Here is a 54,171-nt window from a genome sequence, read left to right as displayed (position 1 = left end):
AAAATGAGCAATTTGCTTGAACGTACCGAAATTGAACTTCGTTCAAATTCTTCCCGTTCTTCGCAAATACAAGACTCGTTATGCAACATTTTATACAAACTCTCGTCAATAAAATAAAAAATGGAGAATAAGAAAATTGTTTATGTGAAGCTGGGAATCTTAATCTTTTGTAATTTGATTATCGCTTTAACTGTATATTTTTCTTATCAGTACGACAATATTTTTGCAATTTTCATCTATATAATTTTCGGAATAATTTCCCTTTTCCAATTCTTAAATATTATAAAAAGTAAACATAAAATAGGAATAGGAATCTCTCTGCTTTCATTCTTAACAATCATTTCAATTTATAGCTTTTTTGAAGATATGATTAATGAAAACTCATTTTTAAAAGCAAATATGCACGGAACTTATATTGACTTAAAAAACAACAACACTTACATAATCAAATCAGGGAGTTGGGCATCCAAAATCCATTATTATGGAAAGTATAACTTTAACGCAATAGATTCCGTAATTACTCTTGATAAAAACATAAATAATGGAACAATAAATTCTCGGAAAATGAAAATCAAAAAGTTTAAAAACTACATTATCAATGACAATAAATATCACAAATTTTTAATTCAGCTTGACAATGATAATAAAGAAATAAAAAACCTCGATGAAAATTGGAAATATTATAGATTCGAAATAGAATAAAAAAACGTCGCATAACAAGGGTTTGGCGCAATGGCGGGGGAAGTGCTTAGTTGAAGTTTCGGCTTTTATTCCGCAAAAAAGCCAATTACATTGACTTTTTTCTTAAATTTATTCAATTAATTGACTTTTGCTTACTGTGTCGCTAAATTGAAACTTTCCGCTTCAATTTCCGCCACTGACGCCAAGCCTAAAAACGTTATACGACAGCTTTCAACAGCGTTTCGTAAAATACAAAATCAAGAAATGAACGATTTAAAAAAATATAAATCTGAAATAAAAGTGTTAGGATTTACAACAATTGAAAGCATTTATTCAACTAAAGAAGTTCAGAAAATCATCGATACAATTGATCAAGTTGACACTTCTAAAGACACTTTTAGAAAATCAAGTGATTTATTTGCAATTCGTCAATTTTTAAAAGAAGTTCCTGAAACTGAAAACTTGATTTTTAATGAAAAGCTTAAGGAAATTATTAAAGAATTTTTCGGTGAAAATTATTTTGTAATCAAGAGTATATATTTTGACAAACCAGAAACCTCAAACTGGTATGTTTCTTATCATCAAGACTTAACTATTTCAGTTGACAAAAAATTAGAATTGGAAAATTTTGGATTTTGGACAACTAAACAAAATCAGTTTGCAGTTCAACCTCCAATAGAAATATTGGAAAACATTTTTACTATACGAATTCATTTAGATGATACTGATGAAAATAATGGAGCTTTAAATGTCATTGAGAAATCACATTTAAAGAAAATATATCGACCTGAAAATATTGATTGGGAAATTGAAAATGAGACAACCTGTAATGTGAATAAAGGAGGAATTATGATTATGAAACCATTAATATTACATAGCTCAAGTCGAACAATAAATAACAAAAAAAGACGAATAATTCATATTGAATTTTCAGACATTAATCTTCCAAACGAACTTAATTGGTCTGAAAAACTAGAAATCAAAAAAGCCGTCGTATAACATGGGTTTAGCGCAATGGCGGGTTAAGTGATTATTGAAAGTTTCGGCTTTCTATTCCGCAAAAGCCAATTACATTGACTTTTTTTCTTAAATTTATTCAATGAATTGGCTTTTGCTTACCGTGTCGCTAAATTGAAACTTTTCGCTTCAATTTCCGCCACTGACGCCAAGCCCCAAAACGTTAGCAAAAACCATTAAAAATATTTCGTGAAAAAATTACTTTCAATTTTATTTCTCATAATTTCAATTACAAATTTATATTCTCAAGAAACTAATCTCGATGTGATAATTTCTTCTGATAATTCAATAAAGTATGGCCAAAACTTAATTTTAGAAATTACATTAATAAATAATTCTAATTCACCTCAAAAATTTTTATTTGATAAACCGAAAACTAACACTAATGGACCATGGGATACTACATTAAATATTGTTGATACCAAAACAAAAACTTCTGTATTAAAATACCAAAATAAAGCTATACTATCATCTAATGCTTATAAACAAGAACAATTGAAAGATTACTATTATATTTTAAAACCAGGCGATAAAATAACTAAAAAATTTGATGTATTAGATTTGGTAGTTTTAGACTCGCCTAATCAAAGTATTAATGTAGGAACTTATGAATTACAGCTATATTTTGGTAACAACCAATCTAATAAATTTACTCTTAATGTAACTAAATAATGGCTTCTGCTAACATTGTTTTTGCGAAAAACGGGCTGAAAGTAAACTTTCTGCCCAGATTTTTCCAAACGCAAAATTGCTTTTATGAAAACTTCTGCATAAATTAGTTTCATAAAATGAGCAATTTGCTTGAACGTACGAAATTGAACTTCGTTCAAATTCTTCCCGTTCTTCGCAAATACAAGGCTCGTTATCTGTAATAGCAAAATGACTGACACACAAATAATTGAAGTTATCCAAAGTGAATTAGAAAATAAAAAATTTGGAGTAACAGAACAAATTTTAGAAATTCATAATCCTATTTTTATTGGGGATAAAATTCAAATTGAAAATATTATCAGAAATGAGAATAAAATTCGTGTTTACATTCCAATAGAAAACGAAAAATTTTATTTGACTTTTTATATAAATTCAAAAAATAAAGAGATATTAGGAATAGAGACAGATCCTTATATTTCAATTTATTTTAAAGCAACCTCTGAAGAATTAAATGAGAAAGATTTATCAAATTTCACAAACTTAAAAATTACAAAAAGTTGGAATAAAGGAGATAAACAAGGAAAAAATGGAATTTATAAATTTAGCTGCGTAATAATAGAACCGAATCAAAAACCCAATGATTTCTATTCAAAAATTGCAGAATTAATTGATGAACTAAAAAGAGACAAAATTGGAATTCAAAAATTAATAGAAAAAGCAAATGGATATATTCAAGTCGTAATGGAATTTCATAATGGGAATGGAATGATAGGAGGTCCTAATTTAACCGAAAAAATCATTAAATCTTTAAGCGATTTAAATTTATCAATAGATTTTGATTTATATATTTCTGGAAATGAATACAAATCGTAATTGCTACTACAGATAACATAGGTTTTGCAAAATGCGGGGTTTCGTACAAAATTGAACTTTTATCTATTTATTCCGCAAAATGCTTTTCATATTGTTTTTTTCCTTAATTTAGACAATAAGAAAAAGCATTTGCTACGTTTTGGAATTATTGAACTTTCAGTCCAAAAATTCCCGCACTTCGCAAAGCCTTTTTCCGTTACCTGCAATGCAAACGTGAGTTTAGAAAACCATTATGACAACATCAGAAATTATAAAAATCGTTATAGGAATAATAGCTTCTTTAGGAGGAGGAGGAGCAATTGTAATAGGATTATCTAATTATTTAGGACAATTTTTGGCAAAAAGATATGAGGAAAAAATAAAAGCCAAATTCCAAAATGAAATTAACGAATATCAAACTCAACTTGATATTCTTAAACAAACTACAATTAGATATTCAGATAAACAATTTGAGCATTACAGTAAATTATGGGCAAGTCTATATGATCTTAAAGTTCTTGCTGACGAGCTATGGCAACAGGCGACATCAACCAAACTAGAAAGGTTTTCAAGACAATTAAGATTGACTAAGACTGAAATTGAAAAAGCATCATTATTTATTGAGGAATCACACTATAAAGAATTGATTGATACAATTAAATATTTTTCAGAATATCAAATTGGCAAATCTGATTTAATTAATTATAGGCGTAATAACTATTTTGAAGATAACCAAGTACAACAAATGATTTCAATAAACCTTAGCAAAAAAATCGAATATGAAAAACTGATATTAGTTATAAAAGCTGATTTAAAAAAACAAATTGGTGGAAAATAAATTAATATTCAAAAGCACTACAGGTAACATGGGTTTGGCGCAATGGCGGGTTAAGCTATAAATTGAAAGTTTCGGCTTTCTATATCGCAAAAAGCCAATTACATTGACTTTTTTTCTTAAATTCATTCAATGAATTGGCTTTTGCTTACCGTGTCGCAAAATTGAAACTTTTCGCTTCAATTTCCGCCACTGACGCCAAGCCCCGAAACGTTACCTGCAATATTACAAATCCGTAAATAAATATTATGATTCCAAATATTTTTATAAGTTCAACTATCGCAGATTTAAATCATTTAAGAGATTCTATAAGAGACCAAATAAGCGACTTAGGATTTAATCCAATAATGAGCGAATATGGAGATATAGGTTATTTACCGTCATCTTCTGCGGAGGACTCTTGTTATATTGCTTTAAAAGATTGCCATATCGCAATTTTTATAATTGGAAAAAGATATGGCAGTCTATCAAATGATGGATTAAGTATTACGCATAAAGAATTTAGAACAACTAAAGATAAAGGAATACCTATAATATTCTTAATAAATGAAGAAGTTCAAAGTTTTAAGAAGATTTATGAAGCAAACAAAGAAAATTCTGAAACTTTAAATTTACCTGGTATGGATTCCCCATCTAAATTATTCAGTTTCGTTGATGAATTTACGAGTTCAAATTCCAATAATGGTTATTTAACTTACAATAATGTACAATCAGCTAAATTAAATTTAAAAAAACAACTAGCGCATATTTTTGCTGATTTATTAACAAAAGAGTTTGATCAAACAAGGAATGAAATTAAAGATATTCTTTCTGAGATTACTACTCTAAGACATATGCTAATTAAAGATGAGCAAGATGTAGCTCGAAAATTCTCTGTAGCTTTTAGATTTTTATTAAATGAAGAAAACAGGTATTTAAAAGATGTAACAGAGGTAGTTGCTGGTTCATTAGAAGAAGGATTACCCACACTTTTGAAACAAGCAAAACTATCAGAATTTTTAGAACATTATAATGTAGATTTTAAAATATTTGATAGCAAAATATTACACGAAAAATATGGATTACTTAGTGCTAGTGAAGATTTCCATAAAAAAGGAATAAAGTCAATTTATTATGGTTCTTTACCTCACAAAACTCTAAAAACAAAAGCTGCGTTTGGCAAAAAAGCTGAGTATGATTTACAACCTATTTCAGATGAGGATAATAGTATTATTTATGTTGTGGGCGAAAAATTATTTTACACAAATAAAAATGGTGAAATTTTAATAGAGGAAATGTTTTTAAGATTAAAAAATATTACACAATAATACTGCCATAGGTTTTGCAAAATGCGGGGTTCGTACAAAATTAAACTTCCTGCATTTATTCCGCAAAATGCTTTTCATATTGTTTTTTTCCTTAATATAGACAATAAGAAAAAGCATTTGCTACGTTTTGGAATTATTGAACTTTCAGTTCTCAAATTCCCGCACTTCGCAAAACCTTTTTCCGTTAGCCGTAATTTAAAAAAAACATTATCCATTAAATGATATATAATTATTGTAATTCTAATTATGTTAGAAATTTAAAACTTTCCTGCAATTTTTCTGACTTAAATAAATTAGATTCTTACAGAATTAGAAATGATACTTTTTCAATAGAAATTTTTCATTGTAAGAAATGTAATGGATTATGGAAAAGAACAGAATTTAATGATTATGAAAAATGGTTACAAGTTGGAGAAGTTACTGTTAATCAAAATGATTATATAACATTTGATAATGTTGGATATTATCCAATAGAATATTTTGAAGTTGACGAAGCATATATTTATGATAATTCAATCTTTTGTGGCAACCCAAAGGAATTTAGAAAATATCACGGATTAACCTGTTCTCCTAAAACATTAAAACTGATTGAGAAAATAAACGAAAAGGACATAGGTTCCTATTCGACAAAAACAGAAAGATTTATTTGTTCAAAATGTGGAACTAAATGGGAACTAAATGAAGAATATGATTCTCATCACGGATATGCTAGAAGTGCGAAAAAAATATAAAAACTACGGCTAACGCTCGTCGGATTTGTGATAGTCCAAAATTTAGTAACGAAGTTACGTGAATTTTGGATTTCTCAAATCCTATGATGTACGCAGTTCGAGCGATAGCGAAGAATTGCGCTACATCATAGGATTTGAGAAAAAACGGGCTGAAAGTAAACTTTCTGCCCAGCTTTTTCCACCCGCAAAATTGCTTTTATGAAAACTTATAATTAAATTAGTTTCATAAAATGAGCAATTTGCTTGAACGTACGAAATTGAACTTCGTTCAAATTCTCCCCCGTTCTTCGCAAATACAAGACTCGTTGTACGACATTTTAAAAACTACCACTATGAAAAATAATTATTTTGTTTTACTATTTTTATCAGCTTTTCAAATTGGATTTACACAAACTACATTCGGAAATGAACAAATTATTGAAGGAAATAAAGATTTTGTTCGAGTTCATTCTGGTGATATTGATGGTGACGGTGATCAAGATGTGATTGCTGGATCTGGAATACTAAAATGGTACGAAAATGATGGTACTGGAAAATTTATTAGTAGTCGTTCCATAGATATACAAGGAGCTTTACAAACTATCTATTTAACAGATTTGGATGGTGATAATGATTTAGATATTTTATGTGAATCTAGAAATATGTCAGACAATAAAATAGTTTGGTTTGCTAATGATGGTCGCGGAAATTTTAGCTCAGAAAAAATAATTACTAATCAAGTTATTTCTACGCATTGTGTATATGCGGCAGATCTTGATAATGATGGTGATAATGATGTTTTATCTGCCTCTGTTATCGATGATAAAATTGCGTGGTATGAGAATGAGGGAAATGGAAATTTTAGTTCTCAAAAAATTATTTCTTCAACAGTAGATGGCGCAAGTACTATTTATGCATCTGATATAGATGGAGACGGAGACTTAGATATTATTGCAGGCGGAGCTTACGATGGCTCAATATGTTGGTTTGAAAACATAGATGGCAAAGCTACTTTTGGTTCTAAAAAAATAATTTCAGGAGCAAGTCAACTTCAATTTGCTTACACAGCAGATTTAGACAATGATGGTGACCAAGATATTTATTTTGCAGCACTAATGTATGGAGAAATTGGATGGATTAGAAATAATGGAAATGGAAATTTCAGTACAATTAATTTAATTGATTATGAATCAAAAGCTACCGATGTGTTTGCACAAGATATTGATAATGATGGAGATTTAGATATTATTTCATCTGCTGATAATGGAAATTTATCTTGGTTTGAGAATAATGGTTTAGGTGAATTTGGAGAACAAATAATAATTTCAGATACAAATAACAGAAGTGTTTATTCAACGGATTTAAATGGTGATGGAAAATATGATATCTTAACAGCATCTTTTTATGCAAAAAGAGTTTCTTGGTATGAAAATAAAGGTTTTTTACAAACAAATGAATCAACTTCTAAAACTTCTATATTAATATATCCAAATCCTACCAAAAATATTTTAAACATTTTATCTGATGAAAAAATTGAAACTATAGAAATTATTAATTCTTCTGGTCAAAAAATATTAAATTTTTATAATGTTAATAAAATTGACATTTCAAATCTAACCTACGGTATTTATTTCATTAAAATTCGAGATAATATTGGAAATATTACCATAAAAAAAATACAAAAGCAATAAAAAAACGTCGTACAATATTGTATTTGAGAAAAACGGGCTGAAAGTAAACTTTCTGCCCAGCTTTTTCCCCACGCAAAATTGCTTTTATGAAAACTTATAATTAAATTAGTTTCATAAAAAGAGTAATTTGCTTGAACGTACCGAACTTGAACTTCGTTCAAATTCTCCCCCGTTCTTCGCAAATACAAGACTCGTTATGCGTCAGCTAACCACAACGAAATAAAACAAATGAATGATTTTTATATAAACGAAAGACACGAAATTTATGTTTTGCTAGGATTATCTTTTTTGTTCCTAATTCCAATAATTTTGGTTGGAAAAAAATATGAAATTATAAAGCGAGTCTCATTTATAAATTTATTAAAAGTCATAAATAAATCATTTTACTATCAAATTATCATCTGTATTTTGGGTCTAATAGCCACTTTTATAATGCAAAAAAGTTTCTACATTAGCCAAAATGGAATTGATTTATTATTTATAGAACTCATCTTTTCCTTTTCGCTTTTTTTAATTTTGTATTTGCCTATAATTGGAATATTAAATATTTTCGGCCTCCTAAAAAGACAACGAAAAACCTAATCATTTGTCAAAAATTACAAGTTTCAAATAGAATAACATAGAAAGGTTTTGCTTAATACAAAATATAGATGCTAAAATAGCCGAACGCATAACGCTCGTCGGATTTGTGAATATCATAGGATGTAATCCGACGAGCGATGTAGCGCGATTCATAGCGGAGCGAAGAATTGCGCTACATCATTGTTTTTGCGAAAAAACGGGCTGAAAGTAAACTTTCTGCCTATATTTTTCCGCCCGCAAAATTGCTTTTATGAAAACTTCTGCATAAATTAGTTTCAGAAAATGAGCAATTTGCTTGAACGTACGAAATTGAACTTCGTTCAAATTCTACCCCGTTCTTCGCAAATACAAGGCTCGTTAGCTGCAACATTCCCCAACGAAAACTTCAATGAAATGAAAAAACTATTTTTAACATTTTTAATCAGTTTAATATTTGCTTGTTCACAAAAAAACAATAAAGATGAGAACGTAATTTCAATAACAATAAAAAAAGATGAGTCAATAAATCTTAACTCATTAGGAAATCCAATAATTGTAACGTTAAAAAATAATTCAAATAAAATTTTCCCTATTTGGATAATGAGTTGTAACTATAATAAAAACTTCATTACTAATAATAAAAACATAGAATTCCCAGCAATTGATTGCGACAAAAATATTCCAAAACTTTACAATTTAAATCCTTTAGAGGAAAAAGAAATTAAACTATATGTAATTTATAGTGTTGGCTTACCAAAGCAAAAATTCAAGATTGGTTTTCTCATGAATAAAGAATTTTCTACCGTCGAGAAATATCAAAATGAAATAAGCAATAAAGAAAACTTAAAAATCATTTGGAGCAATCAACTTTCAATATAAATGCTGCAGCTAACAGCGGTTTGGCTTAATAGCTACAATTTCATTTCAAAACAACTACCGATTTTCCACTGGAAAATCTTATCTTAGCAAGAAAATATCCGTTCCACTAAGTCGCTACTGCGCCAAGCCGCGGAACGTTAGCAGCAATTTTCTCCAACTACTCGTAATAAAGTGAAAGAACTTTCAATAAAATATAACAAATCAAAAGTTTTTAAATATTTTGGTTTATCAATAATCTTAATTATAATTTTCGGGTTTATAACTTTTAATTATGAATATTTCGCACATCGAAAACCTTCTTCTACTGGAAGACATAGATGGGTTGGAGAACTATTTTATGAAAGAGAAAATTTGCTATTAGGATTTACTATATTTCTCAATCTTATTTTTTTATTGATGATTTTTGATTCATTACTTATGTTAATTCGAGGTAAACTAGAATTGAAAGTAGGAAATGGAATTATCTATAAAAATGGAAAATATTTTGTAGAGCAAAAAGATATAAGTAAAATGGAATTATTCGACAGTAACAACAACTCCGCAATTTTAATTTATTTAAGATCATTGGAAAATGTCATAAATAAGCGTTCATCTTTCTTGGATAAATTATTAATCAGAGGGTTTTTACTTATAAACAGAAATAAAATACAAATAAGATTAAGTTTTTTGGAAAACGACAAAAAAAATTATAAAAGAATTAGTAAATTTTTAGTGCAATAAAAAAACTACAGCTAACATAGGTTTCGCAAAATGCTTTTCATATTGTTTTTTTTCTTAATTTAGACAATAAGAAAAAGCATTTGCTACGTTTTGGAATTATTGAACTTTCAGTTCTAAAATTCCCGCACTTCGCAAAGCTTCGGCTCGTTAGCTATAACTTTTCAAAACTGCTCATAAAATTGAAAACTTTATCACTCAATTTTGATAAAATCAAAATATTAAAATATTTAGGAATTGCTCTAATTTTCCTTATGATTTTTGGATTCATAATGTTTAACGCAAATGAATTAACTTCTAAAGTACCCAATGGAAGTAGCCGATACAACTGAGTTGGAAGATTATTTTATCAAAAGCCAGAATTACTATTTATATTTAGTTTTATAATTAATTTATTTGTTTGTCTCTTGGTAATAGACCTTTTATCAATGTTGATCCAAGGAAAAATGGAGTTATCAAAAAGTAACGGAATCATATATAGAAATGGATAGTATTTTGTAGCTCAAAATGACATAATTAAAACCGATTTTCTTTATAGCAATAAAAATTCTGCAATTTTCATATTTTTAAAATCTACAGATAACGTTAAAAAATTGAGAGAATCATTCTTAGAAAAATTACAACTAAAATTATTTCTTTTACTAAACAAAAATAAAATACAAATACGATTAACATTTTTGGAAAAAAATACACAAAATTTCAAAACTGTAGAAGCATTTATCAAGGAATAAAAAACTACAGCTAACATAAATTTATCTAAAACCAATGTTAAATATATAATAGGAAATTTCACATATTTAACTATCAATATTTTTTATTTTATACTTTTTTTTTCTATAACTTAGTCATAGTGTTTAAAATAAACAACTTCCTAAATCTGAAAAATAAATTAGAAAAAAAATGAATGATGACTTATTAACATTCGCGAAAAATTTTAGAAACTCTTACAGAAGCAGTATACCATCAGCTGGTACTCCAGATGTTTTTGCTGAAATAAAAAAGGTTAATATTCCGTCAAAAGACGCTGAATATGATATTCCTGTAAATTTTTATATACCAAAAGTTGTAGATTCAGAATCTTTACCTGTTGTAGTTTTTGCTCACGGTGGATGTTTTATTTCTGGCGATTTGGAAACGCACGCTGTTATGGCACACACTATTGCAAATGGTGCGAAAGCTATTGTGGCTTATGTTGACTACCGTTTAGCTCCTGAACATCCTTTTCCTACGGGATTAAATGATTTTTATACTACAATAGAGTGGATTTCTAGCAATGCGACTCAAATAGGTGCAGATGCCAACAAAATTGCAGTTTGTGGAGATAGTGCAGGTGCCAATTTTGCTACAGTTGCGGCTATGATGGCAAGAGATAAAAATGGACCTAAAATTATAGGACAATGGTTGATATATATTTATGCTGCAAGTTTGGAAGCAAATACGCCGTCTTGGAACAAATTAGGTGAAACATACTTCCCTACCAAAGAAGTATTTATCAATAGTATAGATGCATATGTGCCAAACGTATCAGAAAGAGATTCTTTATATATTGCTCCTTTAGATGGTAATCATAAAAATCTTCCGCCAGCATTTATCCAAGTAGGAGAATTAGATCCTTTGTCTGATGAAAATGTAGCTTATAATAATGCATTAATACAAGCAGGCGTAAAATCAGAAGTACATGTATATGATAAACAAACGCACGGTTTTATTCAATTTTTTAAAGCTAGTGAACAAAATACAGAAGGTTTAAAAGCTATCAATGACGGAATTGATTTTCTTAACTCTTTATTTAAAGATTAAATTAATAAACATACTAAAAGCAATTATTTAATTAGAATAATAAATAAAAGGAGGAGTTTTAAATTTCTCCTTTTTGTTTAACTTCTTAGTAAAGTCATTTTTCCGTTTTTTAGCATAAAGTATTCGAAATAAAGGTTCTCAAAATTTGATTGATAAAATACTACAAATTCGAATTTTTGATATTTAATTATACTAAAGGTAAATCAATTTTAAAACCAACGCCTCGTATAGATTCAAATTTTATTGTTTCGTCATACTGAAAATATTTACGCATTCGCGACATAAAAACATCTAAACTTCTTCCCATAAAATAATCATTTTCGCCCCAAATAGTTTCCAAAATCTCTTTTCTTGTTACCAATTTATGATTATGTAGAATAAAATAATTTAATAATTCAACTTCTTTTTCGGTTAGCTGAAATTCATTTTTATCAAAGGATAAACTCATCTGATTTCTATTAAAATTATAATTTCCAATCCAAACTATTTCTTCTAAAACAGGTTGATTACGCTTCAAAATATTTTTTATTCGTAAAACTAATTCTTCAGGATCACACGGTTTTGTAATGTAATCGTCCGCTCCAATTTTCAAACCCAAAACGCGATCAAAACTTTGCCCTTTCGCCGTTAAAAATAAATAAGGAATATTAAGCTGATCTTTTAATTGATTCGCCAAAGAAAATCCATCAATTTGAGGCATCATAACATCTAAAATCAAAAGTTTAGAGGTTTGTAATACAGTTAAATCGTCCAGAAATTTCTGAGGATGATCAAACCAAATCACCTCAAAATCAGAAAATTCAAGATATTGTTTCAAAACCATTCCCAAATCTTGATCATCTTCTACTAAGATTAATTTAGTTTTCATTCGGTAACTCAATTAAAAATTCAACACCTTTTTCTATATTATTTTGCACTTTTATTGTGCCATTATACCGTGTAACATTATTTTTTACCAAATACAAACCAACACCCAAACCATTTACATTTTGGTTGATAGAACGATCTACACGATAATATTTGTCAAAAATAAAAGGTAAATCTTTGGTAGGAATTCCAATTCCGTCATCTGAAAATTTAAGTTTTATTTGTTTCGAAAATTCAAAATCTAATTCAATTTTAGATGCGCCATACTTCACTGAATTTTCTATCAAATTCTGAAAAATTTGTTGAAAATCTGAAAATTTCAAATGTGAATTCTTATTAAATTTCATTGAGAAAATAAACTGAATAGCTGGAAATTCTAATTTTATTTGTTGAATTAATTCGAACAAATTTGTTTCGCTTATCAACTCATTTTCATTTTGTTCTTTCAAGAAAATAGAATCAACCGTATTTTCTATTCTTCCTATTTGACGATTTAACATATCTTTCGTCTCAGGATTATTTACTTGTTGCAACGCAAATTTCATCGTCGTAATTGGCGTGTTCAATTCATGCGCAATAGAGTCTATTGTTAAATGTAATTGATTAATTTTCTCTTCTTGTTTAGATAGATTTTGCATACTTTTCCAATATAAAAAAACAATTATTGCAACAATTAATAAGCTAATCACTATCAAAGGAATTATTTTTTTCAAGATTAAGAACCTCAAATTCAATAGTTCAAAATCTGTTTTTGATTTTATTTTATATTTATGTCGCTCGTTTTTATCAACTCCAAAATCCGAATCCTTCTCATTTTTAACATCATCAGATGTCCAAATACTTTGATTGATATTGGTCGGATTCTTCATTTTTTTTGAAGATTGATAAATAACCATCGGTTTATTTGGCAATAATTCTTTGTGATTAATATCGTCAAAAATTGAATAAATATCTGATTTCAGCGCTATTTCAAGATCTTTTCCTTTTGAATAATTCGTCAAAAGAGAATCTACTATTAATGTATAATTCGTGAACTTATTTCCCATTTTAAGGCGAATTACATTCAATTCATCATATTGCTTTCCATTTTCGTGTGATAATTTCTTAAAATCATCAATCAATTTATCTTCATCCACATTATTTTGCAAACGATTCATTTCGTTCGCAACTTTCAAGGCAATTTGCGAAGCTTCATTTTTTAAGTTTTTCTCTTCTAACCGATACGAATTAAAGATATAATAACCTTGTAATGCGATTAAAATCAACAATACAAAAGCAAATAAAATAGAATAATATTTTTTGGGAAAATTCATATTCAAAAATACATTGTTTTTCTACACAAAATTCACATTAACCAATCGTTAACCGTTCATTAACCAACTATAAAACCTTTTAAATTGAGCTTTGTAAAAAATAATAACGATGAAAATCATTCTGTACATCTTCACATTAACAACAAGTTTTATTTCCGCTCAAAACATTACAACAAAACTTATAGATGATGAAAATAAACCATTATCTGCAATTTCTATTGAAGTTGAAACCTCATCTAAAAAAAATTATGATTTGACTTCTGATAAAAATGGAGATTTTAATTTTGAACTTGAACAAGCTTCTTCTTTTACAATTTACATAAAAGAATTTGGTTATCAAGAATTTGAACAAAAATTTAAAACAAATGAGATTAAATTTCCTCTAACTATTTTATTAAAAAAAGATGAAACAATTAATCTAAAAGATGTTGTTGTTTCAGCTCAAAAACCATTGGTAAAACGTAAAATAGATCGATTAGAATTTAATGTTGAAAATACGCCTTTACAAAATTTAAGCGCTTGGGATATTGTAAAAAACACGCCGAATGTTTTGGTAAAAAACGATCAATTAAGTGTAAGAGGAAATACTCAAATCTTAGTCACAATAAACGATAAAAAAACATTGATGACACAAGATGAATTGAAGCAATTATTAGAAAACACAGACGGTTCAACGGTTTCTTCTATTGAAGTTATTACAAATCCTCCTGCAAAATATGAAGCATCTGGAAGCGCAATTATCAATATCAAAATGAAGAAAAATGTACTTTCTGGTTATAAAGGTCAATTATCTACGCGTTATCATCAAGCAACTTACGCCAAAGGAATGCTCGGCACTTCGCAATCTTACAATAAAGATAAATGGCAATTAAGCGGAAGTTATTATTTTGTGAACGGAAAATATATGCGCAAAAATTTTGATGTAACGACTTACGAAGAAGCAAAAACTCGCTGGGAAAGTGACATGACGAGAAGAACTGTTGCAAAAGAACAACATGTTTACAATTTTGCTTCTCAATATTCAATAGATAGTTTGCAGTATCTTCAATTTGGGTTTAACGGATACAATAATCCTGCTTCTATCGGGAATTATAAAGTTCCAACTACTATTTACAACACAGTAAATAATCAAGAAGAATCAAATTATTTGACACAAAATCATCGCAAAGAATTTTCGAATAGTTTTAATGCTTATTTAGCGTATGATAAAAAGTTTGGAAAACATAATTTAACTTGGACAAATAATTTCAGTACTCGTTATTACAAAGAGAATCAAAATGTTTTGACTCAATTAAATTTTAAAGATAAACCGTATGAAGAAAATCGATTTTTGAGCGCTGCACTTCAGAAATTGAATCTATTTTCTACACAAATTGATTACACCTACAATCAAGAAAATTATGGATTAGAAGCTGGTTCTAAATATAGTTTTGTACAAAATAATAATGATCTTGATTTTTATGAATCTATCAATAATATCATCGAATATCAACCCGAAAAAAGTAATATTTTTGATTACAAAGAACAAATTTTCGCTTTGTATTTTTCTGGAAATTACAAATGGAAAAAATGGGAAGCAAAAGCTGGATTGAGAACAGAAACCGCTTGGATTAATACAATTTCAGATAATCCGAATGCTAAAAATAAACGAACAGACACAGAGATTTTTCCGACTTTATATGTGATGTATAATTTTGAAAATGCAGGACAAATTGGTTTAAATTATGGAAAACGTATTGATAGACCTAATTATAATTTCTTGAATCCTTCGAAATCTTATTATAATTTATTTTCTTATTTTCAGGGCGATGCGAATGCTATTTCTACGATTATTCATAATTTGAGTTTGACCTATACACTGAAAGATTGGAATTTTGAAACGTATTATCGTTATGAAAAAAATCCTGCAATGGAAATCTCCATTCAAAATCCTGAAACTTTTGAAACCGTTTATCATTTTACCAATATCAAAAATGGCGAAGCTTTTGGTATAAATCTTTCGAAAAATTTTACACTAAAACCGTGGTGGAAACTAAATTTATTTGCAATGACAGAATATAATCAGAATTATTATTTTGGACCAGATCAATTGCAATACAAGAATGACGTTATTTTTTACAATCTAAATCTTAGTACACAAATCAATTTGGACAAAGCAAAAACATTCAATATTTCGGCTGGATATATTTACAATTCCGAAGCCATACAGGGATCATTTAACATCAGTTCTTCACAGAATACATATCTTATTTTGAACAAGAAATTTTGGGAGAAAAAATTTGAAATTGGTTTAACTTTTAATGATATTTTCAGAACAGATCGCAATACAATTTCTACGAAATATGCGAATCAGAATCAAGATTTCAAAGATTATCGCGACACGCAATATTTTATTTTGAATTTGAAATATAATTTCGGAAATCAGAAAGTAAAAGACACAAAACAAGCGAAGAAAACTACGGAACAAAATAGAATTTAATTCCATTTCATTTTTAATATTTTAGGCAAATAATTATCTATAAAAAATTAGTATTAACATTAATTATTCACATAACACATTCATTTATAGGTTTGTTTTCTGATTTTTATTTTCGATGTAAAATTCAAAATCAAAACTCTTAACTTAGTGTTAATATTAATTTTACACTAAATACTACCATGATTAAAAATTTACACCATTTAGGTGATTTTTGTATGCACTACATTAAAAACCGATCTACTTCTAAAGCACTTGGAATTGCGTTAATGCTTTATGGAGGATCTTTATATGCTCAATATAAAATAGATCCAAAATTTGAAAATGTAATTTCTATTCAAAAAAAGGGAAATCTAAATTCTAAAAATTTCAAGAAAATTATAGAAGAAAATCAACTATCTACCTCAACAGTTGTTTTACCAAATGGAAATACTGAAGAGCTTTTCCAAGCAATTGTTTATGGTGATTATAAGAAATTTGAAAATAAAGGATACTTAATACAAGCCACTACCAAAACTTTTTTTACAGCTTTATTATCTTTAGAACAGATACAGGAGTTAGGAAATAATGAAAATATAAAAAGTATTGAAGTTCCTAAAATTGATGGTTTAAATAATATTCCTCATGTAACAGAATCTGGAACAAGTTTACTACATTCTGGAGTTTTGAATAACCAATCTTACAAAGGTCAAGGTGTTTTGGTTGGTATTTTTGATACAGGAATAGATTTTAAACATCCTGATTTCAATAGTCTTTCTGACCCTACTAAAACACGAATTCTTAGAATTTGGGACCAAACATTAACACCAGAAACTACAACGGAAAAATCTCCAACAGGTTTTTCTTACGGAGTAGAATATGCAAAGATTGAGATTGATGATGAGATTGACGGCTCTCCTACAAATTTAGTAAGAACTGTTGATACAAACGGACATGGAACGCATGTTGCGGGTACTGCTGTTGGTAGTGGACTGGGTACTGTAAAACGTCTATTTACTGGTACTGCTCCAGAAGCAGATATTATTGTGGTAAGAGGTGGTGTTAATAATTTTTCTTCTTTCAACCAAACAAACGGTTTGGAGTATTTCAAAAAAATTGCTGAAGAACTTAATAGACCTATTGTTGTTAATATGAGTATTGGTGGTCAAGTTTCTACACATGATGGAACAGAGGTTAACGAAATTGCCGTGAATGAATTTACAAAATCTGGTCCAGGTAGAGTTGTTGTCATTTCTGCAGGAAATGATGGAGGTGGAAAAATTCATCATTATTTAAATCTTAATCCAGGTGAAAAAAAATCATTTACAATTAATACTGAAGACCCTCCAACAGGTGTCACGAATAATTCTCTTGACTTTTTTTCATTTATTACTTACAATAGAGGATTAGAAAATAATTTAGATGTTACATTAAGAATTACAGCTCCAAATGGTGAAATAGTTACAAGACCTCCTGAAAGTTTTGCTACTGATGATATAAAGGATACATCTGGTAATACAATTTTAACAATTCAAAGTGCAAATTATTGGGAACTTGAAAGAAAAAAAAGATGGACACAAACAGTTGTTAAAAGAACAAGTACTTCTGTTCCAATTGCAGGAACATACGTTTTTGAATTTGAAAATACAAACGATGTACCTTTAGAGTTAGATGGCTGGATTACAAGTTATTCTGTCAATCTTAATCCTATAGATGGTAACAACGATTACACTACAGGCTCTCCTGGTAATGCTGATGAAGCAATAACAGTAGCAAATCATGCAGCTAGTTTATTCGTCTTAAATAAATTAACTGCTAACTACAGTTATCTATACAGTACATTTCAAGATAAAAATTTTTCAAGTTCCATTGGCCCAAGAGTGGATGGATTTAGAAAACCCGAAATTTCTGCTGATGGTACCCTTGTTACATCTGCTTTATCATCAAACATACCCTCATATACGACTGCGGGTTCTATAATTGATGGTAAATATTATAGAGCAATTTCTGGTACAAGTATGGCAGCTCCAGGTGTAGCAGGATCGGTAGCACTTCTTTTACAAGCAAATCCAAATTTAACTGCTAAACAAGTAAAAGATAGACTTACAAGCACAACTACTAAAGATAAATTCACAACAGAAAATTATTCAACTACTTTTGGATACGGTAAGATAAACACTTACAATGCCGTTTTACAAGAAGTAAATAGTCAAAATAATAATCAGTCATGTCCTGTAGGTAATTTCACGATATTAGGTTATGATACGTATGATAAATCTTATAGTAGTACTGATCTACCTAATTCTTATCAAGCAAATATAGCTAATACACAAAAAGTAGCTTTAAAATACACACCTACTATTTCTGGTAAATTAAAAAGTGTGTACATGTTGATGGGATATAATAATCCCGTAACTGATAGTCCTTTTACTGTTGAAGTAAGAAAAGCAAACGTTGATGGTTTACCTGGAGATTTAATTGCAACAAAAACATTTGATAGTACAATTAACACAAATTGGTACGGATGGAATAACTTAGATATTTCTGACCTTAATGTTGACGCAATTGCAAATAAAGATATTTTTATTAATTTTTATACAACAGGTACACATTTTAGAATATTTTATGACAAAGATAATATTGATGGAAGAACATATATTTCTAATAATGACGGAGCTTATATTCAAAATAAAACTTTAGATCCAAAAATAAGAATTGTTATTCATGAAAATACAGCAGCTGTTCATCAATTAGCTACTGCGAATTCTACTACAAAACAACAAATTATACCAGGATATAATTTAGCTATTAATAACTGTAAAGTTGTAACTCGTATTGAATCTGAAGGTGCAATTCCGGTTACAGGAGAAATAACAAGCAAAATATGGGTAGATAATTATACGAATGAACTTGTTAGTAGACGTGTTCAAGTTGAAAATTCAACACAAAATCCGACGGGAAAAATAACACTTTTCTTTACTCAAGCTGAATTTGATGCTTTTAATAATGGTAAAACAACACAATTACCAACTGATAAAAGTACTAACTTAGAAAATGTGAGAGTATATTTTTACGCTGGCACAAGTAGCGACAACTCTGGTAAACATTTATCTTACAATGTTAAACCTTTATCTATAGCAGTTAATCCCCAAAATTTAAAATGGAATGATACTTACAAATATTGGGAAGTTACTGTAGATTACGCTGGACAAGGTGGATATTTTGTAGGTACAGAAAATTCTTTAAGCAATGTTGATTTATCTCTAAATAATATTCAGATTTATCCAAATCCAGTTGTAGATCATGTTAATATTTCTTTACCAAATCAAATTAAAGACGCTTCGATTAAATTGATTGATTTAACTGGAAAAGTTATTATTTCTCAAAATATTAAAGGTGCAATTAACAAAATTAATATTCCTAATATTCCACAAGGTGTTTATATTCTTGAACTAAAAACAAGTGAAGGAACAATTAATAAAAAGATTATTAAAAAATAATTTCAAAAAAATAGTTAATTTTAAATGCGGGTTGATAAAACTCGCATTTTTTATTAAAAAAACATCCAATGAATAATCCAAAAATAATTAGAACAAACTCTAACAATATAGATTTTCAGGAACTGGTAAAAGAATTAGATGCCGACCTAAAAATTAGAGATGGTGAAGAGCATGCTTTTTTTGCTCAATACAACAAAATTGATTTGATAAACCATGTTGTAGTGGCTTATATGAATGACGAAGCTGTTGGCTGCGGCGCCATAAAACAATATGATGATGATACGATGGAAGTGAAACGAATGTTTGTAAAACCAACAAATCGCGGAAATGGAATTGCAACAATGGTTCTGAAAGAAGTCGAAAATTGGACGAAAGAATTAGATTTTTCGAAATGTATTTTAGAAACAGGAATCAAACAGCCAGAAGCAATAGCACTTTATCAAAAAAATAATTACACTCAAATTCCGAATTATGAACAATATGAAGCTGTAGAAAGTAGTGTTTGTTTTGAGAAAACTTTATAAAAAACTCCCCGAAGATTTTCTTCGGGTAGTTTTTATTTATTTCCTATAAATTACCGTTCCACCAGCTTGTGCCTTTGGAAAAATAGTAACATCTGCAATTTGCACATGTTCGGGTTGATTTAATAAATAATCAATTGCATTGGCAATATCTTCTCCAATTAATGGTTCAAAACCTTTGTAGACATTATCAGAAAGTTCTTGATTTCCTTTGAAACGAACCATAGAAAATTCCGTTTCTACAGCTCCTGGAGCAACATTAGAAACTTTTATTCCGTAAGGCAACAAATCATATCGCATTCCTTTACTCAAAGATTCTACAGCCGCTTTTGATGCACAATAAGTTGCAGCATTTGGATAAACTTCTTTTCCTGCAATCGACGAAATATTAATAATATGCGCATTTGTAGATTTTTTAAGAAGTGGAATAATTGCTTTCGAAACATAAATTAATCCTTTCACATTAATATCAATCATCGCTTCCAAATCTTCTAAATCTGCTGTATCAAAAGGTGCCAAACCATGTGCATTTCCTGCATTATTGATTAAAATATCAATATTTTTCCATTCATCTTCCAGATTTTCTACTGCATTATAAACAGCTTCTTTGTCACGAACATCAAACTGAATGGTTTTAACTTCTGTGATTTCTGCTAATTCTTCTTGAATTTCATCTAATCTATTTTGACGACGTCCACATAAAATTAAACGATAATTTAACGCTAATTTCTTCGCTGTCGCCATTCCTATCCCAGATGTTGCTCCGGTAATGAAGACTGTTCTTTTCATCTTTTTAAATAATTAATAATGCTTTTTTAAGGCCATCTAAGATACAAGCTAAAAAGAAATTAAAAAATGATTTATCCTGCTTTCTTTCTACATTTTCTATTTTTTCCATTTTCGTTTTCCCGCGTGAATCGTTCTTCACGGCTGCGTTTCCTATTGCAGAAAGTAGTTTCTTTTTAGTTCCATCGTCACGTAAAACATTTACTTTAAGATTATCATAATCTATCCCAAAATCTCCTTTTGCAATTTTATTATTTCCATTAATATTAAATTGTATTTTTTTGAAATCACCATCAACAGACACTTTAAGATAAGGTTTTACAAATGGATCAAGATTTTTTGCTGGTAAATTTGTAATTCCTCCATTTATATTAAATTTATCTGACGTATTCATCGGATTGAAAACCCAATTTGCACGTAAATCTCCATTCATAAATTCAGAACGCCAATCTACAATCACATTTGGCAAAGATTTCTTTTTATAACCCGAATTTATATTTTTAACTGTTGCATTTATAGATGAAAATGTTAACTTTCCTGTTCCAATACTTTTTGCAGTTTCTTCTTCATATTCTAATTTAGAATTTACCAATTGTAATTGTTTCACACCAAGATCAAATTTCATATTTCGTAATTTTTCAGAGAAAAATGTTTTTCGTTTTTTATCTTCTGGCGGAAGTAAACTTCTATAAATATTGGTGTAAAGTTGATTCAATTTAAACTGATTTGCTTTCAAGAAAAAATCTTTTGATGGCGAAATTCCCCACTGAATTCCATTTCCAGAAATTTGATTAATAGAAATTGTATACAAATCCGATTGCTCTTTTAGTTGATTTGTAAAAACTTGACGTGACATTTTTGGCGTTAATCTTAATTGATTTACGACAATATTTCCATCAGAAAATTGAAGTTCAGACGTATTTAATTTATAAACTTTACTCATGTCAAAATCAATTCCAGCAGACTTTAACAATACAGATTTATAAGAAAATGGAATAGATTGTTGTATTGTTTTTGGATCGACATTAATCTCTTTGAATGCTAATTGAAATTGTTTCAACGTAAGATTTGGCGTTTTTTGTTGATAAGGAATTACGTCCAAATGTCCATTTATCAACGAAATATTATTCACTTTTATAATATCATTAAAATCTTGCGGAGCTTTACCTTCTCGTTGTGCAACACGTCTTGGTTGACCAAAAATAGTAAATTTTGGATTCTTCAAAATCACATTATTTATATGCAATTTCTTTCCATAATCGTTTACCAAACCCAAAACAGTAAGATTTACATTACTGAAATCAAATTTTTGTGAAGCAATAAAACGAGAACGTTTTATTTGAATGGTATCAACGCCAAGATTAAAATCAATTAGAAATTTTTTGGTTGCAACATCTACTCTTTTCGCAATTAATTTCTCATTTTTTTGATCGATGATTTTGACATTTACTTCATCTAATTTTATAGAATTTGTGTGAAAATAGAATTGATTATTTTTTAACCCCCAACTGTTATTGTTTAACGTAAGAAGTGGCGCTTCTATATCTAATAAAGTATTTGATTTTGTATAATTTTGATTAAACTGAGTTTTAGAAATCAAAGGTTTCATTTTGAAGTTTTTCAATACCAATTTTTTCTCTGTCAAATCAAAAGAAGAAGCTGTGAGCGTGTGCATTTCATTCAACCTATAATACATCGAATCCAGTTTTACACGAAACGTTTTATAATCTATCGGAATATCATTTGCACGTGTTAATTGGTTCATTTTAATTCCTTCTATGCTCAAATCAACATTATTTACAGCATATTTTATAGTTGTTGCGTCCGCAAAAAGTGTTCGTATTTTACCATCTTCTATTTGCAGTTTTTTGATATTAATCAAATCCGCATCTTCTGGTTTTATCGTAACTTTGGTTGGTTCTTTATCTGTTTTATTTTTAGATTTTGCAGCAATAATACAGATTTTTGGTTGTTTAAAACGAATTAAATCTGTCTTGAAATATAATTTGTCTTCGGTTGTAAATCCCCAATCCATGTTGGTTAGATTAAGTAATTTTGTTTCGATATCAAATAAATCTACATCAGAATTATTGGGTACAAAATTTTGCCCATTCATTTGGAGAGGTTTCATGGTAAAATCGACCAATTCAAAACTTGTATTGTTGAATTTAACTTTCTTAGCACGTAAAATTTGTCGGTCTTTTATCTCAAAAAACATCGAATCTAATTTTATCTCGTAATCAGAATATCTAAACGGAATTTTTTTATCAACAGTTCGCTCATTAAATTTTACGCCATCAAAATCTATACTAAAATTGGACACATTTGCAAGATGTTTTTTCCCTGATTTAGAAAATAAATTAAACTCACCATTGTTGATATTTACATTAGAAACATTAAAACTTTCACCAACTTTAACTTGTGTTGTATCCTTTTTTATGGAATCATTTTTTTCTCGTAAATAATAATTTACACTCGGCTTTTCAATGTTTATAGAATAGGCTGAAACTTCTTTTTTTGCAATTAATTTATAGAAATTAATTCCGACAATTTCTATTTCTTCCACTTTTCCCGTCGCATCTATAGAATCTTTTATCATCAAAGAATCTTTTGGCGAAACTTCTACATTTTTGAGTGAAAGTGATGAGTTAAAAAAGGAAAAACTCAAATCTTTGTACGTAAAATTATAGGGCGTGTCATTTTTTTCTGCAATAATTTTTGGTAGACGATTATTCAGAAAATAAGTTGCATAACTGCTTAAAGCAAAAAGTATCGCAATAATAGAAATTAAAGCGATACTAATATTTTTAGTCCAACGATTCTTAAACATTGATATAATTTGGTTAAGTAATTAATTCACAATAACTATACCAATTTCAACAATATTTTGTGCGTTATTCGTTTATATCATAAATTTCTTTGATATTTTTAAGAATTTGATCAAAATCTAATTTAAGATCAATCAAATTTCCTGTAAATAAATCGAAAACCCAACCATGAATTTCCAATCCATTTTCCATAGCACGTTGCACGAAAGGATTTTTCACAACATTAATACATTGCTCTTGTACATTAAGCTCTACCAAACGATTATAGCGTATTCCTTCGTTCTCTATTGCATTCAATTCTTCCGAATGTAAACGATAAACATCTCTAATATTACGCAACCACGGATTCATAATTCCTAAATCTTTGGGAATCATAGCAGATTTTATTCCGCCACAATTATAATGTCCGCAAACTACAATATGTTTCACTTTCAGATGCTCTACAGCATAATCTAAAACCGATGTTGTATTCAGATCCAAACTAATTACCATATTGGCTATATTGCGATGTACAAAAACTTCTCCTGGCTCTGCTCCAAACAATTCTTCCGTAGTTACACGGCTATCCGAGCAACCAATATAAAGTATTTCTGGACTTTGACCTGCAGACAATTTATCAAAATACGCAGCATCTTGACTTAGACGTTTCGCAACCCACTCTTGGTTGTGTTTAAAAACTTTTTCTAGATTCATAATTCTTTATAATACATCTTGCACTTCTGGGTGTTTTCCTACATAAACACTTACATAACTACAAAATGGTAAGATTTTTAATTTATTTTTTCTTGCATAATCTACAGCTTCTAACACTAATTTTTCGGCAAAACCTTGTCCTCTCAATTCTGGATTAACACCTGTATGATTTATCAACATTTGCTCTGCTTTTAATATAAAAGTCAATTCTCCAACCGCATTATTTGTATCATCTATCAATTCAAAAACACCGTTTTTACCGTCTAATTTTAATTCAATTTTCATAGCCAATCAATTTTTGTTTAAGATATATTTTTTGAACGAAAAATCGAACTAATTATTTGTTAAAACTCTATAAATTCGGGACAAATTTAAGGTCGAAAAAGTTTTAAATCAAAGAAAATTTAACTTAATAATAATCTTTCTATTTAATTACTTTTCTATCTGATTATCAATATGAAACCATCAACTATAATAAATAATGTATAGTGTCGCTTTTTTTTATTTGATTATTTCATACATTTGTTAGATATTTTAAGGAAATATTCTTCATATGAAATTTATTGTATCGAGCAACACGTTATTAAAAAATGTTAACTTAATTGGTGGAGTAATCAACTCTAATAACACTTTACCAATTCTTGATAATTTTTTATTCGAATTAGACGGAAATCAATTAAAAATTACTGGATCAGATTTAGAAACTACAATTTCAACAATTTTAGAAGTAGAATCTAACGATAATGGTAAAATTGCCATTCCATCAAAAATCTTAACAGATACATTGAAAACTTTTCCAGCTCAACCTTTAACTTTTATTCAAAAAGAAGGAAATACTTTGGAAATTGTATCTGAACAAGGTAATTATCAATTAGCGTTTGAAGATGCTAATGAGTATCCACAAACGCCAGATATTGAAGACGCAAGTACAACAACATTGGGCGCAAGTGTATTATCAGAAGCAATTCTGAAAACTATTTTCGCAACTGGAAACGACGAATTACGTCCTATTATGACGGGAGTTTTCTTCCAAGCAAGCGATGATATTTTCCGTTTTGTTGCAACTGATGCACACCGTTTGGTAAAATATACACGTAACGGATTACAAGATTTACAAGCTGCAGAGTACATTATGCCAAAGAAACCTCTTAACTTATTAAAAAATATTTTAGGTGGAAATAATGATGATGTTACGATAGAATATAATAAAACAAATACACGTTTTTCTTTTCAAAACATTGTATTGACTTGTCGTTTGATTGATGGAAAATATCCTAATTATGAAGCGGTAATTCCAAAAGAAAATCCAAACGTATTAACGATCAATAGAAATTTATTTTTAACATCATTGAAGCGAGTTGCAATTTTCTCTAACAAAACGACAAATCAAGTTCGATTAAAATTAGTTGGAAATTCATTAACAATTTCTGCTGAAGATATTGATTTTGCTAACAAAGCAGAAGAAAGACTTCCTTGTGATTACAACGGAACAGATTTGCAAATCGGTTTCAATTCTCGTTTCTTAATTGAGATGTTGAATAACTTACAATCAGAAGAAATAACATTAGAAATGTCTGAACCAAATCGTGCAGGAATCATCAAACCAGTTGATGGACTTGAAGAAGGCGAAGAAATCCTAATGTTAGTAATGCCAGTTATGTTAAACGCGTAATAAACAAGAATACATAAATTCATTTTTACAATACAATGAAAATTTCATACAATTGGCTAAAAACCTACATTGATACAAATATTTCGCTAGACGAAATATCTGCAACGCTTACAAGCACAGGGCTTGAAGTAGAAGGTGTAGAACAAGTAGGTGGAGCTAAACCATATTTGGATACCGTATTAGTTGGGAAAGTTTTATCGGCTGTACCTCATCCAAATGCAGATAAATTAAAAGTAACAAAAATAGATTTAGGAGATGGTCAAGAAACGCAAATCGTTTGTGGAGCTCCTAATGTAGCGGTTGGTCAAAACGTTCCTGTAGCGACTGTTGGTACAATTTTACCTTCTTCGGAAGGAGAATTTAAAATAAAAAAAGCAAAAATTCGTGGTGAAGAATCTTTCGGAATGATTTGTTCTGAAGTAGAATTAGGAATTGGTACTGATAATTCAGGAATCTTAGTTTTACCAGAAGATTTAAAACCAGGAACACCAGCTTCTCAATTGTTCAATGATGGAGAAATCGATTACGAAATTGAGATTGGTCTTACACCAAACCGCGCAGATGCAATGTCACATTTTGGTGTTGCGCGTGATTTACACGCTGCATTAAAAACACGTGATATTACTTCGACATTCAAAACGTATGATATTTCAAATTATCCTACAACAGATTTTGGTCAAAATCCTATTTCTATCGAAGTAAAAGATACAGAAGCTGCACCACGTTATGCGGGTGTTTACTTGAAAAATGTAAAAGTTGCTGAATCTCCAGATTGGTTAAAAAATCGTCTGAAAGTAATCGGATTATCTCCAATAAACAATGTTGTAGATATTACGAATTACATTTTACACGATTTAGGACAACCTTTACATGCTTTTGATGCAGATAAAATTGAAGGAAATAAAGTAATTGTTCAGAAATTAGCCGAAGGCACAAAATTCACAACTTTAGATGGTGTAGAACGTACATTAAAAGGTTATGAATTAATGATTTGTAACGAAAATTCACCAATGTGTATCGCTGGTGTTTTTGGAGGAAAAGAATCTGGAGTTTCTGACTCTACAACAAATATTTTCTTAGAATCTGCTTATTTTGAGCCTGTAACTATTCGTAAAGGTGCAAAAGCACATGCGTTGAATACCGATGCTTCTTTCCGCTTTGAACGTGGAATTGATCCAAATACAACAATTGATGCGTTGAAAAAAGCAGTGTTGATGTTTGTTGAAATTACTGGTGCTGAAATCGCTTCTAATATTGATGATATTTATCCAAATCCAATCCAAAACTTTAATGTAAAATTACGTTTAAGTAAGGTGGTTGAATTATTAGGTGTAGAAATCGCTGAAGATAAAATAAAAGCTATTTTAAAGAATTTAGAAATCAAAATTTTGTCTGAAAATGATGGCGTTTTAGATTTAGAAGTTCCTGCTTATCGTGTTGATGTACAACGTGATGTCGATTTAATAGAAGATATTTTAAGAATTTATGGATACGATAATATCGAAATTCCATCAAAATTCTCTTTCTCTTATGTTCCAAATCAAAAAGTTAGTCCAGATAAAATTGAAGATTTTATTGCACGTCAATTAATCTCTTTCGGTTTTAATGAAGCGATGAATAACTCGTTAACGAAAAAAGAATACGAAGAAATTTTCTTTTATCCAGCAGGAGAAAGCGTTGCGATGTTAAATCCACTTTCTGCTGATTTAGCGGTAATGCGCCGTACTTTATTGAATGGTTTATTAGAAAATGTTGCCTTCAATATCAATCGTAGAAATACAGATGTAAAATTATTCGAATTCGGAAAAATTTACCGTAAGATTGATGATATTTACGAAGAAAATAAATGTTTAGGAATCGTTGTTTCAGGAAATTTTAATGCTGAATCTTGGACAGGAAATGTGCGTAAAGTTGCTTTTTCTGATTTGAAAGGTTTGGTACAACAAATTTTTGTTCGTTTAGATATTCAAATAACAGATGAAAAACCTGCAAATGATGATAATTTCTTAGATGGAATTGAATTTATTTCTGGAAAAAAATCATTAGGTAAATTAGGAATCATCAACAAAAAATTAGCGAAAAAATTAGGTGTAAATCAAGATACTTTCTTTGCTCAATTAAATTGGGATGCGTTGTTAGAATTAACAAATAATCACGATTTAAAATACCAAGAAATCTCTAAATTCCCAGGTTCTCGCCGAGATTTAGCGTTATTAATAGATTCTACCGTGAAATATGAAGAATTGTATAAAGCAACAAAAGAAGTGAAAACAAATTTATTGAAAGCCGTTAATTTATTCGACGTTTACGAAGGAGATAAATTACCAGCTGGAAAAAAATCGTATGCATTAAGTTTTACAATTCAAGACGAAACAAAAACATTAAGCGACCAAGAAATTGATGGTTTGATGAATAAATTAATCAAATTGTACCAAGAAAAATTTAGTGCAGAATTAAGATAAAATAATCCGAAAAATTATGAAGATAGCAACTATTTTTTGTGCAATACTTATAACAGCTTTTATCGCTACATCTTGTTCTACTACTACTTCTGCGGTTAAAATAAAACCAAAATCAGAAGTTTCTATTTCTAACCAAAATTGGTATTTGGTAAATGATAATGATGTGGTAAAAGGTTTGTACGACAAGGATGTAAATTTGACGATTGACGAAGCCAATTCTACTGTTACAGGTTTTGCAGGTTGTAATAATTTTACAGCTACTTTTACTAAAGTAAGCGGTGTTGTAAGTTTTGTGAATTTCTCTGAAACAAAAATGGCTTGCCCAAATATTAGTAAAGAAAAAGCATTTTTATCGATGTTGAAAAATGTAAATCGTTACGAAGTTTCTGGAAAAGAATTACATCTTTATAAAGGAAATATTTTATTAATGACTTTTAAAACAACTTAGTTTTAACACAATATATCTTAAAAAAGCGATCAATTAATTGATCGCTTTTTTAATTTCAAGAAATATGTTTATTGAATGGATTAACGTACTTTTGTAATCTAATTTTTAGTCAATAAATATGCCTCAAAATATAACGATTCGTATATCGCCTTCAGAAGCTGCAAACGAAAACATTCTTAAACAACGTTTAGCCTCAGCTGCTAAAACAAAACCAGAAAACATCAATGCTTATCAAATTGTAAGACGCTCTTTAGACGCGCGTAGCCGTAATATTGTAGCACAATTACAAGCAAATGTTTTTATTAATGAAGAATTTGAAGATGCATTTGCATTTTATCCAAAACTTCAAAACGTTTCAAATGCACATGAAGTTTATATTGCTGGCGCTGGTCCTGCGGGATTATTTGCTGCTTTAGAATTGATAGAGCAAGGTCTTAAACCAATTATTATCGAACGTGGTAAAAATGTGAGAGATCGCCGTAGAGATTTAGCTGCGATGAACAAAGAAGGAAAAGTGAATCCAGAATCTAACTACTGTTATGGTGAAGGAGGAGCTGGAACATATTCGGACGGAAAATTATATACACGATCTACAAAACGTGGAAATATTCTAAAATCGTTGCAATGGTTTGTTCACTTTGGTGCGACAGAGCGTATTTTGCAAGAAGCGCATCCACATATAGGTACAAATAAATTACCAGGAATTATCGCAAACATGCGCGAAGCGATTATAGCATGTGGTGGAGAAGTTTTGTTTGACACAAAATTGACAGATATTCTAGTCGAAAATAATCAAATAAAAGGTATCGAACTTAATAATGATACAAAGATTAAAACCTCTCAATTAATCTTAGCAACTGGACATTCGGCGCGTGATATTTTCAGAATGTTAGATCAAAAAAAGATTTTAATCGAAGCAAAACCTTTTGCTTTAGGTGTTCGTATCGAGCATCACCAATCGTTGATTGATTCAGCTCAATATCATTGTTCTGCAAATGGCGAACGAAACGAATTTTTACCTCCAGCCTCGTATTCATTGGTTTCGCAAGAAGCTGGTCGTGGCGTTTTCTCATTTTGTATGTGTCCTGGCGGAATTATTGCGCCCGCATCTACAGACGAAGGAGAATTGGTGGTAAATGGTTGGTCGCCTTCTAAACGTGATGGATTTTTTGCAAATTCTGGAATGGTTGTAACCGTTGACGAAAATGATTTTGCTAAATATGGTTTTACAGGACCTTTGGCTGGAATGAAATTTCAACAAATGGTAGAGCAAAAAGCGTGGCAAGTTGGTGGCGGAAAATTAAAAGCTCCAGCTCAACGAATGACAGATTTTGTTTCGAATAAATTATCAAATTCTTTGAATGATTGTTCATATTTGCCAGGTTTAACTTCAGGATTATTAAGCGAAGTTTTACCAAAAGAAGTGCATCAATCTTTGCAATTAGGTTTCCAAACATTTGGTAAAAAAATGAATGGATATTTTACCGAAAATGCAAATGTTGTGGCAACAGAATCAAGAACTTCTTCGCCAGTTCGCATTCCTCGTAACGATGAAACTTTACAACATACACAAGTTACCGGATTATTTCCTTGCGCTGAAGGAGCGGGTTATGCAGGTGGAATTATTTCTGCAGCGATGGATGGTGCAAAAGTTGCACTAGCTGTGAAGAATTTTATCGAAAAATAGTTTTATATTTAATCATCAAAATAAATTAACGATGTCAAGCTGAACTTGTTTTCAGCTTGATATCTTTTAAGAAAATGAATTTTCTAAAATCTATATTATTTGTTGGTTTAGGCGGTGCTGTTGGTAGTGTTGCAAGATATTTAATTTCGTACGGAATAGGAAAATATTACACGCAACCTTTTCCTTTAGCCACTTTTCTTACAAATATGATTGGTTGTTTTTTGATAGGCGCTTTGTATGGCTATTCAATCAAAAATAATTTAGGAAATACATATTTCAATTTTCTATTAATTACTGGTTTTTGTGGTGGTTTTACAACTTTCTCGAGTTTTTCTTACGAGAATTTCAACTTAATCCAACAAAATATTTATACACTAATCATCTATATTTTTCTTAGTATTTTAGTTGGATTACTTTTTACACTGATCGGTTTTAAATTATTTAAATAATACATTATCAATAAAATACATTTTATCAACAATTGATAATAAAAAATCCTTATTTTTAATAAATTTTTAAAAATAAGCTATGAAGAAATCTTTTCTACTATGCGGAATTATGTTTGGTTCCGTTTTAACTTATGCGCAATTAAAGACTGTGAAAAAAACTGACAACAAAGGATACAACTACGAAATGGTAGAAAATGATCCTTCAAATACGCGAATTTATACGCTAAAAAATGGTTTGAAAATTTATTTGGCTCAACTAAAAGATGAACCAAGAATACAGACTCATATTGCGGTAAAAACAGGTTCTAATAATGATCCAGAAGATAATACTGGTTTAGCACATTATTTAGAGCACATGGTTTTTAAAGGAACTTCTAAAATTGGAACACAAAATTGGAACACCGAAAAACCTTTAATCAAGCAAATTTCTGATTTATATGAACAACATAAAGCAGAAAAAGATCCAGCCAAAAAAATAGCACTTTATAAAAAAATAGATGAAGTTTCTCAAGAAGCGTCTAAATATGCTGTTGCGAATGAATATGATAAATTAATTTCATCTTTAGGCGCTTCTGGCACAAATGCACATACATCTTTAGAGGAAACAATTTACCATAATAATATTCCTAATAATGAATTAGAAAAATGGTTGATGGTAGAATCTGAACGTTTCAACGAATTAGTTTTACGTTTGTTTCATACCGAATTAGAAGCTGTTTACGAAGAGTTTAATCGTTCACAAGACAATGATGGGCGTTTGGTTTATTATAAAATGATGGAAACATTATTTCCTAAATCACATTATGGTACACAAACGACAATTGGAACTTCTGAGCATTTAAAAAATCCTTCGATGGTTGCTATTCATAATTATTTCGATAAATATTATGTAGCAAGTAATATGGCTGTCATGTTAATTGGTGATTTTGATTTTGACACAGCAGTTCCTCTGATTGATAAACATTTTGGAAGTTATGCAACAAAACCAGCTCCTGTACAATATGTAGCAAAGGAAGAACCAGTAAAAACTATTGTAACAAGTGAGGTTTTTAGTCCTTCGTCAGAAAGAGTTCAATTTGCTTATCGTTTTGATGGTGCAAAAAGTTCTGATGCTAAATATGTTACATTAATAGATTATATTTTAAGCAATTCTACTGCAGGTTTAATCGATTTAAATATCAATCAGCAACAAAAAGCTTTAAGCGCAGGAAGTGGAGCTTCGTTTTTCCGTGATTATGGAATGCATTCTTTTTCTGGTGCGCCAAAACAAGGACAATCTTTAGAGGAAGTACGTGACTTAATTTTTGCTCAAATCGAAAATATCAAACAAGGAAAATTTGAAGATTGGATGATTGATGCTGTTGTAAATGATCTTAAAAAATCTCGTTTACAAAGTTGGGATAATTCACGTTCTTTAGCTGCAAGTCTTTACAAATCGTACATTAATGATATGCCTTGGTCAGAAGTTGTAGATCAATACAATGATATGGGACGAGTAACAAAGCAAGAATTAATGGATTTTGCAAAAAAACATTACAATAATAATTATGTAATTGTTTACAAACGTCAAGGCGAAAACAAAGATTTGGTACGTGTTTCTAATCCAGGAATTACACCAATTCAATTAAATCGTAGTGCAGAATCTGATTTTTATAAAAACTTTATGAAAATCGGAACAAAGGATATTCAGCCAGTTTTTGTTGATTTTAAGAAAGAATTAAAAGAAGGAAAAATCAAGAAAGCTAAATTTACTTCAATCAATAATAATACAAATGATTTAAGTTCGGTTTACTATATTTCTGATATGGGTTCTGATCATAATAAGAAATTAGGTTTAGCTATCAATTATTTAGATTATTTAGGAACGTCTAAATATTCACCAGAAAATTTGAAAAAAGAATTTTATAAAATTGGTGTAGAATATGGGGTAAATGCAGGAACTGATAGAACATATGTTTATTTAACTGGTTTACAAAAGAATTTACCTGAAGGAATAAAATTATTTGAACATTTATTAAACGATGCTGTTGCAAATAAAGAATCTTATCAAGAATATGTAAAATCTATCATCAAATCTAGAGCAAACGCAAAAAATAATAAAAATGCTATTGCGGTAGCTTTAAATACTTATGCTCAATATGGTGCTGAGAATCGTTTTAGAGATATTGTTTCAGAATCTGAACTTAATGCAATTGATCCGAAAGAGTTAACACAGATAATCAAAGATTTCTTTAATTATAAACATCAAATTTTCTATTTCGGAAATAATGAAACAGCAACTAAAAAAGCAATAGAACAATACCATAATTTTGGAAAAGAGTTAGCTTATCCTGCGAAAAAAGACTTCCCTCAACCTATTACAGATGGTAAAGTTTATTTCGCTCCTTACGATATGGTACAAGCAGAAATTAATTTTATTGCGCGCGATACAAAGTACGATCCTACTCTTTTAACACCTTCTGGAATTTTTAATGAATATTTTGGTGGAGGATTATCATCTATCGTTTTTCAAGAAATTCGTGAGTCGAAATCATTGGCTTATTCAGCACGTGCAAGTTATACTAATGCAAGCAAAAAAGAATTGTATAATTATGTTAGAGCAAATATCGGAACACAAGCCAATAAATTGCCACAAGCCGTAGAAGCAATGAATGAATTGATGAATAACATGCCAAAAGCACCAAATCAATTTGAAAATTCTAAGCAAGCTGCGTTGAAACAAATTGCAACAAAGCGTTACACAAAATCTAATATTTTCTTTTATTGGTTATCGTTACAAGATCGTGGTTTAACTTATGATATCAACAAAGATATTTATACGCAAACATCTACGTTGACTTTAGATCAATTAAATAATTTCTTTAATCAACGTATCAAAGGACAAAAATACAATGTTGGATTAATTGGTAATAAAACAAATTTGGATTGGAATGCCGTTCAGAAATTAGGTGAAATTAAAGAATTGACTTTAGAAGATTTATTTAATTATTAATCACTTAAAAAATACATAAATCAATAAACGCGTTTTGGGAAATTCCTTCAACGCGTTTATCTTTTAAACCAACCTATGAATACTGAAATCACTCAAAAATAAGATGAGGTTCCAGCTCTTTAAATTTCTCTTCACTTATTGCATAACTTTTTTTCAACGTATTTGCATCTTTAAATTTTCCTCCTAATGAGCGTTTAAAATTAAGAATTGTGTTTGCTTGTTTCTCTGTAAAACCCAATTTCACCCAATCTTCTACATTCAAATTATTTGGATTAAATTTTCCTTTTATATCAACTTGTGCTATAGATTTTTCTTCAACTTTAGTTTTTTCGGATTTAGATTCTACACTTTCAGGTAAATCGATATAAGCTTGCATTTCATTATATTTTTCATCAGAAATCATATAACATTTTTTCAATTGCTCTTTCGACTTAAATTGTCCACCCAAAATCTTTTTATATTTCAGTATAGATTCTGCTTGTTTAGAAGAAAAACCAATATTTTGCCAATCATTTTCAGAATAATTATTCGGATTAAATTTCACATAATTAATAGTCTTACTAAGCTGTCTTTTTTCTTGCTTTTCCTCTTGTTTAGTATGTTCCGGCAATAAAATATAACGCGACATTTCTGCATATTTATCATCAGAAATCACAAAACATTTCTTTATTTGCTCCTTACTCGTAAACTTTCCGCCAACAATTTGCTTATATTTCATAATAACTTCTGCCTGTTTTGGCGTAAAACCAATTCTTTCCCAGCCTTGTTGCGGTAAATCATTCGGATTAAAATTGGTATAAGCTATTTTATTTTCAGGATATTTTGTCTCAAAAGTAGATGTCGATTTTTCAGGTAAAAGTAGAAACGGCTCCAATTCTTTGTACTTTTCCTCATCAATTACATAGCATTTTTTTATTTGCTCTTTACTTGTAAATTCACCGCCTACAATTCCTTTATATTTTATGATAACTTCCGCTTGTCGCTCAGAAAACCCAAGTTTTACCCAATCTTCTTGTGAATAATTATTTGGATTAAATGGTTTTATAGAATCTTTGTCAAACTTTTTTGAAGAAGAATTAAACGTATAATTATCTGAATCAGAATGAATTTTATATGATTCTAACAAAACTTTATCAGAAGCTGTTAATTCATACGCATCATGTTGTATCGAAAAATTCTGAAAAATTTCAAACAACAAGATTATTATAAAAAGTAAATACAACCCAAATCTTTGCGATTTGTCGAGGTAAAAAAGAGATTTTTTTAGATAACCCATTTGGTAAATATTTGAGTTAAAATCAACCAAATACAAACATATTATTTTATCACAAAAGCAATATAACCATCAAATTTACAGAAAGTTATAATTAATAAAACAATTAAAAGGTTATTAAATATTTATAATTAAATAAAGTAAAAAATTATAAATCAAAGACTGATTTTCGCTTAATAATAAAGCAATCTTTTACCCAGAAAAAGAATAACATCATAAAATATCCAACAATCGTTAAACCAATTGTTGCAAAAGATAAATAGATAAAAATAAGACGTAATTTTGCAACACGAATGCCCAATTTATCTGCAAAACGCGAGATAACATTAAACCATTCATTCTCCGTAAAATTTCTAATTTGCTCTTTCATTTATCGTAAAATATGATGTCCGATAGCGCAATTTAAACATTTTTTTTCGGAGCAATATCTTTTTTTGAGATGAATTAAAATTTGAGAATCTTTTGCATTTTTATTTTCGAAACCAATCCGTACAAATTCATCTAAAATAGAATTATTTTCAGGATCAATTTCTTGCAATAAATCAAGATAAAAATCAATTTCGACTTCACTCCTAACGCGTTCAAAAGCATAACGCAACGGAATAATTGTGTTAATCAATATATTATTTATTTTATCTTTTGAAATATTTTTAGTTTGAAAATTAGATTCATTTTTGAATGTATAATGCGTTTCCCAAAACGGATTTAATTCTATTTTTTCAAATAATTTATAATATGATTTTAAATTATTTTGAATGATTATTTCAGAAAACAATTTAGAAAATTCTCCATAAATAGCTGATAATTGAGCCAAACGAACAGTTGGAAAACCGATAGGACGCATTTTTGAAAATTTGAATAAACTTGACGAAATTGGTTCGAGTTTATATTTTATTTTCAAGAAATTATATTCATTTTTTAATTGCTTATAATAATCATTCTCAAAATTATCATCAAGAAAACCAGCTTGACCAAAAAACAATGCTTCTACTTTTACTTTATCAAACTGATTTTTTTGAAGAACATCAAATGGAAAAGAATTTGACCAAATCTCAAACGCTTCAACATTCACTTTCAATCCAAAATTCTTCGCTAAACTTTTGAACAAAGTTTCTTCCCAATTGTTGTTATTCTTTGATAAAAGTTGAAGAATAAATTCAGTTTTTTCTTCAAAGCGTTCTATTAACAATCGTTCAAACCATAACGAAAACTGTTTTAAATCAATCTCTTTTAGAAATTCTTCGCAATAAATTCTTTCAAATTTAGAATTAATTATATTCTGATAATTGTACACGATTTCTGGTTTTACAAAATCTTGTAAAATCAAGGTTTGTACATTTCGCTGTCGCAATTCATCAATTTCACAATCATGGTTCCAAACGATATGTAAAATCACATTTTGATACGCCAAATCGTCATTATGTCGATGCAAATTCCAATCCGAAGAATTGACATGCATTTCCACAGAACCTGCCCATAATTTGTCGCCAATCACAATTTTAGCTTCTAAAAAATCTGGTCCAGCATGAAAATTCAGATTTCCTCCATCTATAATTTCGATAAAATCACCATGATAAGTTTTCAAATTCTGCGTTGAATAGAGCTTATATTTCCAAATATGATGTAGAAAAACTTCTTTCATAAGGTGTAGATTTTCAGTTTATTATAAAATTAATAAAAAAATATTGATAAAAAATATAATTTAATTAAACGTTTGTTTAAATTTGCATATTCAATTTTGGACATGGAATTAAATGATAAAAAACTAGCGATACTTGCTGCAGCAGAAAATGTATTTAGCCGACGAGGGATAGATGCGGCTTCGGTGCGCGAAATTTCTAAAGAAGCAAATATAAATATTGCGATGATTAGCTATTATTTTGGCTCGAAAGAGAAATTAGTAGAAAATTTATTTAGTTGGAGAATTGCAAAATTTAATGCTGCTTTAGAGCAAATTTCTGATAATGAGATACTTTCTCCATTAGAAAAATTAAACGAAATATTGAAATCTTATCTTAATCGGATTTTAGATAATCCAGAATTTCATCGCATTATGGCGAGAGAATATTCTAAAAAAGATTCGATTTTAGAGGTTGACAAAAAGATTAATGAGTTAAAACTTAAAAATCTTACCTATATCTCAAAAGTTATAAATGAAGGATATCAACAAGGAGTTTTCAAGAGAAAAGCGCCCGCAGAAGCTGTTGTAATGGTGGTTATTGGCGGAACTTCTTATTTGATATTAAATGAAAAAACATATTTAGAATTATGGGGATTAAATTCTCATGAAGAGTTCGCAGAACGCATTCACGACGAATATTATCCTTATTTGATGGATTCTTTAAAAGCAATTTTACTATACGATGAAAAATAAATTTTTCTTACCAATTTGTTTAGTTATTGCAACTTTAGCTCAGGCACAAGAAAAAAATGTGTCGTTGCAGGAGATTATTCAACAAAGTTTACAGAACAGCAAATCTGTAAAAGTTGCCGAAGCTGCTAAAAATACAAGTGAGTATAAAGTGCAAAGCGCAAAAAACAATCGTCTACCAGATGTTTCGCTTAGCGGACAATATATGCATTTGTTTACGACAACAAATATAGACTTCAAAATTCCGATGCAAAGTTCTGCAACAGGAATGGGCGTAGAACCAAGCCAAATGATGATGGCTTCTGCAAATGCTTCTTTACCTATTTTTGCAGGTTTCAAGATAAAGAATGGAATTAAGCAAAGTGAATTGATGGTTGATTTATCTAATTTACAAATTGAAGCAACCAAAGAAAACGTGGTTTGGCAAGCAATTAATCTTTATTTCGGATTGTATAGAACACAACATTCTATTGATGTTTTGAATGAAAATTTGGTTAGAGCAAATCAACGTGTAAAAGATTTTCAGAATTTTCTGGATAATGGAATTATTCCAAGAAATGATTTGTTACGTGTAAAATTACAAGCGTCGAACGTGCAAGTTGCGATAGAAGAAGCACAAACACAGTACAAAAACATCAATTATAGATTGAATATTTTAACTGGTCAGGACGAAAGTACAGTTGTTAATGTAAATGATATACAAGATTTATCAACATTAGAATCTTCTCAAGATTTTTCTCATCGTACAGATGTAAAAAGTTATGAATTGAAAGATAAAATAGCAGAAAATCAAATCAAAATTGCTAAAGCTGCTTATTATCCACAATTGGCTGTTTCGGCAGGATATTATGCTTTAGATATTGACAAAGTTGCTTCTGTAACGAATGCTACAAATGTTGGTATTGGATTGAAATATGATTTGTCTTCGTTGTATAAAAATAAAGCTGAAGTAGAAATTACAAAAGCAGAAAAGTTAGAAAACGAATTGCAAAGAGAAACAACTATAGATAAAGCTAAAGTTGAAATTAGTGAGGCTTTTCAAAAATTTGAACTTGCTAAGAAGAAAAACATCGTTTACAACGAAGCTGTAGAACAAGCAAATGAAAATTATCGTATTGTAAAAGATAAAAACGAAAACGGATTGGCTGATACAGATGATTTGTTAGAAGCTGATGTGCAACAATTACAAGCAAAAATTAATAAAGTAGTAGGTGATGCTGATGAACAATTGGCTATTTATGAATATTACTATACAACTGGAATTTTATTAGAAAACGTACAATAGATTACACTATTATGGAAGAAAATATACAAGAAAAGAAAAAAATAAACATCAAATTTATAGCTGTATTAGCAGCTTTAGTAATCCTTGGAGGTGGTTATGGTGTTTATAAATATATGCATGGATTGGCGCATGAAATTACAGACGATGCGCAGGTAGAATCTAAAATAACACCTGTAATACCTAAAGTTTCTGGATACATCCAAAAGATTTTGGTAGAAGATAACCAAATGGTACACAAAGGTGATACATTAGTTGTTCTTGATGGTTCTGAATTTGCATTAAAACTACAACAATCTAACGATGCATTGTTACAAGCAGAAGGTCAATTAGGTGTTGCAAATGCAGGTGTTTCTCAGGCTGGAGCTGCAATTGGTGTTACAGAAGCTGGAGCTGTTGCTGCAAATACAACAATAGAAACGGCGCAAGCTAATGTAAATACTGCACAAGCTAATGTCGAAGCAGTGAAAGTACAAGTTTGGAGAACGAAAAATGATTATGATAGATACAATAAATTATATCAAAATCAATCTATTACAAAACAACAATACGAGCAAGCTTTAGCTGCAAAAGAAACTGCCGAAAAACAATTGCGTGTTACACAAGAACAATTAGGTGTTGCAAGAGCACAAATGGCTGCTACGGCGAAACAAGCACAAGCTACAGCGAAGCAAGTAAACACATCTAAAGCACAAGCTGATGCATCAAGAGCGCAAATAAAAGTAGCTGAAGCAACAATTGGTCAAAGCAAAACGAATATAGAAAATGCAAAATTATTTTTGTCTTATACGTATGTAATTGCTGCGGAAGATGGTCAAGTTTCGAAGATTAACTTACAACCTGGTCAATTGGTACAAGCTGGTCAATCTTTATTCAATATCGTAAAAACATCTAATATTTGGATTGTTGCGAATTACAAAGAAACTCAATTAGAAAAAATTAGAGAAGGACAAGAAGCAATTATCAAAGTAGATGCATATCCAAACCATGAGTTTAAAGCAAAAGTAACTTCATTATCGCCAGCAACAGGTGCAAAATTTGCATTGTTACCTCCTGATAATGCATCTGGAAACTTTGTAAAAACTGTTCAACGTTTACCTATTAAAATTGAATTTGTTGACAAAAACGACGAAATGTTAAAATTGATTCGTCCAGGTATGAACGTGGAAGCTGATATTCTTATAAAATCTTCAACTTCTGCAAAATAATAATCATTATTCAGAAAAATTATGGAAGAGAATAATTTAGTTGAATATGGTTCACGACGAGTAATTATAACCATTACTGCCATTATGTGTGCATTGTTAGAGATTGTAGATACAACAATTGTTAACGTTGCCATGAATGATATGAAAGGTAGTTTGGGAGTATCCCTTACTGATATTGCTTGGGTGGTTACCGCTTATGCAATTGCCAATGTTATTGTAGTGCCGATGACAAGCTGGTTGTCGCAACAATTCGGACGACGCAATTACTTTGCAGCATCTATCATCATCTTTACTGTTGCCTCTTTTCTTTGTGGAAATGCAACAACTTTGTGGGAAATTATTTTGTTCCGATTTATACAAGGACTTGGTGGTGGAGCGCTCTTAGTAACTTCTCAAACCATTATTACAGAAAGTTATCCGCCCAACAAACGTGGATTAGCACAAGCAATTTATGGTATGGGTGTTATTGTTGGTCCTACACTTGGTCCACCATTGGGAGGTTATATTATAGACAATTGGTCTTGGCCATATATATTTTACATCAATATTCCGATTGGTATTATTGCAGTATTATTAACCATGTCATTTGTAAAAAGTCCGAAATATGCAGAGAAATCAAAACTTAGTCAAGTAGATTTTATCGGAATTATTTTATTAGCTATCGCTGTAGGATCGTTACAATATGTGTTAGAACATGGACAACAAGACGATTGGTTTGAGAATTCTACAATTGTACTTTTAAGTTTATCAAGTTTCTTCGGATTCATTTTATTTGTTTGGAGAGAATTAGTTTTCGATCATCCAATTGTTAATTTACGTGTACTAAAAGATTCTAACCTTGCCGTTGGTACCATTTTATCCTTCATCTTAGGATTCGGATTATATGGTTCAACATTCGTTATACCAATCTATACACAATCTATTTTAGGTTGGACAGCAACAGATGCAGGTTTATTATTAATTCCTTCATCATTAATGACCGCTTTTATGATGCCAATTATCGCAACAATGTTACAAAAAGGCGTACCACCAAAATATTTGGTTGCAGGAGGATTTTTCATCTTCTTTTGTTACAGTTTTTGGTCATACAATATTCTAACACCCGATACAGGATCAGAACATTTCTTCTGGCCATTAGTAGTACGTGGAGTTGGATTGGGCTTATTATTTGTACCAGTTACAACACTTTCACTTTCGAGTCTGCAAGGACAACAAATTGGAGAAGGTGCTGCATTTACGGGTATGATGCGACAATTAGGAGGTTCATTTGGTATCGCGATTATAACAACATTTATTTCGCGCTTATCTATGGGACATCGTGGCGATTTGGTTTCTCATCTCGACACATCCGATTTTGATGTACAAACGTATATACAAAATCTAAAAATGAATTTTATAAGCAAAGGTTTTGCACCAAACGATGCATTAAACAAAGCCTATAATCTACTCGATCTACAAGTTACAAAACAGGCTATGGTACTTACATACATGGATATATTTTTATATCTGGGTATTGTTTTCCTTGTCTGTATACCATTTATTCTTTTCTTTATAAAGAAAGGCGCTGGTAAAGTAATAAGTGCAGGACACTAAAATAAAAGACGTTACATTCTTTATACATTTATACACAAAAACTCCACCTCAAGCAATTTGGGTGGAGTTTTTTATATTTTATAATTTGTTTTTTTGATTACAAATGAACTCATTTTAGATTAATATAACCTTACATTTATTATAAACAGACCTGTTTGTAATAAAATTCACTTGCATTAATTAAGAAAACAAAAACAACTCTTTAACTGTTATTGTAATATTTAATTATATTTGAGAGAATTTAACGAAGTACTGACATGTTTTTTTTATGAAACTAATTCATATTTTATTTCGTGAAAAATAATGTTAGCTTTTAATACTTTACAATAAGACTTAATAAAAATATATGTCAAATATCACAATTATAGAAGAAAACGAAAATAGCCAAGAACCTAAGAACTTTCAAAAAGGATATTTAACGTTTCCATTCGATGGAGAACAATTTAAAGAATTTATTACAGGACTTTTAGGTAAGCCACAAACAATTTCAAAAAGAATTTTAGGTAATTTTGAAATACATTTAAGTGATTTACAAAGTTTTTATAATCTTGTTAATCAAAGAATAACCCAACAGAACAATGGACATTTAGTTCAATTCACTGCTAAAGTATTTTTTACAGATCATTCATCAGTTCAATTAAATAGTTATGATGAGCTAATAACATATAACGAAGTTAAACCTATAATTTCAGAAGCAGTAAAACTTACTTGGACCTATTTAATTCAGTTCAGTGATAAAAACCACCCAGAAAAACAAGTTGTAGAATTACTAATAATATCGGCTACAGAAAGAATTTCAATTGAAAACTCTGATTTGCCAATTTTCCTATTACCAAATAAAGGTGAGTTTAGAATAAACATAGAACACACTGCAAGAAGCTGGGGTTCTGATATTGAAGCACTACTTACAAATCAAATTGAATCGTTAATAAAAGAAGATAATAAATTAAAAAAAATCATCAGACAGCATAGCTCAAAAATTAGTTTAAGTTTTTCTATTTTATTCTTTTTAATCTGTGTTATTGGAGCTTTTAAAGTAACTAATAACTTCATTAATTCTCAATTGAAATCTGTAAATTCTTTCATATCTAGCCCAAGTTCAACTAATGATAAAGTAGATTTTTTAGCAAAGTATATTGCAAGTGGTGTTTCTGCCCAACATTTTTTTCAAGTATCTATATTTATTTTAGTTTCAATAATTTTATCTATAATATTTGGTATATGGATAGGTGAAACCGCAAGTAAAAATAGTGAACCAAGTTTTGTTATACTAACTAGAAAAGCTAAAGAACATAGAGATTTAATTTTAGAAAAATTAAAATATAAATGGAGATGGTTTTGTGTATCCATATTTATTAGTATATTAACTGGTCTTCTTACTAATTTGATCTTTAAATTGATTGTAGAATAATAAAGTTATACAGTTTACTTCATGTTACCAAAATAACGGTATTCAACAAAATAAAAACTCCTTGTCAAAATTTAGAACTTTGACAAGGATTGTTTATTAAATCTTTACAAACATTCAATTTTATAAATTTGATTTAAAGCGATAGAATCAGTTTTATTTTTGAGTGTAAATGTAAAGTCTTTTTTATTGGATGACAATTTTCCTTCTAAAGTTAATAGTTCATTTTTCTGATTTTGATTCATCTTTTTATAAGCCTTCAAAAGTTCTTCTCCTTCAAAATAATAATCTACTCGGTTGATACATTTTCCATTTTTTGATGTAAAACTTACCAAACTTGGAAAGTGTGTTATTTTTTTCGTTTCATTCAAATTGACATTATCATCACCAAAAAATTCAAGTGATTTATTATCTAAAGAATCAATTTTCAAATCGATGTTGACATTAATTTCATCAAATAATATGTCTTTATAATCTTCAAGAGAAGTAATATTTTTTAGATGAAAATTTGTTAATAAAAGTGAGAAATCGCCTTTAACTTCTTTAGCTATCAATGTTGTTACAAACTTTTCTTCGACATCATTGTTTACAAAAAGGTCTATTTTACCCGAAGCTCCTGTTTTTAATACAAGTATATTATTATCAGATTTTTCTTTTATTAATTTATCATAAGGTAATTCGCCTGCAAACTCATAAAATTTATTTTCTTGAAAAGAATAATATTTACAACTTACATAATTAGGCAAAATAGAATAAGTTGATTCTTGTATCATTTCTATAGCCGAAATTTGATTTAACATCAACAAATCGCTACTCATATTTCCTTGATTTACTTCTTCATTTAAAGAAATGGAATATCCTATTTCATTTTTCACGCTAAAATCAATCAATTGAATTTTATCTTTTTCACTTTTTGTTTCAATTTTGATTGACCAATATGTTTTTTCAGTTTCTCTATTTGCACTATATTGAAATATAAACGACACAATCATTAATAACAAAACAGAAATCAATGCAAGATTAAAAAAATAGATTTTTTTATTTTTTTCCATAACTAAGCTCTATAATTTATTGACATTAACAATATAATAATTAACGAATAAATTGTTGCAAGAACGGCTAATATAACTGAGAACAAAATGTATTTTTTCTTGTGAATATCTCCACTCAAAAACCATAATAAAATGATTAGCAATGTTGTAATTATCGGAGTTGATAAAAAGATTATATACTCGTTGTAATTGCTGTAATTTATATATGATGGTAAACAGATTGCCAATAAAAAGATGAGTAAATAGGATATTTTGATGTCAAATAATATTTTCATAGTTGGTTTGTTATGATAAATGAATTTAATATTATTTTTTCAAAATAATGTTGTAATTGTTTAAAATAAAAAATCCTTATCAGGGTTTTAAATGTTGACAAGGATTTTATTTTTCTAACCATTAACCGCTCTAAAAAAAGCTTCTAATTTCTTTTCGTCTAATTTTCCGTCAGTTCTTACACCACTGCAAATATCAACGCCAAAAGGCTGAACAGCGTCAATCGCTTCACGAACATTATCAGAATGAAGACCTCCAGCCAAAAATAGAGGAATATTAATTTCTTCTCTAATTTTTTTGCTAATCGCCCAATTATGCGTGCGTCCTGTTCCGCCCAATTCTTTTACTTGCAAATTTGGATTTCCACTATCCAACAAAATTGCATCTACAAATTGAGATTTCTCTACAGCTTCTGTTACCGAATTTTCATCGATTACATGTATTACCTGAACCAATTTCACCCAAGGCAATTGTTCTCGTAAAATTTGATATTCTTCATTTTTCAATTCATCAACCAACTGAATGGTATTGGTATAAACTTTTTTGTAATGTGTAATAATTGCATCAGCTGTTGTTTCACTTGTTAATAAAAAAGAAGAAACCGTAGGCGGAATAATTTGTGTAATATCTTTGATTAAATCATCTGCAATAACACCAGGTCCGCTTGGCATATTACCAACCAAACCCAATCCATTTGCTCCATATTTTATAGCTTGTTGCGCTTCTTCTTTGCTACTAATACAACAAATTTTAACTCTTGTTTTCATTATATTATTGATTTTTAATTTATTAAATATAGAAAAAAAGCACCTCAATTTCTTGAAGTGCTTTGTATATTTTAAAGGTTGAATTGATTTAGTAATCTTCTTCAGCTCCTTTTAATTTTTCTGCATTTTCTGCCATTTTTAGGGCATCAATCATTTCGTTGATATCACCATTCATAAAATTATCCAAATTATAGATAGATTTATTGATACGGTGATCCGTTACACGTCCTTGTGGATAGTTATATGTACGAATTTTAGCCGAACGGTCACCAGTAGAAACCAATGATTTACGTTGAGCCGAACGCTCCGAATGATTTTTCTCGAACTCGATTTCGTATAATTTTGTACGCAATAACTGTAACGCTTTTTCTTTATTTTTCAGCTGAGAACGAGCTTCTTGACAAACAATTACAATTCCCGAAGGTTTGTGTGTCAATTGTACTTTTGTCTCAACCTTATTTACGTTTTGCCCTCCTGCACCAGACGAACGAGATGTCTGATACTCTAAATCTGCTGGATTGATAGTTACATCAACTTCCTCCGCTTCTGGTAAAACTGCAACTGTAATTGCCGAAGTATGCACACGTCCCTGAGATTCTGTTTCTGGAACACGTTGTACACGGTGAACACCAGATTCGTATTTCATAGTACCATAAACTGCATTTCCTTCTACTTGCATTACAAGCTCTTTGTATCCTTTTCCTGATGCCTCAGATAAGTTAAGAACCTCATGTTTCCAACCTTTTTCTTTGAAATACATCGAATACATACGGTAAATATCTTCTACAAATATTGCTGCTTCATCTCCTCCTGTACCAGAACGTAATTCGACCACAATATTTTTATCATCTTCTGGATCTTTAGGAATCAACATCATTCTGATTTCTTCCTCTATTACAGGAATTGCGTTGATTGCTTCATCTTTCTCGATTTTAGCCAACTCAACCATCTCTGCATCAGAACCATCGTTGATGATTTCATCCGCTTCCTCAATCACATTGATTAACGTTTCGTATTCTTTTTGCTTTTCAACAAAGTCTTTCAAATCTGAATATTCTTTGTTCAATTTTGCATAACGAGCTTGATCTGTCACGATATCTGGTTGGATAATTAAATCCGCTACCTCATCAAATCGTTGTTTGATTGCTCTTAATTTATCTAATAGACCTAAATCTGCCATATTCTTTTATTGGACTGCAAAGATACAATAACTCAAGTGATTCAAGAAATTTGAAACAAAAAAACCGATGAATATTCATCGGTTTTTGTTATTATTTAAAATTATGGAAATTATTTTTTAACAATTTTCTTTACAACTTTTGTTGTTCCGTCATTTATCTTCAAGACATAAACACCTTTTGGTAATGATGAAACATCATATTGATCTGCATAATCAAATGATTGTACTTTTTTACCAACCATATCAAATAATTCTACTGTAACTTTTGATTTATCTATTGATGTTCCTAAATCAATTTTGAAAGCATCAACTACTGGATTAGGATAAACTTTTGTTACATTTTTTGCATTAATATCAGAAGTAGATAGAGTTTCGGCTGTTACTTTAAAATCATCAATCATCAAAATTAATCCATCATCAGTTGTACAGTTTATAGCAATATAAATATCTTTTCCGTCAAATTCAGATAAATCAAATTCATACTTTTTATAACTTGTTTTATTTGCTATGATTGGACTTGAATTAATAAAAACAAAATCTTCAACTTTTCCAGTTGTAGAAACCCCTATATTAAATTGATCAGGTCCATATGATTGATCACCTTTAGCATATAATTCTAATTTACTTTTAGAAGCTCCAGCTAAAGAAATCAATGGACTAACAGTCCAGTCATCATTAGGATAAGTAGTACCACTTGCTCCACTTGCTAAATAGTACAACCCTTTTTTTCCTGAATACGGAGCGAGTGAAGAAGTTCCAGTACCCTTACTACTATTAAAAACAATACCAGCTCCAACATAACCTTGATTAGGAAAAGTCATATTCGTAATTGCCCATGTTTTCCCTTTATCTAAATCATATTGTTTCCATCCACCAAAATCTGTAATAGTAAAATCATCATAAGATTCAAAATCATCAAAGAAAATAACATTTTGTGCATTTGCAGAAACTGCAGCAACTGTTAAAAGAGAAAATAAAATTTTTTTCATAAATAATTCATTTTAAGTGTTAATACTTTTATAAATCTAACAAAAATTTATGAAACAACAAATATATAATGCAAAATTTGTTTTTTATAATTATTCTAATTTAGTGCATTATGTATAAAAAATATAGAATAAAAGCCATCAATAATGATGGCTTTTATATATTATTAGATGTTTTATCGTGTAAATAACATTTCACGGTATTTTGTTAATGGCCACAAATTGTTGTCTATTAATTCTTCTAATTCATCCGAATTGTAACGAATAACATCAAACAAAGGCTTCACATTAGCGCTATATGCTTCCGCTTGTTTTTGGTGATCTGAAATCTCTTTTGTGATTTTAGATTCTTTGATTAATTGATCTGTAGCAGATTTTATAGCATTAATATGAGTAGAAATAACTCTAATCAATTCCATTTGATCTTTTGCTAATTCTTTAAATTCATCTCCAAAAATATCTTTTAGACCTTTTACGTTTTCCACCAATACATTTTGATAATTTACGGCTGCCGGAATAATTTGAGATAATGATAAATCAACCAAAACATTTGCCTCGATAGAAATTTTTGTCGAATATTTTTCTAACTTAATTTCGTTACGAGCTTCAACTTCACGAGAAGATAAAACGTTTGTTTTTTCGTAAACCTCAATATATTTTGGATTTAATTCTAATTTTAAAGCTTCTGGTGTTGTTTTGTAATTATTCAAACCACGAGATTCTGCCAATTCTACCCAGTTATCAGAATATCCATCACCTTCGAATAAAATATTACGAGAAGATTTTACATACTCACGTAATACATTAAAAATTGCTTCGTCTTTTGACAAACCTCCGTCAACTAAAGCATCAACTTCATTCTTGAAATCTTTTAGCTGTTGTGCAACAATTGTATTAATAACTGTCATACATTCTGCGCAGTTTGCAGATGAACCTACCGCACGAATCTCGAATTTATTTCCTGTAAATGCGAATGGAGAAGTTCTATTTCTGTCTGTATTGTCTAATAAAATTTCTGGAATTTTACCTACAACATTCAGTTTCAATTCTGTTTTTTCTTCTGGAGATAATTTTCCTTCTCTTACTTTTTCTAACTCATCTAAAACTGTTGTTAATTGCGATCCGATAAATATAGAAATAATTGCAGGCGGTGCTTCATTTGCTCCCAAACGGTGATCATTACCAGCTTCTGCAATTGCAGAACGTAACATATCACCATATTCTGAAACTGCTTTTATTGTATTTACAAAAAATGTTAAGAATTGTAAATTCTTCTTTGGATTTTTACCTGGAGATAATAAATTTTCGCCAGTATCTGTAGATAAAGACCAGTTATTGTGTTTTCCAGATCCGTTAACTCCAGCAAATGGTTTTTCATGTAACAATACTTTGAAATCATGCTTTTTTGCAATTCTTCCCATCAAATCCATTAACAATGAATTATGGTCAACTGCTTGGTTTGCTTCCTCAAACATTGGCGCACACTCAAATTGATTTGGTGCAACCTCATTATGACGTGTAGTAATTGGAATACCCAATTTCATAGACTCAACTTCCAAATCTTGCATATAAGCCAATACACGCATAGGAATTGCTCCAAAATAATGATCATCTAATTGTTGACCTTTTGCAGGAGAATGACCTACTAAAGTACGACCAGTCATTTGTAAATCTGGACGAGAATTATATAAATTAAGATCGACCAAGAAATATTCTTGCTCCCATCCTAAAGTTGATTGAACTTTTGTTACATTTTTATCAAAATATTTTGCCACATCTGTTGCCGCATCATCAACTGCTTGTAAAGCTCTTAATAATGGTACTTTATAATCTAAAGTTTCTCCAGTGTAAGAAATAAAAACAGAAGGAATAAACAATGTTGTTCCGATAATAAATGCTGTAGATGTCGGATCCCAAGCTGTATAACCACGAGCTTCGAACGTATTACGAATTCCACCATTTGGAAAAGATGAAGCGTCTGGTTCTTGTTGAATTAATGTAGAACCTTCAAAAGTATCAATTGCGCGACCATCTTCTGTTGGACGGAAAAAAGAATCGTGTTTTTCTGCAGTTGTACCTGTTAATGGTTGAAACCAGTGTGTAAAATGTGTTACTCCTTTAGAAATTGCCCAATCTTTCATTGCAGATGCTACTTGATCTGCAAATTCACGTGGAATTTTTGTTCCCTTTTCTTTTGCAGAAATAATCGCTTTAAAAGCTGGTTTTGGTAAATATTCTCTCATTGTGTCATGAGAAAATACATTTTGATTGAATAAAGTAGAAAGTTTTTCTGTAATTACAATCTTTTCAGCTTGTTTGTTAACTGTTTTTTCTAATGCTTTAAATCTTAATGTAGACATTACGGTTGTGTTTTTTGTTTGATAAGGCAAAAATAAAACAAAAAATAACGCACACCCCTATTTTTTTTAGGGGTCAAATAATATTTTTATAATTATTTTGCATAAACAAGCTAAAAATGGGTATTCAGAATATATTTTTTATTTAAAAAAAAATCTAAATTTAATTTTTAGATAATAAAAAAAGCAGTTTCAATAAAAATTGAAACTGCTTTCGACACTCATAATATAAAAGTTGTTGGTCTATCTGAAACGATCTACTGATTTTACAAGGTCATTATCCTTCTTAATCAAACGATTGGCAATTGACAGAAGCACAATCGAAGCTAAAGGAACCAATGCCCAAATACCTTTCTCTGAATTATCTTCTCCAGGTAGTGTGAATAGACTGTAAACAAAAGAACCAATTAATATAACATTCAAAATAATGTTTAACCAATCGAGTTTGATTTGTAAACTACGCTTTTTGAAAAGCATAATGGTTAAAAAAGAAATTAAAGCTGATGCGAAGAATGCTATTGAAAATATATAATCTCCCTTTTCTGGATTATTCAACCATTGTAATGGAATATCAAATAGTTGATCAAATTTCATTGCGAATATACTTGAGATTATTCCGCTTAAGAATAAATATATACTTTGCTTTCTCTGAATCATTTCTTAAATTTCGTATACAAATGTAAAAAAAAATTTTCAGTTTTTATAATTATTCGTACTATTGCATTAATAAATCTCAATTTATACGCTTTATAACAATTCTATTGTTATGATTCCCAATTACTTTATTGTATTCAAGAAATAAACAAATTAATACCTTTGATAGGATTATGTTTGATATCGAAAAATTAAAATCATTCAAATTACCAGATTTACAACAAGTTGCAGAGCAACTACAAGTTGATGGTTATAAAAAATTAAAAAAAGGTGAATTGCACGATGCAATTTTAACTAAATTACAAAATCAACCACAGGTTGAAGAAGTAAAAGAGACACCGAAAACTACAGCTGTAGAGACTCCTAAAGTTGAAAAAAAGGAAGTTCAAAAACAAAAACGTAAACGCGTAGAGAATTCGGATAGCGAAAAAGTTGAACAGCAAGCTGAGGTTAAAACACCTGAAATAAAAGCTGAAACTATAACAGAAACTTCTACTACTACAGAAACTGAGGTTGAAAAAGTAGAAAGTAACGATCAAAAACCACAAAAAAATCAAGATCGTAACAACAGAAATCCGAATCAAAACCCGAATCAGAAGAAAAATAATCACAATAAGAATAATAATCAGTCTGATCAACGTTCTCAAAACGAAAACAACCACAACAATCATCAAAATCAAAAAAATAAATACCGCGCGGCGAATTACGAATTTGACGGAATTATTCAGACCGAAGGTGTTTTAGAGATTTTACCAGATAATAACTATGGTTTTCTTCGTTCATCGGATTTCAACTATTTATCTTCACCTGATGATGTGTATGTTTCGCAATCTCAGATTAGATTATTTGGTCTGAAAACTGGAGATACAATTACTGGAGAGGTTCGCCCTCCGAAGGAAGGTGAAAAATATTTTCCACTGATTAAAATAAAAGAAATTAATGGTCGTACCCCAGATTATGTACGTGACAGAATCGCTTTCGAGCATCTTACTCCACTTTTTCCAAACGAAAAATTCAATCTAAGTAATTCTAAAGCCTTATCAAACCGTGTGATTGATTTATTTACACCAATTGGTAAAGGTCAACGTGGTATGATTGTAGCACCACCAAAAACTGGTAAAACGACATTACTAAAAGATATTGCAAACGGAATTGCACAAAATCACCCAGAAGTTTATTTAATTGTTTTATTGATTGATGAGCGTCCTGAGGAGGTTACAGATATGAAACGTTCGGTAAATGGAGAAGTGATTGCCTCTACGTTTGACGAAGAAGCAAATCGCCATGTAAAAGTTGCCAATATTGTTTTAGAGAAAGCAAAACGTATGGTAGAATGTGGACACGATGTTGTTATTTTATTAGATTCTATTACGCGTTTAGCTCGTGCCTACAACACTGTTTCGCCAGCTTCTGGTAAAGTATTATCTGGAGGAGTTGATGCCAATGCATTACACAAACCAAAACGTTTCTTTGGAGCAGCTCGTAATATAGAAAATGGAGGATCGCTTACAATTATTGCAACTGCATTGATTGATACAGGATCTAAAATGGACGAAGTTATTTTCGAAGAATTTAAAGGAACTGGTAACATGGAATTACAATTGGATCGTAAGATTTCGAATAAACGTATTTTCCCTGCGATTGATCTCGTAAGTTCTTCTACGCGTAAAGATGATTTATTATTAGATGATAAAACACAACAACGTATGTGGGTTTTACGCAATCATTTAGCAGATATGAATCCTGTAGAAGCCATGGAGTTTTTAAATAGTCGTATCAAAAATACACGAAACAACGATGAATTCTTAATTTCTATGAACGGATAAAGAATTTATTTAAAATAATATTTCTAAAAACCATCTAAATTACTTTAGATGGTTTTTTTTATGATTTTAAAATAACAGATAAGCGTATTATTTTTTGTATTTTTAATTTGATAAAATTATTTATTAAGATGAATTTCAATAATAAAAATGTTTGGATAACTGGAGCTTCCTCAGGAATTGGTGAAGCCTTAGCATACGGATTTTCTAAAAAAGACGCCGTTTTGATACTATCTGCAAGAAATGAAACAGAACTAAATCGTGTAAAACAAAACTGTGCATTTCCAGAAAAAGTCCATATTTTTCCTTTGGATATTTCTAAACATGAAGAAGTTTTCACAGTCGGAAAAAAAATTATTGAACAATTTGGTACAATTGATATTTTGATAAATAATGCGGGAGTTTCTCAACGAAGTTTAACCGCAGAAACTTCATTTAACGTTGACGAAAGTCTTATCACGACTAATTTCTTAGGAACTGTCGCTGTAACAAAATCTATTTTATCAACAATGATAAAACAACAATCTGGTCAAATTGTAACAATAACAAGTATTGTCGGAAAAATTGGTACACCAATGCGATCTTCTTACGCAGCTTCTAAACATGCGCTACATGGCTTTTTTGATTCGTTACGCGCCGAAATTTATGATAAAAATGTAAACATATTAATTGTTTGTCCAGGTTTTGTAAAAACTAATGTTTCTATAAATGCATTAAATTCAACTGGAGCAAAACAAGGCACAATGGATGTTACGACAGAAAATGGACTGAATCCTGATCATGTAGCAGAAAAAATTATCAAAGCAATTGATGCGAAAAAAGAAGAAGTAATAATTGCAGGTTTTAGAGAAAAAACAGCGGTACTTCTGAAACGTTTTGTTCCGACATTATTTTCAAAAATTATTCGGAAATCTAAGGTCGTTTAGATAATTATTTATTTTCTTCGTTTAGAATTTTACTAAGTTTTTCAAAATCTCCATCTTGCCCAAAATTCTCTACATTTTTAATAGTACCACGAATAATACTTTGCCTACATTTGAAACATATCTTAGCTATTCCCGATATATTACCTTTATTTTTAAAAATTAAAATATCTCTAAACCAAGGTATACATCCCATAGAATATGAATCAATAGCTCTCTTTTCGCTAAAGATAGAACTGATTTCATTGTAAAACTTTGGCTCTATAGATTTTTTTACATATCCTACATCTAATAACTTTTTAGGAAAGTTTTTATCAGATGTTCCATCAGGTTTATATCCATGAATAATATTAAATTCAAAATTCTCTATTTTAGAAGAATCTTTATCTTCAATTATTTTTATATTTTCAGATAGTTTAACATAGTTAGGATCTAATCTATAATATTCTATATCATCAAACTCAAAATAATTATTATGATTATTTGATACGCATCCAAAATTAAAAATAAGTATCAATAGAATTAAAATATTTTTATTCATATTATCAATTTTAAATCTAACAATAAACGTAAAAATTGACTAAAAGTTATATAAAATAAAAAAAGCCCAAGAAAATAAATTCTTGAGCTTTTAGTACCTCAGGCGG

42 protein-coding genes are annotated in these 54,171 nt (G+C 29.7%); 26 read left to right on the top strand and 16 right to left on the bottom strand.

Annotated features, from left to right (window positions below; translation table 11 throughout):
* The first annotated feature begins 120 nt into the window (after window positions 1-120).
* The 10 genes from RSC72_RS10805 (at window position 121) to RSC72_RS10760 (ending at window position 11,701) form a co-directional block, all read left to right on the top strand.
* The gene (locus RSC72_RS10805) at window positions 121-702 is read left to right on the top strand and encodes a hypothetical protein (RefSeq protein ID WP_332566380.1); all 582 of its coding nucleotides are present in this window, start codon (window positions 121-123) and stop codon (window positions 700-702) included.
* 243 nt (window positions 703-945) lie between these two features.
* Complete coding sequence (locus RSC72_RS10800) at window positions 946-1,680, top strand: phytanoyl-CoA dioxygenase family protein (protein ID WP_332566379.1); 735 nt, start codon at window positions 946-948, stop codon at window positions 1,678-1,680.
* A gap of 207 nt (window positions 1,681-1,887) precedes the next feature.
* Window positions 1,888-2,370 (top strand): hypothetical protein, encoded by a 483-nt coding sequence (locus RSC72_RS10795; protein ID WP_332566378.1) that lies wholly within the window; start codon window positions 1,888-1,890, stop codon window positions 2,368-2,370.
* A gap of 207 nt (window positions 2,371-2,577) precedes the next feature.
* Entirely contained in the window at window positions 2,578-3,222 is a 645-nt protein-coding gene (locus RSC72_RS10790; RefSeq protein WP_332566377.1) for a DUF4279 domain-containing protein, read from the top strand.
* Window positions 3,223-3,454: 232 nt separating this feature from the next.
* Window positions 3,455-4,039: a hypothetical protein gene (locus RSC72_RS10785; RefSeq protein WP_332566376.1), complete on the top strand. Its 585-nt coding sequence runs from the start codon at window positions 3,455-3,457 to the stop codon at window positions 4,037-4,039.
* A gap of 245 nt (window positions 4,040-4,284) precedes the next feature.
* Entirely contained in the window at window positions 4,285-5,343 is a 1,059-nt protein-coding gene (locus RSC72_RS10780; protein WP_332566375.1) for a DUF4062 domain-containing protein, read from the top strand.
* A 218-nt stretch (window positions 5,344-5,561) separates the two neighbouring features.
* Window positions 5,562-6,074 (top strand): hypothetical protein, encoded by a 513-nt coding sequence (locus RSC72_RS10775; protein ID WP_332578494.1) that lies wholly within the window; start codon window positions 5,562-5,564, stop codon window positions 6,072-6,074.
* Between the two features lie 332 nt (window positions 6,075-6,406).
* Window positions 6,407-7,744 (top strand): T9SS type A sorting domain-containing protein, encoded by a 1,338-nt coding sequence (locus tag RSC72_RS10770; protein ID WP_332544044.1) that lies wholly within the window; start codon window positions 6,407-6,409, stop codon window positions 7,742-7,744.
* A gap of 975 nt (window positions 7,745-8,719) precedes the next feature.
* Window positions 8,720-9,184, top strand: a complete 465-nt coding sequence (locus tag RSC72_RS10765) for a hypothetical protein (protein WP_332544043.1) — start codon at window positions 8,720-8,722, stop codon at window positions 9,182-9,184.
* Between the two features lie 1,617 nt (window positions 9,185-10,801).
* Window positions 10,802-11,701, top strand: coding sequence for an alpha/beta hydrolase (locus RSC72_RS10760; RefSeq protein WP_332544042.1), 900 nt, complete (start codon window positions 10,802-10,804; stop codon window positions 11,699-11,701).
* 187 nt (window positions 11,702-11,888) lie between these two features.
* Here RSC72_RS10760 and RSC72_RS10755 read toward each other — a convergent pair whose 3' ends face one another.
* Together RSC72_RS10755 and RSC72_RS10750 are read right to left on the bottom strand one after the other, a co-directional pair.
* Window positions 11,889-12,569 (bottom strand): response regulator transcription factor, encoded by a 681-nt coding sequence (locus RSC72_RS10755; protein WP_332544041.1) that lies wholly within the window; start codon window positions 12,567-12,569, stop codon window positions 11,889-11,891.
* Window positions 12,559-13,881 carry a sensor histidine kinase gene (locus RSC72_RS10750; RefSeq protein WP_332544040.1) on the bottom strand — a complete coding sequence of 441 codons (1,323 nt, stop codon included), beginning with the start codon at window positions 13,879-13,881 and terminating at the stop codon, window positions 12,559-12,561. The genes RSC72_RS10755 and RSC72_RS10750 overlap by 11 nt, the downstream gene beginning before the upstream one ends.
* Before the next feature lie 109 nt (window positions 13,882-13,990).
* Between RSC72_RS10750 and RSC72_RS10745 the strand changes: the two genes are divergently transcribed.
* The 3 genes from RSC72_RS10745 to RSC72_RS10735 all read left to right on the top strand — a co-directional run bounded on the left by RSC72_RS10745 (window position 13,991) and on the right by RSC72_RS10735 (window position 20,360).
* Entirely contained in the window at window positions 13,991-16,360 is a 2,370-nt protein-coding gene (locus tag RSC72_RS10745; RefSeq protein ID WP_332544039.1) for an outer membrane beta-barrel family protein, read from the top strand.
* 179 nt (window positions 16,361-16,539) lie between these two features.
* Window positions 16,540-19,836, top strand: coding sequence for a S8 family peptidase (locus RSC72_RS10740; RefSeq protein WP_332544038.1), 3,297 nt, complete (start codon window positions 16,540-16,542; stop codon window positions 19,834-19,836).
* Window positions 19,837-19,904: 68 nt separating this feature from the next.
* A complete protein-coding gene (locus RSC72_RS10735) occupies window positions 19,905-20,360 on the top strand; it encodes a GNAT family N-acetyltransferase (protein ID WP_332544037.1) in 456 nt (151 codons plus the stop codon).
* A gap of 36 nt (window positions 20,361-20,396) precedes the next feature.
* Here RSC72_RS10735 and RSC72_RS10730 read toward each other — a convergent pair whose 3' ends face one another.
* The 4 genes from RSC72_RS10730 to RSC72_RS10715 form a co-directional block, all read right to left on the bottom strand.
* The gene (locus RSC72_RS10730; protein ID WP_332544036.1) at window positions 20,397-21,146 is read right to left on the bottom strand and encodes an SDR family NAD(P)-dependent oxidoreductase; all 750 of its coding nucleotides are present in this window, start codon (window positions 21,144-21,146) and stop codon (window positions 20,397-20,399) included.
* A gap of 4 nt (window positions 21,147-21,150) precedes the next feature.
* Window positions 21,151-23,973, bottom strand: coding sequence for a hypothetical protein (locus RSC72_RS10725; RefSeq protein ID WP_332544035.1), 2,823 nt, complete (start codon window positions 23,971-23,973; stop codon window positions 21,151-21,153).
* A 64-nt stretch (window positions 23,974-24,037) separates the two neighbouring features.
* On the bottom strand, window positions 24,038-24,664 hold the full coding sequence (locus RSC72_RS10720) for a carbonic anhydrase (protein WP_332544034.1): 627 nt from the start codon (window positions 24,662-24,664) through the stop codon (window positions 24,038-24,040).
* A gap of 6 nt (window positions 24,665-24,670) precedes the next feature.
* Window positions 24,671-24,949 carry a GNAT family N-acetyltransferase gene (locus RSC72_RS10715; protein ID WP_332544033.1) on the bottom strand — a complete coding sequence of 93 codons (279 nt, stop codon included), beginning with the start codon at window positions 24,947-24,949 and terminating at the stop codon, window positions 24,671-24,673.
* Between the two features lie 268 nt (window positions 24,950-25,217).
* Here RSC72_RS10715 and dnaN point away from each other — a divergent pair, with 268 nt between their 5' ends.
* The 6 genes from dnaN to RSC72_RS10685 all read left to right on the top strand — a co-directional run bounded on the left by dnaN (window position 25,218) and on the right by RSC72_RS10685 (window position 34,374).
* Window positions 25,218-26,336, top strand: a complete 1,119-nt coding sequence (dnaN, locus tag RSC72_RS10710; protein WP_332544032.1) for a DNA polymerase III subunit beta — start codon at window positions 25,218-25,220, stop codon at window positions 26,334-26,336.
* A gap of 35 nt (window positions 26,337-26,371) precedes the next feature.
* Window positions 26,372-28,798: a phenylalanine--tRNA ligase subunit beta gene (gene pheT, locus RSC72_RS10705; RefSeq protein ID WP_332544031.1), complete on the top strand. Its 2,427-nt coding sequence runs from the start codon at window positions 26,372-26,374 to the stop codon at window positions 28,796-28,798.
* 16 nt (window positions 28,799-28,814) lie between these two features.
* Window positions 28,815-29,246 carry an META domain-containing protein gene (locus RSC72_RS10700; protein ID WP_332544030.1) on the top strand — a complete coding sequence of 144 codons (432 nt, stop codon included), beginning with the start codon at window positions 28,815-28,817 and terminating at the stop codon, window positions 29,244-29,246.
* Window positions 29,247-29,364: 118 nt separating this feature from the next.
* Window positions 29,365-30,933, top strand: coding sequence for an NAD(P)/FAD-dependent oxidoreductase (locus RSC72_RS10695; protein ID WP_332544029.1), 1,569 nt, complete (start codon window positions 29,365-29,367; stop codon window positions 30,931-30,933).
* Between the two features lie 74 nt (window positions 30,934-31,007).
* Window positions 31,008-31,382 carry a fluoride efflux transporter CrcB gene (crcB, locus tag RSC72_RS10690; RefSeq protein ID WP_332544028.1) on the top strand — a complete coding sequence of 125 codons (375 nt, stop codon included), beginning with the start codon at window positions 31,008-31,010 and terminating at the stop codon, window positions 31,380-31,382.
* Window positions 31,383-31,461: 79 nt separating this feature from the next.
* Window positions 31,462-34,374 carry a M16 family metallopeptidase gene (locus RSC72_RS10685; RefSeq protein WP_332544027.1) on the top strand — a complete coding sequence of 971 codons (2,913 nt, stop codon included), beginning with the start codon at window positions 31,462-31,464 and terminating at the stop codon, window positions 34,372-34,374.
* Between the two features lie 88 nt (window positions 34,375-34,462).
* On the opposite strand, the gene RSC72_RS10680 is transcribed toward RSC72_RS10685, so the two are convergent.
* The 3 genes from RSC72_RS10680 to RSC72_RS10670 all read right to left on the bottom strand — a co-directional run bounded on the left by RSC72_RS10680 (window position 34,463) and on the right by RSC72_RS10670 (window position 37,289).
* Window positions 34,463-35,569, bottom strand: coding sequence for a helix-hairpin-helix domain-containing protein (locus tag RSC72_RS10680; RefSeq protein WP_332544026.1), 1,107 nt, complete (start codon window positions 35,567-35,569; stop codon window positions 34,463-34,465).
* A gap of 226 nt (window positions 35,570-35,795) precedes the next feature.
* Window positions 35,796-36,017 carry a PspC family transcriptional regulator gene (locus tag RSC72_RS10675; protein ID WP_332544025.1) on the bottom strand — a complete coding sequence of 74 codons (222 nt, stop codon included), beginning with the start codon at window positions 36,015-36,017 and terminating at the stop codon, window positions 35,796-35,798.
* Complete coding sequence (locus RSC72_RS10670) at window positions 36,018-37,289, bottom strand: DUF2851 family protein (RefSeq protein ID WP_332544024.1); 1,272 nt, start codon at window positions 37,287-37,289, stop codon at window positions 36,018-36,020.
* 102 nt (window positions 37,290-37,391) lie between these two features.
* Here RSC72_RS10670 and RSC72_RS10665 point away from each other — a divergent pair, with 102 nt between their 5' ends.
* The 5 genes from RSC72_RS10665 to RSC72_RS10645 all read left to right on the top strand — a co-directional run bounded on the left by RSC72_RS10665 (window position 37,392) and on the right by RSC72_RS10645 (window position 43,512).
* Window positions 37,392-38,021, top strand: coding sequence for a TetR/AcrR family transcriptional regulator (locus RSC72_RS10665; RefSeq protein ID WP_332544023.1), 630 nt, complete (start codon window positions 37,392-37,394; stop codon window positions 38,019-38,021).
* Window positions 38,011-39,303, top strand: a complete 1,293-nt coding sequence (locus RSC72_RS10660) for a TolC family protein (protein WP_332544022.1) — start codon at window positions 38,011-38,013, stop codon at window positions 39,301-39,303. The genes RSC72_RS10665 and RSC72_RS10660 overlap by 11 nt, the downstream gene beginning before the upstream one ends.
* An 11-nt stretch (window positions 39,304-39,314) precedes the next feature.
* Complete coding sequence (locus RSC72_RS10655; protein WP_332544021.1) at window positions 39,315-40,508, top strand: HlyD family secretion protein; 1,194 nt, start codon at window positions 39,315-39,317, stop codon at window positions 40,506-40,508.
* A gap of 21 nt (window positions 40,509-40,529) precedes the next feature.
* On the top strand, window positions 40,530-42,101 hold the full coding sequence (locus tag RSC72_RS10650; RefSeq protein ID WP_332544020.1) for a DHA2 family efflux MFS transporter permease subunit: 1,572 nt from the start codon (window positions 40,530-40,532) through the stop codon (window positions 42,099-42,101).
* Between the two features lie 346 nt (window positions 42,102-42,447).
* Window positions 42,448-43,512 carry a hypothetical protein gene (locus RSC72_RS10645; RefSeq protein ID WP_332544019.1) on the top strand — a complete coding sequence of 355 codons (1,065 nt, stop codon included), beginning with the start codon at window positions 42,448-42,450 and terminating at the stop codon, window positions 43,510-43,512.
* Between the two features lie 104 nt (window positions 43,513-43,616).
* Here RSC72_RS10645 and RSC72_RS10640 read toward each other — a convergent pair whose 3' ends face one another.
* From RSC72_RS10640 to RSC72_RS10615, 6 genes are all read right to left on the bottom strand, one after another.
* A complete protein-coding gene (locus RSC72_RS10640; protein WP_332544018.1) occupies window positions 43,617-44,561 on the bottom strand; it encodes a hypothetical protein in 945 nt (314 codons plus the stop codon).
* Between the two features lie 389 nt (window positions 44,562-44,950).
* Window positions 44,951-45,601, bottom strand: coding sequence for a phosphoribosylanthranilate isomerase (locus RSC72_RS10635; RefSeq protein WP_332544017.1), 651 nt, complete (start codon window positions 45,599-45,601; stop codon window positions 44,951-44,953).
* Between the two features lie 88 nt (window positions 45,602-45,689).
* A complete protein-coding gene (gene prfA / locus RSC72_RS10630; protein WP_332544016.1) occupies window positions 45,690-46,781 on the bottom strand; it encodes a peptide chain release factor 1 in 1,092 nt (363 codons plus the stop codon).
* A 110-nt stretch (window positions 46,782-46,891) separates the two neighbouring features.
* Complete coding sequence (locus tag RSC72_RS10625) at window positions 46,892-47,770, bottom strand: T9SS-dependent choice-of-anchor J family protein (RefSeq protein ID WP_332544015.1); 879 nt, start codon at window positions 47,768-47,770, stop codon at window positions 46,892-46,894.
* A gap of 173 nt (window positions 47,771-47,943) precedes the next feature.
* Window positions 47,944-50,127 carry a glutamine synthetase III family protein gene (locus tag RSC72_RS10620; protein WP_332544014.1) on the bottom strand — a complete coding sequence of 728 codons (2,184 nt, stop codon included), beginning with the start codon at window positions 50,125-50,127 and terminating at the stop codon, window positions 47,944-47,946.
* A 240-nt stretch (window positions 50,128-50,367) separates the two neighbouring features.
* Window positions 50,368-50,781 carry a DUF4293 domain-containing protein gene (locus RSC72_RS10615; protein WP_332544013.1) on the bottom strand — a complete coding sequence of 138 codons (414 nt, stop codon included), beginning with the start codon at window positions 50,779-50,781 and terminating at the stop codon, window positions 50,368-50,370.
* 170 nt (window positions 50,782-50,951) lie between these two features.
* Between RSC72_RS10615 and rho the strand changes: the two genes are divergently transcribed.
* Both rho and RSC72_RS10605 read left to right on the top strand, forming a co-directional pair.
* On the top strand, window positions 50,952-52,604 hold the full coding sequence (rho, locus tag RSC72_RS10610; protein WP_332544012.1) for a transcription termination factor Rho: 1,653 nt from the start codon (window positions 50,952-50,954) through the stop codon (window positions 52,602-52,604).
* 128 nt (window positions 52,605-52,732) lie between these two features.
* Window positions 52,733-53,527, top strand: coding sequence for an SDR family oxidoreductase (locus RSC72_RS10605; RefSeq protein WP_332544011.1), 795 nt, complete (start codon window positions 52,733-52,735; stop codon window positions 53,525-53,527).
* A gap of 4 nt (window positions 53,528-53,531) precedes the next feature.
* Here the strand turns inward: RSC72_RS10605 and RSC72_RS10600 are convergent, their stop codons facing one another.
* Window positions 53,532-54,065, bottom strand: a complete 534-nt coding sequence (locus tag RSC72_RS10600) for a hypothetical protein (protein ID WP_332544010.1) — start codon at window positions 54,063-54,065, stop codon at window positions 53,532-53,534.
* Between the last annotated feature and the right edge of the window lie 106 nt (window positions 54,066-54,171).

Source organism: Algoriella sp. (assembly GCF_036647415.1).
Lineage (GTDB): Bacteria > Bacteroidota > Bacteroidia > Flavobacteriales > Weeksellaceae > Empedobacter.
Note: the sequence above shows the minus strand (reverse complement) of the source record. Positions and strands in the feature narration are given on the sequence as shown.

Coding starts and splice junctions, on each gene's coding strand:
- RSC72_RS10805 (WP_332566380.1), top strand. CDS start 121: ATGGAGAATAAGAAAATTGTTTATGTGAAGCTGGGAATCTTAATCTTT.
- RSC72_RS10800 (WP_332566379.1), top strand. CDS start 946: ATGAACGATTTAAAAAAATATAAATCTGAAATAAAAGTGTTAGGATTT.
- RSC72_RS10790 (WP_332566377.1), top strand. CDS start 2,578: ATGACTGACACACAAATAATTGAAGTTATCCAAAGTGAATTAGAAAAT.
- RSC72_RS10785 (WP_332566376.1), top strand. CDS start 3,455: ATGACAACATCAGAAATTATAAAAATCGTTATAGGAATAATAGCTTCT.
- RSC72_RS10780 (WP_332566375.1), top strand. CDS start 4,285: ATGATTCCAAATATTTTTATAAGTTCAACTATCGCAGATTTAAATCAT.
- RSC72_RS10775 (WP_332578494.1), top strand. CDS start 5,562: ATGATATATAATTATTGTAATTCTAATTATGTTAGAAATTTAAAACTT.
- RSC72_RS10770 (WP_332544044.1), top strand. CDS start 6,407: ATGAAAAATAATTATTTTGTTTTACTATTTTTATCAGCTTTTCAAATT.
- RSC72_RS10765 (WP_332544043.1), top strand. CDS start 8,720: ATGAAAAAACTATTTTTAACATTTTTAATCAGTTTAATATTTGCTTGT.
- RSC72_RS10760 (WP_332544042.1), top strand. CDS start 10,802: ATGAATGATGACTTATTAACATTCGCGAAAAATTTTAGAAACTCTTAC.
- RSC72_RS10755 (WP_332544041.1), bottom strand. CDS start 12,569: ATGAAAACTAAATTAATCTTAGTAGAAGATGATCAAGATTTGGGAATG.
- RSC72_RS10750 (WP_332544040.1), bottom strand. CDS start 13,881: ATGAATTTTCCCAAAAAATATTATTCTATTTTATTTGCTTTTGTATTG.
- RSC72_RS10745 (WP_332544039.1), top strand. CDS start 13,991: ATGAAAATCATTCTGTACATCTTCACATTAACAACAAGTTTTATTTCC.
- RSC72_RS10740 (WP_332544038.1), top strand. CDS start 16,540: ATGATTAAAAATTTACACCATTTAGGTGATTTTTGTATGCACTACATT.
- RSC72_RS10735 (WP_332544037.1), top strand. CDS start 19,905: ATGAATAATCCAAAAATAATTAGAACAAACTCTAACAATATAGATTTT.
- RSC72_RS10730 (WP_332544036.1), bottom strand. CDS start 21,146: ATGAAAAGAACAGTCTTCATTACCGGAGCAACATCTGGGATAGGAATG.
- RSC72_RS10725 (WP_332544035.1), bottom strand. CDS start 23,973: ATGTTTAAGAATCGTTGGACTAAAAATATTAGTATCGCTTTAATTTCT.
- RSC72_RS10720 (WP_332544034.1), bottom strand. CDS start 24,664: ATGAATCTAGAAAAAGTTTTTAAACACAACCAAGAGTGGGTTGCGAAA.
- RSC72_RS10715 (WP_332544033.1), bottom strand. CDS start 24,949: ATGAAAATTGAATTAAAATTAGACGGTAAAAACGGTGTTTTTGAATTG.
- dnaN (WP_332544032.1), top strand. CDS start 25,218: ATGAAATTTATTGTATCGAGCAACACGTTATTAAAAAATGTTAACTTA.
- pheT (WP_332544031.1), top strand. CDS start 26,372: ATGAAAATTTCATACAATTGGCTAAAAACCTACATTGATACAAATATT.
- RSC72_RS10700 (WP_332544030.1), top strand. CDS start 28,815: ATGAAGATAGCAACTATTTTTTGTGCAATACTTATAACAGCTTTTATC.
- RSC72_RS10695 (WP_332544029.1), top strand. CDS start 29,365: ATGCCTCAAAATATAACGATTCGTATATCGCCTTCAGAAGCTGCAAAC.
- crcB (WP_332544028.1), top strand. CDS start 31,008: ATGAATTTTCTAAAATCTATATTATTTGTTGGTTTAGGCGGTGCTGTT.
- RSC72_RS10685 (WP_332544027.1), top strand. CDS start 31,462: ATGAAGAAATCTTTTCTACTATGCGGAATTATGTTTGGTTCCGTTTTA.
- RSC72_RS10675 (WP_332544025.1), bottom strand. CDS start 36,017: ATGAAAGAGCAAATTAGAAATTTTACGGAGAATGAATGGTTTAATGTT.
- RSC72_RS10670 (WP_332544024.1), bottom strand. CDS start 37,289: ATGAAAGAAGTTTTTCTACATCATATTTGGAAATATAAGCTCTATTCA.
- RSC72_RS10665 (WP_332544023.1), top strand. CDS start 37,392: ATGGAATTAAATGATAAAAAACTAGCGATACTTGCTGCAGCAGAAAAT.
- RSC72_RS10660 (WP_332544022.1), top strand. CDS start 38,011: ATGAAAAATAAATTTTTCTTACCAATTTGTTTAGTTATTGCAACTTTA.
- RSC72_RS10655 (WP_332544021.1), top strand. CDS start 39,315: ATGGAAGAAAATATACAAGAAAAGAAAAAAATAAACATCAAATTTATA.
- RSC72_RS10650 (WP_332544020.1), top strand. CDS start 40,530: ATGGAAGAGAATAATTTAGTTGAATATGGTTCACGACGAGTAATTATA.
- RSC72_RS10645 (WP_332544019.1), top strand. CDS start 42,448: ATGTCAAATATCACAATTATAGAAGAAAACGAAAATAGCCAAGAACCT.
- RSC72_RS10640 (WP_332544018.1), bottom strand. CDS start 44,561: ATGGAAAAAAATAAAAAAATCTATTTTTTTAATCTTGCATTGATTTCT.
- RSC72_RS10635 (WP_332544017.1), bottom strand. CDS start 45,601: ATGAAAACAAGAGTTAAAATTTGTTGTATTAGTAGCAAAGAAGAAGCG.
- prfA (WP_332544016.1), bottom strand. CDS start 46,781: ATGGCAGATTTAGGTCTATTAGATAAATTAAGAGCAATCAAACAACGA.
- RSC72_RS10625 (WP_332544015.1), bottom strand. CDS start 47,770: ATGAAAAAAATTTTATTTTCTCTTTTAACAGTTGCTGCAGTTTCTGCA.
- RSC72_RS10620 (WP_332544014.1), bottom strand. CDS start 50,127: ATGTCTACATTAAGATTTAAAGCATTAGAAAAAACAGTTAACAAACAA.
- RSC72_RS10615 (WP_332544013.1), bottom strand. CDS start 50,781: ATGATTCAGAGAAAGCAAAGTATATATTTATTCTTAAGCGGAATAATC.
- rho (WP_332544012.1), top strand. CDS start 50,952: ATGTTTGATATCGAAAAATTAAAATCATTCAAATTACCAGATTTACAA.
- RSC72_RS10605 (WP_332544011.1), top strand. CDS start 52,733: ATGAATTTCAATAATAAAAATGTTTGGATAACTGGAGCTTCCTCAGGA.
- RSC72_RS10600 (WP_332544010.1), bottom strand. CDS start 54,065: ATGAATAAAAATATTTTAATTCTATTGATACTTATTTTTAATTTTGGA.